At 72.3% G+C, this 56,161-nt stretch carries 52 protein-coding genes, 3 pseudogenes and 1 riboswitch (2 of these 56 only partly in view); of the genes and pseudogenes, 28 read left to right on the top strand and 27 right to left on the bottom strand.

What is annotated here, in order from left to right:
* Positions 1–78: the end of a type I methionyl aminopeptidase gene (map, locus tag OG948_RS04155; protein WP_406293927.1), read on the top strand. Its footprint begins 690 nt before the window's first position; the window shows 78 of its 768 coding nt (coding positions 691–768); its start codon lies beyond the left edge, outside the window; it ends in the stop codon at positions 76–78.
* Between the two features lie 43 nt (positions 79–121).
* Here map and OG948_RS04160 read toward each other — a convergent pair whose 3' ends face one another.
* Complete coding sequence (locus OG948_RS04160) at positions 122–1,051, bottom strand: Gfo/Idh/MocA family oxidoreductase (RefSeq protein WP_406293929.1); 930 nt, start codon at positions 1,049–1,051, stop codon at positions 122–124.
* Between the two features lie 264 nt (positions 1,052–1,315).
* Here OG948_RS04160 and OG948_RS04165 point away from each other — a divergent pair, with 264 nt between their 5' ends.
* Positions 1,316–2,098: a L,D-transpeptidase family protein gene (locus OG948_RS04165; protein ID WP_406293930.1), complete on the top strand. Its 783-nt coding sequence runs from the start codon at positions 1,316–1,318 to the stop codon at positions 2,096–2,098.
* Positions 2,099–2,120: 22 nt separating this feature from the next.
* On the top strand, positions 2,121–2,645 hold the full coding sequence (locus OG948_RS04170; protein ID WP_406293932.1) for an HD domain-containing protein: 525 nt from the start codon (positions 2,121–2,123) through the stop codon (positions 2,643–2,645).
* 132 nt (positions 2,646–2,777) lie between these two features.
* Here OG948_RS04170 and OG948_RS04175 read toward each other — a convergent pair whose 3' ends face one another.
* Positions 2,778–3,521 (bottom strand): SDR family NAD(P)-dependent oxidoreductase, encoded by a 744-nt coding sequence (locus OG948_RS04175; RefSeq protein ID WP_406293933.1) that lies wholly within the window; start codon positions 3,519–3,521, stop codon positions 2,778–2,780.
* A 157-nt stretch (positions 3,522–3,678) separates the two neighbouring features.
* Between OG948_RS04175 and OG948_RS04180 the strand changes: the two genes are divergently transcribed.
* From OG948_RS04180 to OG948_RS04190, 3 genes are all read left to right on the top strand, one after another.
* Positions 3,679–4,200, top strand: a complete 522-nt coding sequence (locus OG948_RS04180) for a GNAT family N-acetyltransferase (protein WP_406300176.1) — start codon at positions 3,679–3,681, stop codon at positions 4,198–4,200.
* Positions 4,201–4,283: 83 nt separating this feature from the next.
* Positions 4,284–5,222 (top strand): acyltransferase domain-containing protein, encoded by a 939-nt coding sequence (locus OG948_RS04185; protein ID WP_406300177.1) that lies wholly within the window; start codon positions 4,284–4,286, stop codon positions 5,220–5,222.
* A 117-nt stretch (positions 5,223–5,339) separates the two neighbouring features.
* Positions 5,340–6,140 (top strand): APH(3') family aminoglycoside O-phosphotransferase, encoded by an 801-nt coding sequence (locus tag OG948_RS04190; RefSeq protein ID WP_406293934.1) that lies wholly within the window; start codon positions 5,340–5,342, stop codon positions 6,138–6,140.
* Positions 6,141–6,250: 110 nt separating this feature from the next.
* Here the strand turns inward: OG948_RS04190 and OG948_RS04195 are convergent, their stop codons facing one another.
* Positions 6,251–6,859: a TetR/AcrR family transcriptional regulator gene (locus OG948_RS04195; RefSeq protein WP_406293936.1), complete on the bottom strand. Its 609-nt coding sequence runs from the start codon at positions 6,857–6,859 to the stop codon at positions 6,251–6,253.
* A gap of 290 nt (positions 6,860–7,149) precedes the next feature.
* Between OG948_RS04195 and abc-f the strand changes: the two genes are divergently transcribed.
* The 7 genes from abc-f (at position 7,150) to OG948_RS04230 (ending at position 14,015) form a co-directional block, all read left to right on the top strand.
* Positions 7,150–8,787, top strand: coding sequence for a ribosomal protection-like ABC-F family protein (gene abc-f, locus OG948_RS04200; RefSeq protein ID WP_406293938.1), 1,638 nt, complete (start codon positions 7,150–7,152; stop codon positions 8,785–8,787).
* Positions 8,784–9,671, top strand: coding sequence for a virginiamycin B lyase (locus OG948_RS04205; RefSeq protein WP_406293939.1), 888 nt, complete (start codon positions 8,784–8,786; stop codon positions 9,669–9,671). Before abc-f ends, OG948_RS04205 begins: the two co-directional genes overlap by 4 nt.
* A gap of 199 nt (positions 9,672–9,870) precedes the next feature.
* The gene (locus tag OG948_RS04210; RefSeq protein WP_406293941.1) at positions 9,871–10,119 is read left to right on the top strand and encodes a hypothetical protein; all 249 of its coding nucleotides are present in this window, start codon (positions 9,871–9,873) and stop codon (positions 10,117–10,119) included.
* A 43-nt stretch (positions 10,120–10,162) separates the two neighbouring features.
* Entirely contained in the window at positions 10,163–11,275 is a 1,113-nt protein-coding gene (locus OG948_RS04215; protein WP_331773654.1) for an IS630 family transposase, read from the top strand.
* Positions 11,276–11,329: 54 nt separating this feature from the next.
* Positions 11,330–12,067, top strand: coding sequence for a hypothetical protein (locus tag OG948_RS04220; protein WP_406293943.1), 738 nt, complete (start codon positions 11,330–11,332; stop codon positions 12,065–12,067).
* On the top strand, positions 12,064–13,008 hold the full coding sequence (locus OG948_RS04225; RefSeq protein ID WP_406293945.1) for a DUF6895 family protein: 945 nt from the start codon (positions 12,064–12,066) through the stop codon (positions 13,006–13,008). Before OG948_RS04220 ends, OG948_RS04225 begins: the two co-directional genes overlap by 4 nt.
* Positions 13,005–14,015, top strand: coding sequence for a serine hydrolase domain-containing protein (locus tag OG948_RS04230; protein WP_406293946.1), 1,011 nt, complete (start codon positions 13,005–13,007; stop codon positions 14,013–14,015). The genes OG948_RS04225 and OG948_RS04230 overlap by 4 nt, the downstream gene beginning before the upstream one ends.
* Positions 14,016–14,285: 270 nt before the next feature.
* Here OG948_RS04230 and OG948_RS04235 read toward each other — a convergent pair whose 3' ends face one another.
* Positions 14,286–15,968, bottom strand: a complete 1,683-nt coding sequence (locus OG948_RS04235; protein ID WP_406293948.1) for a dihydroxyacetone kinase family protein — start codon at positions 15,966–15,968, stop codon at positions 14,286–14,288.
* 541 nt (positions 15,969–16,509) lie between these two features.
* Here OG948_RS04235 and OG948_RS04240 point away from each other — a divergent pair.
* On the top strand, positions 16,510–16,896 hold the full coding sequence (locus OG948_RS04240) for a peptidoglycan-binding protein (protein WP_406293950.1): 387 nt from the start codon (positions 16,510–16,512) through the stop codon (positions 16,894–16,896).
* A 47-nt stretch (positions 16,897–16,943) separates the two neighbouring features.
* Here OG948_RS04240 and OG948_RS04245 read toward each other — a convergent pair whose 3' ends face one another.
* Positions 16,944–17,285, bottom strand: a complete 342-nt coding sequence (locus OG948_RS04245; RefSeq protein WP_406293951.1) for a S26 family signal peptidase — start codon at positions 17,283–17,285, stop codon at positions 16,944–16,946.
* 120 nt (positions 17,286–17,405) lie between these two features.
* Between OG948_RS04245 and OG948_RS04250 the strand changes: the two genes are divergently transcribed.
* Positions 17,406–17,861, top strand: coding sequence for a hypothetical protein (locus OG948_RS04250; protein ID WP_406293952.1), 456 nt, complete (start codon positions 17,406–17,408; stop codon positions 17,859–17,861).
* 62 nt (positions 17,862–17,923) lie between these two features.
* Here the strand turns inward: OG948_RS04250 and OG948_RS04255 are convergent, their stop codons facing one another.
* Positions 17,924–18,748: a hypothetical protein gene (locus tag OG948_RS04255; protein ID WP_406293954.1), complete on the bottom strand. Its 825-nt coding sequence runs from the start codon at positions 18,746–18,748 to the stop codon at positions 17,924–17,926.
* An 80-nt stretch (positions 18,749–18,828) separates the two neighbouring features.
* Between OG948_RS04255 and OG948_RS04260 the strand changes: the two genes are divergently transcribed.
* The 4 genes and pseudogenes from OG948_RS04260 to OG948_RS04275 all read left to right on the top strand — a co-directional run bounded on the left by OG948_RS04260 (position 18,829) and on the right by OG948_RS04275 (position 23,750).
* Positions 18,829–19,734 (top strand): hypothetical protein, encoded by a 906-nt coding sequence (locus OG948_RS04260; protein ID WP_406293956.1) that lies wholly within the window; start codon positions 18,829–18,831, stop codon positions 19,732–19,734.
* Positions 19,731–20,126: pseudogene (locus tag OG948_RS04265) on the top strand (caspase family protein); the annotation flags it as partial. The gene OG948_RS04260 and the pseudogene OG948_RS04265, both read left to right, overlap by 4 nt.
* Positions 20,127–21,704: 1,578 nt before the next feature.
* Positions 21,705–22,301, top strand: a complete 597-nt coding sequence (locus OG948_RS04270) for a LysE family translocator (protein WP_406300178.1) — start codon at positions 21,705–21,707, stop codon at positions 22,299–22,301.
* A 24-nt stretch (positions 22,302–22,325) separates the two neighbouring features.
* Positions 22,326–23,750: an amidase gene (locus OG948_RS04275; RefSeq protein ID WP_406293957.1), complete on the top strand. Its 1,425-nt coding sequence runs from the start codon at positions 22,326–22,328 to the stop codon at positions 23,748–23,750.
* Here OG948_RS04275 and OG948_RS04280 read toward each other — a convergent pair.
* Both OG948_RS04280 and OG948_RS04285 read right to left on the bottom strand, forming a co-directional pair.
* Entirely contained in the window at positions 23,740–24,348 is a 609-nt protein-coding gene (locus OG948_RS04280) for a Uma2 family endonuclease (protein ID WP_406293959.1), read from the bottom strand. The genes OG948_RS04275 and OG948_RS04280 overlap by 11 nt on opposite strands.
* A 211-nt stretch (positions 24,349–24,559) precedes the next feature.
* Positions 24,560–25,252, bottom strand: coding sequence for an MOSC domain-containing protein (locus tag OG948_RS04285; RefSeq protein ID WP_406293961.1), 693 nt, complete (start codon positions 25,250–25,252; stop codon positions 24,560–24,562).
* A gap of 177 nt (positions 25,253–25,429) precedes the next feature.
* Here OG948_RS04285 and OG948_RS04290 point away from each other — a divergent pair, with 177 nt between their 5' ends.
* Complete coding sequence (locus tag OG948_RS04290; RefSeq protein WP_395868282.1) at positions 25,430–25,600, top strand: hypothetical protein; 171 nt, start codon at positions 25,430–25,432, stop codon at positions 25,598–25,600.
* A gap of 249 nt (positions 25,601–25,849) precedes the next feature.
* On the opposite strand, the gene OG948_RS04295 is transcribed toward OG948_RS04290, so the two are convergent.
* On the bottom strand, positions 25,850–26,227 hold the full coding sequence (locus OG948_RS04295) for a VOC family protein (protein ID WP_395868284.1): 378 nt from the start codon (positions 26,225–26,227) through the stop codon (positions 25,850–25,852).
* 121 nt (positions 26,228–26,348) lie between these two features.
* Positions 26,349–27,362, bottom strand: coding sequence for an NAD(P)-dependent alcohol dehydrogenase (locus tag OG948_RS04300; protein WP_406293963.1), 1,014 nt, complete (start codon positions 27,360–27,362; stop codon positions 26,349–26,351).
* 138 nt (positions 27,363–27,500) lie between these two features.
* Here OG948_RS04300 and OG948_RS04305 point away from each other — a divergent pair, with 138 nt between their 5' ends.
* Positions 27,501–28,301: a helix-turn-helix transcriptional regulator gene (locus tag OG948_RS04305; RefSeq protein WP_406293965.1), complete on the top strand. Its 801-nt coding sequence runs from the start codon at positions 27,501–27,503 to the stop codon at positions 28,299–28,301.
* A gap of 120 nt (positions 28,302–28,421) precedes the next feature.
* Here the strand turns inward: OG948_RS04305 and OG948_RS04310 are convergent, their stop codons facing one another.
* From OG948_RS04310 to OG948_RS04335, 6 genes are all read right to left on the bottom strand, one after another.
* Positions 28,422–29,399 (bottom strand): ribonucleotide-diphosphate reductase subunit beta, encoded by a 978-nt coding sequence (locus OG948_RS04310; protein WP_395868441.1) that lies wholly within the window; start codon positions 29,397–29,399, stop codon positions 28,422–28,424.
* 17 nt (positions 29,400–29,416) lie between these two features.
* Positions 29,417–31,735 (bottom strand): ribonucleoside-diphosphate reductase subunit alpha, encoded by a 2,319-nt coding sequence (locus OG948_RS04315; protein ID WP_406300179.1) that lies wholly within the window; start codon positions 31,733–31,735, stop codon positions 29,417–29,419.
* Between the two features lie 75 nt (positions 31,736–31,810).
* A riboswitch (cobalamin riboswitch) is annotated at positions 31,811–32,061 on the bottom strand.
* A 908-nt stretch (positions 32,062–32,969) separates the two neighbouring features.
* Positions 32,970–33,548, bottom strand: coding sequence for a G/U mismatch-specific DNA glycosylase (gene mug / locus OG948_RS04320; RefSeq protein ID WP_406300180.1), 579 nt, complete (start codon positions 33,546–33,548; stop codon positions 32,970–32,972).
* Between the two features lie 80 nt (positions 33,549–33,628).
* On the bottom strand, positions 33,629–34,453 hold the full coding sequence (locus OG948_RS04325) for a GNAT family N-acetyltransferase (RefSeq protein ID WP_406293967.1): 825 nt from the start codon (positions 34,451–34,453) through the stop codon (positions 33,629–33,631).
* Positions 34,454–34,458: 5 nt separating this feature from the next.
* A complete protein-coding gene (locus tag OG948_RS04330; protein ID WP_406293969.1) occupies positions 34,459–34,920 on the bottom strand; it encodes a MarR family winged helix-turn-helix transcriptional regulator in 462 nt (153 codons plus the stop codon).
* A 133-nt stretch (positions 34,921–35,053) separates the two neighbouring features.
* Entirely contained in the window at positions 35,054–36,769 is a 1,716-nt protein-coding gene (locus tag OG948_RS04335) for an alkaline phosphatase D family protein (RefSeq protein ID WP_406293971.1), read from the bottom strand.
* 140 nt (positions 36,770–36,909) lie between these two features.
* Between OG948_RS04335 and OG948_RS04340 the strand changes: the two genes are divergently transcribed.
* Entirely contained in the window at positions 36,910–37,770 is an 861-nt protein-coding gene (locus OG948_RS04340) for an amidohydrolase family protein (protein WP_406293973.1), read from the top strand.
* Between the two features lie 40 nt (positions 37,771–37,810).
* Here OG948_RS04340 and OG948_RS04345 read toward each other — a convergent pair whose 3' ends face one another.
* On the bottom strand, positions 37,811–39,352 hold the full coding sequence (locus OG948_RS04345) for an ATP-dependent DNA ligase (RefSeq protein WP_406300181.1): 1,542 nt from the start codon (positions 39,350–39,352) through the stop codon (positions 37,811–37,813).
* 773 nt (positions 39,353–40,125) lie between these two features.
* Positions 40,126–41,568, bottom strand: a complete 1,443-nt coding sequence (purB, locus tag OG948_RS04350; protein WP_406293975.1) for an adenylosuccinate lyase — start codon at positions 41,566–41,568, stop codon at positions 40,126–40,128.
* Positions 41,569–41,979: 411 nt separating this feature from the next.
* On the opposite strand from purB, the gene OG948_RS04355 reads away from it, so the two are divergent.
* Both OG948_RS04355 and OG948_RS04360 read left to right on the top strand, forming a co-directional pair.
* Positions 41,980–43,257, top strand: coding sequence for a YihY/virulence factor BrkB family protein (locus OG948_RS04355; RefSeq protein WP_406293977.1), 1,278 nt, complete (start codon positions 41,980–41,982; stop codon positions 43,255–43,257).
* 12 nt (positions 43,258–43,269) lie between these two features.
* Positions 43,270–43,671 (top strand): annotated as a pseudogene (locus tag OG948_RS04360) (class I SAM-dependent methyltransferase); the annotation flags it as partial.
* Between the two features lie 16 nt (positions 43,672–43,687).
* On the opposite strand, the gene OG948_RS04365 reads toward OG948_RS04360, so the two are convergent.
* The 8 genes and pseudogenes from OG948_RS04365 to OG948_RS04400 form a co-directional block, all read right to left on the bottom strand.
* The gene (locus OG948_RS04365) at positions 43,688–44,722 is read right to left on the bottom strand and encodes an EamA family transporter (protein WP_406293979.1); all 1,035 of its coding nucleotides are present in this window, start codon (positions 44,720–44,722) and stop codon (positions 43,688–43,690) included.
* Positions 44,723–44,753: 31 nt separating this feature from the next.
* Positions 44,754–45,425 carry a GPP34 family phosphoprotein gene (locus OG948_RS04370; protein WP_406293981.1) on the bottom strand — a complete coding sequence of 224 codons (672 nt, stop codon included), beginning with the start codon at positions 45,423–45,425 and terminating at the stop codon, positions 44,754–44,756.
* Between the two features lie 254 nt (positions 45,426–45,679).
* Positions 45,680–45,889 (bottom strand): annotated as a pseudogene (locus OG948_RS04375) (hypothetical protein); the annotation flags it as partial.
* A gap of 9 nt (positions 45,890–45,898) precedes the next feature.
* Entirely contained in the window at positions 45,899–46,822 is a 924-nt protein-coding gene (locus tag OG948_RS04380) for an SPFH domain-containing protein (protein WP_406293983.1), read from the bottom strand.
* A gap of 126 nt (positions 46,823–46,948) precedes the next feature.
* On the bottom strand, positions 46,949–48,781 hold the full coding sequence (locus tag OG948_RS04385) for a hypothetical protein (RefSeq protein WP_406293985.1): 1,833 nt from the start codon (positions 48,779–48,781) through the stop codon (positions 46,949–46,951).
* Between the two features lie 14 nt (positions 48,782–48,795).
* Positions 48,796–49,050, bottom strand: coding sequence for a hypothetical protein (locus tag OG948_RS04390; protein ID WP_406293987.1), 255 nt, complete (start codon positions 49,048–49,050; stop codon positions 48,796–48,798).
* 176 nt (positions 49,051–49,226) lie between these two features.
* Positions 49,227–49,862: a response regulator gene (locus OG948_RS04395; protein ID WP_406300182.1), complete on the bottom strand. Its 636-nt coding sequence runs from the start codon at positions 49,860–49,862 to the stop codon at positions 49,227–49,229.
* A gap of 11 nt (positions 49,863–49,873) precedes the next feature.
* Positions 49,874–51,127, bottom strand: coding sequence for a sensor histidine kinase (locus OG948_RS04400; RefSeq protein ID WP_406293989.1), 1,254 nt, complete (start codon positions 51,125–51,127; stop codon positions 49,874–49,876).
* Between the two features lie 159 nt (positions 51,128–51,286).
* Between OG948_RS04400 and OG948_RS04405 the strand changes: the two genes are divergently transcribed.
* The 4 genes from OG948_RS04405 to OG948_RS04420 are packed head-to-tail and all read left to right on the top strand — an operon-like array spanning position 51,287 to position 55,688.
* On the top strand, positions 51,287–52,012 hold the full coding sequence (locus OG948_RS04405; RefSeq protein ID WP_406293991.1) for an ABC transporter ATP-binding protein: 726 nt from the start codon (positions 51,287–51,289) through the stop codon (positions 52,010–52,012).
* The gene (locus OG948_RS04410; protein ID WP_406293993.1) at positions 52,009–52,791 is read left to right on the top strand and encodes an ABC transporter permease; all 783 of its coding nucleotides are present in this window, start codon (positions 52,009–52,011) and stop codon (positions 52,789–52,791) included. Before OG948_RS04405 ends, OG948_RS04410 begins: the two co-directional genes overlap by 4 nt.
* A 54-nt stretch (positions 52,792–52,845) precedes the next feature.
* Positions 52,846–54,222 (top strand): FtsW/RodA/SpoVE family cell cycle protein, encoded by a 1,377-nt coding sequence (locus OG948_RS04415; protein WP_406293995.1) that lies wholly within the window; start codon positions 52,846–52,848, stop codon positions 54,220–54,222.
* Positions 54,219–55,688, top strand: a complete 1,470-nt coding sequence (locus OG948_RS04420; RefSeq protein ID WP_406293997.1) for a penicillin-binding transpeptidase domain-containing protein — start codon at positions 54,219–54,221, stop codon at positions 55,686–55,688. Before OG948_RS04415 ends, OG948_RS04420 begins: the two co-directional genes overlap by 4 nt.
* A 32-nt stretch (positions 55,689–55,720) precedes the next feature.
* Here the strand turns inward: OG948_RS04420 and OG948_RS04425 are convergent, their stop codons facing one another.
* Positions 55,721–56,161, bottom strand: the 3' portion of a protein-coding gene (locus OG948_RS04425) for a TetR/AcrR family transcriptional regulator (RefSeq protein ID WP_406293999.1). It continues 168 nt past the right edge of the window; 441 of the gene's 609 nt are visible here — the last part of the coding sequence; its start codon lies off the right edge, out of view; its stop codon occupies positions 55,721–55,723.

Genomic DNA, 56,161 nt, shown 5'->3' on the forward strand with positions numbered 1-56,161 from the left:
GACGGCAGCCGAGCCGCCCACATCGAACACACCATCGCCATCACCGATTCCGGCCCGGAGATCCTGACCCTCCCCTGACCTCCCACAGGCGGCGACCCACGAGCTCGGCCCGGGGCAGCCGCTACCCGACGCACACGGTGCGGCCCTCGCGGCGGGAGACGACGCAGGCTTCGGCGACGGCCTGGGCGGCGAGCGCGGCCGGGCCGGGGCAGGGACTCGGGGTTCGGCCGGCGGCCATCGACACGAAGGCGGCGAGTTCGGCGCGGTACGCGTCACCGAATCGGGTGAGGAAGTCGCCCTCGGTGACCCCGCCGCACGCGTGCGTACCGTCCGTGCCGGCCACTTCCAGGCGCACGTCGTAGCCCGCCTCGTGGTCGCGGCCCGCGTGCGCGGTGCCCAGGGTGCCGTCGGCAAGGCGGAAGAGCACCGCCGAGACGTCGACGTCGTCGTTCTCGGCGAACACCGCCGCGCCCCGGTTCGCGCCGATCGCGGTCACCTCGACGATCGGCACGCCGGTGACCCACGGCACGATGTCGAAGTCGTGGATGTGGGTGTCCCGGTAGATCCCGCCCGAGGTGGGCACGAACTCGGGCGGCGGCGGCCGGCGGTCCACGCTCACCGCGTGCACCCGGGTCACCGTACCGAGCGTGCCCGCGCGCACCGCCTCGCGCGCCGCGACGTACATCGGATCGAACCGACGCTGGAAGCCCACCTGCAACCCGGCGCCACGCGCCTCGACATACCCGACGACATCACGCGCGATCCTCGGGTCGAGCGCGATCGGCTTCTCGCACAGGATCGGCAACCCGGCGTCGGCGGCCCGTCGCAACAACTCCACGTGCACCGCCGTCGGCGCCGCGATCACGACCGCGTCGACCAAGCCGTACACCTTGTCCAGCCCCGCCGCCTCGACCCCGGCCTGCGCGGCGAACGCCTCGGCCCGCCCATGGTCCACGTCCGCGACCACGACCCCCTCGACCGCCTCGATCCCACCCAACGCCCGCGCATGAAACGCCCCGATCCGCCCGACTCCCAACACCCCGACCCGCATACTTCCCCTTCCACCACCAAACCCGACCCACCCACCACACGCCGCCCAGACCCATCAGACCACGCCCACCCGACCCGGCCCGACCGACCCGACGGCACGCGGGCCCGTTCGGCACCGTCGCGATCCACCGGACCGATCGGCCCGGCCGTACGTCACCTCACGTCCACGGACGAGTGACACCCGACACGACCGACCGGGTGACGCCCGTGAACACACCGCCCACCCTGCACGAGTGGTTCCCGGAGAGCGGGTAGTCGTGGACGAATGACGATCTCCCGACGCTCGCTGTTCCGTGCCGCACCGGTCGCACTCACCCTGATCGCGGTACCCGCCGCCGGAGCACGATGGGACGCGAACGCGGCAGCGGGCATCGGCGTGGGCGCGGCCGGCGGGGCGACCCCGGGGCCGGCCGGTGTTCCGTTCCCGGAGCCACCCGCGCCGCCGATCGCCGTCCCGCCCGGTGTCGGGCCCCGCTGGGCGGCCGAAATCCCGGTCGAGACGACCCAGTTGCTGCTGGTCGTCGGCGAGGGCCGGGACAGCGACTCGGCCGCCGCCTCGTTCTGGACCCGCGAACCGGACGGCTGGCAACGCCAGGGGACGTGGCCCGCGCACAATGGCCGGCTCGGCTGGACGCCCGACCACCACGAGGACGACCTGCGCTCGCCGATCGGCGTGTACACGCTCACCGACGCGGGCGGACTGGAGCCCGACCCCGGTACCAGGCTGTCGTACGACCGATCCGACGACTTCGCCGTCGACGGCACGGGCTTCACCGGAGAACCCCTGGCGGGCACCTTCGACCACGTGATCGCGATCGACTACAACCGGGTGCGCGGCACCTCTCCGCTCGACCCGGACCGCCCGCGCGGCGACGCGTACGGCGGCGGAATCTGGCTGCACATCGACCACGGCGGCCCGACCCACGGCTGTGTGACGCTGCCCGCCGAAGGGATCGTGGAGTTGTTGCGCACGCTGGATCCGGCGGCGCACCCGGTCGTGCTGATGGGCGACGCGTGGACGCTGACCCTGGGCGGGCCGGCTTCCTGATGCCCCGGCGGACTCCTACGCTGTGCGGGTGACCTCCGCCAAGCTCCGTCCGCTGCCCGCCGAAGTGGCCACCCTCCTGGATCAACTCACCCCCTGCCCACGCCTGGTCGAACACCTGCGCATCGTGCACGACGTCGCGTACCGGCTGTGCGACTGGGTCGCGGCGACCTGCCCGGAACTGGCCTTCGACCGCGACGCGGTGCTGTTCGGCGCCGCCACCCACGACATCGGCAAGACCCTGCACCCGGAGGAGTTGGCCGGGCCCGGTTCGTGCCACGAGCAGGCCGGCTACGACCTGCTGACCGCCCGGGGAGTCCCGCCCGCGCGGGCCCGCTTCGCCCGCACCCACGCGGCATGGGATCCGGACGATCCGGACGAACTGCTCGTGACCCTGGCCGACAAGGCCTGGAAGGGCAAGCGCGTCGAGGCCCTGGAACAGGCCCTGGTCACGCTGCTCGCGACCGCTTCCGGCCGCCCCGAGTGGGAAACCTTCCAGGCCCTCGACGACTTCCTGACCTCGATAGACACCGACACGCTGCTGTTCTGACCGGCACGACCGGCGCTGTCATCACGACCGGCACGGTCACCACGGTCATCACGACCGACGCGACCGACGCGACCGGCACGGCCGGCACGGCCGGCGCGACCCTCCCCGCCCGCCCGCCTTCCACCGGAAGACTCAGCGCGGCAACCTGCGCCACACCCGCCGAGGCAACACCCGCATGCCGGCGAACACCGGCCGCAGCGCCGCCGGCACCCACACCTCGCCCTTCCCGCGCAGCAGTGCCCGGACCGTCGCGTCGGCCACCTGATCCGGTGTGCTGGACAGCGGCGCCGGTGACATGCCCTCGGTCATCCGCCCCACCACGAAGCCGGGCCGGACCAGCAGCAGCCGCACCCCACTGCCCGCGAGCGCGTCGGCCAGGCCGCTCGCGAAACCGTCCAGGCCGGCCTTGGCCGAGCCGTACACGTAGTTCGCCCGCCGCACCCGCACACCGGCCACCGACGAGAACACGATCAACCGACCGTGTCCCTGCGCGCGCAGCACGGTGGCCAGGTGGGTGAGGATGCTCACGTGCGCCGTGTAGTCGGTGTGCACGACGGCGACCGCGTGGGCCGCGTCCGACTCGGCCCGGCGCTGATCGCCGAGGATGCCGAACGCGGTGACCACGACGTCGAGCGGGCCGTGCCGGGCGATCACCTCGTCCAGCATCGGGCGGTGCCCGGCCAGGTCGTCGGCGTCGAACTCGACCCGATCCACGTGCGGCGCGCCGGCCTTGCGCAGCAGCGCCTCCTCGTCGTCGAGGTCATAGCTGCGACGCGCCGCCAGCACGATGGTCCGCGCCCCGCGCGCGGCCAGCCGCTCGGCGACCGCCAACCCGATCTCACTGCGGCCCCCGAGGACCAAAACGGTTCCACTCACCCGCACAGTCTGCCGGATCCCGCCCGCCGGCCCGTTCCCCGCGATCGCCGAACTCAATAGCCTTGCCTCCGTGACGCTGAACGTTGACGCGAGCGCATCCACCCGAACGGCGGCGGATGCGGGCGCGAACCCAGACGAGTACGAGGACACCCGGCGGATCGTGCTGCGCGGACCGGAAGCCGCCGGGCGCGCGGCCGAACCGGTGCACACGATCCTGGCCGATCTGGTCCTGGGCGGCGCGGCGCTCGGGTGGGTCGACCCGCCGCCGCTCGCCGAGGTGGCGGCGCTGCTCACCGAGTTGGCCCGGGCCCAGCGTTCCGGCGACGCGGCGCTGCGGTTCGCGTACGCGGGCGGGGAACTGCTCGGCTTCGGCTACTGGCGCCGGTACACCCGGCCCACCCACCGGCCCAACGCCGATCTGGAGAAGCTCGCGGTGGCCCGGTCCGCGCACGGTCGCGGGATCGGCCGGGCGCTGACGGCGGCGCTGATCGAGGACGCGCGCGCCGAGGCCATCGAGATCCTCACCCTCGACGCACGCGGCGACAACAGCAGCGCGCTGCACCTCTACCGTTCGCTGGGCTTCGTCGAGTACGGCCGGCTGCACGACTTCGTCGCGATCGGCACGACCCGCTACGACAAGGTCTTCTGTTCCGTCGACCTGCGCCCATCCTCGGCGTGACCGGAGCGCGCGGGCCGGGCGGACCGGCGACGGATGCCTGGGAGCCGCTCCGCGCGGATCCGCGCCTGGCCGCCTGGGTCGACATGTTGGCCGGCTTCGACACCGGCGTCGAGGTGGCCCTGCCCGCCGACGACGATCTGGTCGAGGTACTCCTGGACCTGTCCGTCCCGCACGAGGACTTCAACGAACTCGTGGCCACCCGCGCGGCGTTGCTCGCCCACCCGCGGGTGCGCGAGCTGTTCGAACGCGCCGTGCGGGCCCTGGTCGCGGGCGTCGGCACGGTCGAGAAACACCGGGAGATCCCACCGTTGCCGCCCGCGTGGGGTGCGGTCGGCCGCTGGTTCCACGTGTACGTGTTCATCGCCGCGCGCCCGTACGTGCTGGCCTACCATCGCTCCCTCGGCATCCCGCCGGAGGTGTCCCGCCGAACGCTCGCCGACCTCGGCCGGCACGTCGCGGTGCACCGGCGTCGGCGCGGCGTCGGTGGTCTGCTCGCACTGCACTGGCCCAGGCTGCACTTTCGCGGTGAGCTCTATCAACTGGGTCGCTTGCAGTTCCAACGCTCGTTCCTGCTCGGTCGGGCCGCCGCGAGCGCCGCCGCGCTGGGGCTCGCGTATCGGGCCGAGGATCCGGCGCTGGCGCTGCACATCCCGGACTTCCACGGACCGCTGACCCCGGCCGCGTGCGACGAATCGCTGCGGCTGGCCCGCGAGTTCTTCCGGCGCCACTTCCCGACCGAGCGCTACGCGGTGGCGGTCTGCGGCTCGTGGCTGCTGGACCCGCAACTGCGCGAATACCTCCCGGAACACGCCAACATCATCCGCTTCCAACGCCGCTTCCACCTGCACACCGAACCGGCCGACCACCCACCCGAGGACACCGCCCCGATCGGCTTCGTCTTCGGCGACCCCGGCCTCCCCCCGGAGTCCCTCCCCCGCGACACCACCCTGCAACGCGCCATCGGCGACCACCTCCGCACCGGCCGGCACTGGCACACCCGCACCGGCTGGTTCGAACTCTGACCCCACCCCCGCCCGGTTTGGGACACCCGTTCCGAGTCGACGCCCGCCGGGTGTGGGTGCCGGGTGCGGGGGGGAAATCCGCCGGCGGTGGGGTGGGGCTCGGGTGAGGATGGGGGGATGACGGACGATCTTCGACGGCGGTTCGCGGCGTACACGTGGGAGTCGGTCACGGCCGGCAAGTCAGGAGCCGGGGTTCATCGACTGCGGCGCCGGGGTGAGGAGTTCTATCTCAAGGTCGGTGCGCCCGGTTCCCACCCGGATTCCGGCTTCCATCTCTCCGCCGAGGTGGATCGAGGTCTGTGGGCGGCGAAGCAGGGGCTCCCGGTCGCCGAGATTCTCGAGTACGACGTGGACGCGTGCGACGGCCGGCTGCTCACCCGCGCCGTGCCCGGCCGCTCGGCGGCCGATCCGTGGCCCGCCGAGCAACGCGACGCGGTCGTCGACGCACTCGCCGACATGGCCCGCGCCCTGCACGAGCTCCCGGTCGCCGATTGCCCGTTCGACCGCAGTCTCGCGGTCGCCATCCCCGCGGCCGAGTACGCGGTCACAGCCGGCCTGGTCGACCTGGAGGATCTGGACGAACACCGCCTGGGACGCACCGGCCCCGAACTCCTCGCCGAGTTGACCGCGACCGTACCGACCACCGAGGACCCGGTCGTCGGCCACGGCGACTACTGCCCGCCCAACGTCCTGCTCGACCCGGACACCGTGCAGGTCACCGGCCTGATCGACCTCGGCCGCCTGGGCCGCACCGACCGGCACGCCGACCCGGCCCTGCTCACCCGCAGCCTCCACAACGACGACGACGCGCAGTACTCCCCCGCCCACGCGGCCCGCTTCCTGGCCCGCTACGACCCGCAGGGCACCCTGGACCCGAAGCGTCTCGAGTTCTACCGTCTCCTCGACGAGTTCTGCTGAACCCGACACCACCCACCCGGCGGCACCCCACCCAACGCGGGCGCGCTTCGCTCCCGCGGACGCCTCCCGCTCGACCGCTCCCCCGCTCCCCCGCTCCCCCGCTCCCCCGCTCAGGCTCGGTCGAGCACGAAGACCCCGGCGCGCGCCGCCGCCACCGCCGCGTCCGCCGCGCGCCGCGCCTGGCCGGCGTCGACCGGCTCGTGCGTGATGAACAACCGGTAGTACAGCCCGCCGACGGCGACCCGGACCACCTCGCCCGCATCGGTACCCACCGGCAACTCGCGTCGCGCGACCGCCCGTTCGACCACCGCCTCGGCCTGACCGAGCCGGCCGACCAGGAATCCGTGCAGGGCCTCGCCCATGGTCGGCTCGTGCACCGCGGCGGCCACCAGCGCCCGCGCGGTGGGTCCGCGTTCGGGGTCCGCGAAGCCGGCCACCACCAGCGCGGTGATCGCCCGCAGGTCGCCGCCGATCGTGCCGGTGTCCGGCAGCGGCCACGACTCCTCCGCCGCCAGGTCCAGCGCGTCGGCCGCCAGCCCCGCCGCGTTCCGCCAACGGCGGTAGACCGTCGTCTTGTGCACCCCCGAGCGCGCGGCCACGGCCTCCACGGTCAGCCCGTCGAAGCCCTTCTCGGCCAACTCGGCCAGCGTCGCCCGCCGTACCGCGTCCCGCGTCCGCGCGGTCCGCCCACCGGGCCGCACCCCGCCGACGCCACTCACCCGCCGCCGCCCGGCCGAATCGGCTGAACCGGCCGAACCGGCCGAACCGGCCGAACCCTGACCGACCGACCCCGAACCGGCCCCGTCCGCGACGACCAAAAGCAACCTTGTTGCATTAGTGCCTCTCCATCCGTCATACTCATCCTAACGCAACCGAGTTGCATTAGCTTCTCGGAGGCCCAACCGTCCACCCACACCACTCGACCCACCAGGGAGCGCCGCAGCCATGACCCGGGCAACGAACACCGTCACCCCGCCGACCCGTCCGCAGCACCCCCTGGAGTCCCCTCTTGTCTCCCAGCCGCACCACTCCCACCACCGGCACCCGCACCGGCCGCACCACCCAGCTCACACTGCGTAACGTCGCGAAGACCTACGCCGACCACCCGGTCCTCACCGACGTCTCACTGACCGTAAAACCCGGGGAGAGGGTGGGCATCGTCGGTGAGAACGGTTCCGGCAAGTCCACGCTGCTGCGCCTGATCGCCGGCCTGGAGACCCCCGACGACGGCACCGCGACCGTCGCGAGCACCGGCGGCATCGGCCACCTCGGCCAGACCCTCGACCTGCCCGGCACCCACACCGTGCGGCAGGCGATCGACGCCGCCCTCGCCGACCTGCGCGCCATCGAGCGCCGACTGCGCGAGGTGGAGGCCGATCTGACCGAGGCGCGGCTGAGCGAATACGGCGACCTGCTCACCACCTTCGAGGCCCGCGGCGGCTACGACGCCGACGCCCGCACCGGCCGGGCGATCCAGGCTCTCGGTCTCGGCGCGATCCCGCCCGATCGCCGCCTCGACGCGCTCTCCGGCGGCGAACGCGCCCGCCTGGGCCTGGCCTGCCTGCTCGCCTCGGCCCCCGAGGTGATGCTGCTCGACGAGCCCACCAACCATCTCGACGCGACGTCCCTGACCTGGTTGGAGGATCGCCTGCGCGAACACCCCGGCACCGTCGTGGCGATCTCACACGATCGCCTGTTCCTGGACCGGGTGGTCCACGCGATCGTCGAGGTCGAGGCGGGCACCGTGACCCGATACGGCGGCGACTACACCGCCTACCACGCCGCCCGGCTCGCCGACCGCGCCCGCCGCGCGCAGGCGTACGCCGACTGGTGCCGCGAGATCCGCGAAGTCGAGGGCTTCGCCGCGACCACCGCGCACCGGGTCGCACCGGGACGGGCCGCCAAGGACAACAACAAGATGGCCTACGACCGCAACGCGGGCCGGGTGCAGAACTCGGTGGCGAGCCGGGTCCGCCAGGGCCGCGAACGGCTGCGCCGATTGCGGGCGAACCCGGTGGTCGCACCGCCCGAACCGCTGCGCTTCAGCACCGGGATCCACACCGGCGCGGCCTCGGGCGTGCTGATCGAGGCCCACGACATCCGGGTCGCGGATCGCCTGGTCGTCCACGACCTCCGGATCGAGGCGGGCGATCGGCTGCTCGTCCAGGGCGCCAACGGCGCGGGCAAGACCACCCTCCTGCGGGTCCTGGCCGGTGTCCTGGAACCGGACACGGGCACCGTGCGCCGCCGCGGCCGGATCGGCCGACTGGCCCAGGACCCGGTCTTCGCCGACCCGTCCCGCACGGTGCTCGCCACCTACGCGGCCGGTCGACCGGGCCATCTCGACGAGCACCGCGACCGACTGCTCGCCGGCGGCCTGCTGCCCGCCGAGACGTTCGGCACCCGGGTCGGCGCGCTGTCCGTCGGCCAACGCCAACGTCTGGCCCTGGCCCGGCTGTTGGACCGACCGGCCGACGTCCTGCTGCTGGACGAGCCGACCAACCACCTCTCACCCACGCTGGTCGAGGAACTGGAGCAGGCACTCGACGCCTACTCCGGTGCCCTGGTCGTGGTCTCCCACGACCGCGCGCTGCGCGACCGGTTCATCGGCACCCGGATCCACCTGACCGAGGGAATGCTCGTATGACGACCCCCGACATCCGCGAACTCCCGGTCGCCGGGCCCGACTCCGGCCCGTACGCGATCGTCTCGGGCCCGGACGGCGCACTGTGGTTCACCCTCGTGCACGCCGGTCGCATCGGCCGACTCGACCCGGCCGGGACACTCACCCTCCACGATCTCGGCGACCCCGGTTGCGGACCGACCGTGTTGGTCACCGGTCCCGACGACGCGCTGTGGTTCACCGAGTACAAGGCCCACCGGATCGGCCGGATCACCGTCGCCGGCGCGGTGACCCACTTCGACCTGCCCACCGCCGGGTCCGGCCCGTTCGGGATCACCGCCGGCCCCGACGGCGCGTTGTGGTTCACCGAGACGGCCGCGAACCGCATCGGTCGAATCGACCCGGCCGGTCGGGTCACCGGCTTCGCGCTGCCGATCGCGGACGCGTTCCCGTCCGCGATCACCACCGGCGCCGACGGCGCGTTGTGGTTCACGCTGAACGCCGCCGACGCGATCGGGCGCATCACCACGAGCGGCGAGGTGAGCATCCACGCGCTGCCCACCAAGGGCGCGGCGCCGGTCGGAATCACGGCCGGCCCGGACGGCGCGCTGTGGTTCACCGAGATCGGCGCGGGTGCGATCGGCCGACTCGACCCGACCGGGGAAATCACCGAATTCCCGCTGCCGGACCCGCAGTCCCGCCCGCACGCGGTGGCACTCGACACGGACGGCAAATGCTGGTTCACCGAATGGGGCGCCAATCGGGTGGGCCGACTCGCCGTGGAAGGCACCCTGACGGAGTACGACTTGCCGACGCCGGCGGCCGAACCGCACGGCCTCGCCCAGGGTGCGGACGGCGCGATCTGGGTCGCCCTGGAAATCGGCGCCCTGGCCCGGATCACCCCCTGACCGACGCCGAAAACCCGCTGGTGAGCGCGGATTCACGCGGTTGCGGCGAACTCGCCGAGCCCATCCGACCGACCCTTCCTCGCCCGTTCCGCACTCCCCTCGCGCGCCCCCGGAACGCGCCTGGAACGCGCCCGCGCATACGGGGGAATCAGGCCCGCGACTCGCCGTCAAATAATGCAAACGCTCATAAAAAGTGCCTATGGTCGAAAGCACGGGGGCATCGTCGAGCCCGGCGATTGAAGTCACGATCAGGGAGCACCTGATGCTTACTCAAAACATCCGTCAGTCCACGCCGGTTACGCCGACCCAGGCAGATACCGTCGCGACGCTCATGATCGAGGAGGAGACGACCATCAGTGACGCGCCGCTGTTCGCGCCCGAGGACATCGGTGGCGGACTGCTGGTGCTGGGTCTGCTGCTGTCGCCGAAGCCCCCGAAGGAGCGCTAGTGTCCTGCGCCTGTAGTTGTTCGTTAGATGTTGTGTGACTTCTGTGGTTGGTGCGTCGGTTCCTCGTCGTGGTCCGAAGTTGGAGCCGTTACTGCTCTCCGACGAGGAGAGGGTGACGTTGGAGCGGTGGACCCGCCGGGCAACGTCGGCTCAGGCGTTGGCACTTCGCTCGCGAATCGTGTTGGCGTGTGCGGGGCCGGAGGTGCCGCCGATCGTCGCGGTCGCCCGGGATCTGCGAGTCGCCGCGGACACGGTCCGCAAGTGGCGGCGGCGTTTCCTCGTCGACCGGTTGGACGGTCTGGTGGACGAACCCCGGCCGGGTCGGCCGCCCACCATCGACGTCGAACGGGTCGAGGCCGTCGTGGTCGCCACGTTGGAGGAGATCCCGAGGAACGCCACCCATTGGTCGCGCAGGTCGATGGCGGACCGCAGCGGCCTGTCGAAGTCCACCGTCGGCCGCATCTGGCGCCGGTTCCAGCTCAAGCCACACCTGACGGACACGTTCAAGCTGTCGACGGATCCGTTGTTCCTGGAGAAGGTCCACGACGTCGTCGGGCTGTACTTCAACCCGCCCGAGGGTGCGGTCGTGCTCTCCGTGGACGAGAAGTCGCAGATCCAGGCGTTGGATCGATCCCAGCCGGTCCTGCCGATGATGCCCGGCATGCCCGAACGGCGCACCCACGACTATCTCCGCAACGGCCTGACCACCCTGTTCGCCGCGTTCGACGTCGCCACCGGCGAAGTCATCACCGCCCTGCATCGCCGGCATCGGGCGGCGGAGTTCAGGAAGTTCCTGATCAGGATCGACAAGGAGGTCCCCGCGCATCTCCAGGTCCATTTGATCTGTGACAATTACGGCACCCACAAGACCCCGGCGATTCGGGCGTGGCTGGCCAAACACCCGCGCTTCCACGTGCATTTCACCCCGACGGGTTCCTCCTGGATCAACCAGGTCGAGCGGTGGTTCGGCTTCCTCACCGACCAGATGATCCGCCGCGGCGCACACAGGAACGTCCAGGCCCTCGAAGCCGACATCCGAGCCTGGGTCAAGGACTGGAACGAGAATCCCAAGCCGTTCGTATGGACCAAGACAGCCGAGGAGATCCTCGACTCCCTCGCCCGGTTCTGCCGACGGATCTCCGGCGCAGGACACTAGGCCGGATCGGATGTCCGTGACATCACCGGTTCCGACGGGAAGTTGATCAGAACCATGCCCTTCGCCGAGACCTCGCCACACGAGGACTACACGGCGGCGGTCGAGCGAGTGGCAGGCCGTGCCCTCGGCGTCCTCATGGACGTCGAGGGCACGGTCGTGCCCGCCGGATTCGCCGCCACCGATCCTTGGGCGGCCGAACCGCACGACCGCGACGCCGACTTGCCCGGGCTACGCGTCCTGGGCTCCGACGCGTTCGCCCCGCACGTCCTGCGCGGCACGCCGCTGCCGGCCGATCAGGCCGAGGCCGCCGCCCGCGCGTTCGACCTGTTCCCGCCCGACACGCTGGGTGCCTCGCCCGAGACCGCGTGGATCATCACCTGGCGCGACTGGGCCACGGCCCGCACGCTGACCCGCTTCGGCCTGGCCGTCGACGTCCCCCTGCCGGGCGACGGCGCGCAGGTCGCCGACGCGACGACCTGGCAGGCCTGGTCGGTGCGGATGGCCCAACTCTCCTCGCTGGCCCTGCCCGGCCTGGACGGCCCGATCCACGCCGCCGCCCGACGAAACGCCGACTCGCTGGCACGCGGAGTGGTGCGCGCGATGTTGCGCCGCGACTACCGCACCGCCGCCCGGATCGCCCGCTGGCTCGCCTTCGTGGCCGCCGACGGGGTCGCCTTCCCCTTGGAGTTGGACCCGCTGTTGCGGCACGTCCGACTCTTCGGCGGCGGCAGCACCCGCACCGTGCTCGACACCCGCATCGCCCAGCACGTGACCGCACGGGAGGACTCATGACCGGGGGACTCATCCGGGCGGACGTGCTCAAGACCGCCCACACGATCGGCTCGCGGGCGCTGCGCTGGCTGCACGAGAACGCGCGGTTCGGGCCGCTGCCCACGCACACCGTGGTCGACTTCAACGACCGCGACAGCGCGTACAAGCCACTCGGCGAGACCGCGTTGGCCACGTCGCTGGTGCTGCGCGAGGGCGTCGCCGGGCCCGCCGACCTGGCCGCCGCGCGGGCGCTGATCGAGTTCGCCTGGGAGCAGTTCCGTGACGGGGACTTCCTCTACGAACGCCAGGTGCGACACCCACTGCTGACCGACCCGCTGGAGACCTACGCGCACTTCGTGCGGGCGGGCATCCGGCACGAGCCGATGGACGCGCTGCTGGCGCACCTGTCCGGGCTGCGGTCGGTGCACGCGATCGAGATGATGCCCAACCGCCGCCTCGCGGTGGCCAACGCGAGCCGCGTCGCGGGACTGACCCACCGGCCGGACTGGCCCGCACTTGCCGCCGACTCGTGGCTGGGTATGACCCCCGAACCGTGGGTGATCGACTGGATGACCGCGTACCACATGACGCACGCGGTGTTCCACATCACCGACTGGGGCGCGCGTCCGGAACTGCTCCCCGCCGAGATCGCCGACTACCTGCGGGCCTGGCTCCCGGTCTGGGTGGACGTGTGGGCCGAGGTCTCCCAGTACGACCTGGTGGGCGAGTTGCTGATCGTCGACGCGTGCCTGCCCGAGCCGGTGTGCGACGCACAGGGCTGGGAGACGCTCGCGGCGGCACAACTCCCGAACGGGCTGCTGCCGCGCGACGCGGATCCGGTGGACGAGGACCCGCAACGCGCGTTCAAGGACCACGAGCACACGGCGGTGGTCGCGATCGTGGCCGGCACCATCACGTTGGCCCGTTCGCTGGGCAACACGCCCGCGCCCGCGCTCGGGTGAGCGACCCGAACGCGGCGCCGATCGCACCGCTGCTGCGGGCCGTGCCGGCCGGGGGTGCGCTGGTCGTGGCCACCATCCGGGGCGGCGAGCACTCGGTGGTGTGTCGCGGTACGGCGGTGGACGCCGACTCGCGGTTCGAACTGGGCTCGGTGACCAAGACGTTCACCGCGCTGCTGCTCGCCGACGCGGTCGCGCGGGGCGAGGCGCGGCTGGACGACCCGCTGATCACCTACCTGCCGCCGGGCTCGCGACCGCGCTGGTCGTCCGACATCACGCTGCTGCACCTGGCCACGCACACCTCGGGACTGCCGCGGCTGCCGCGCGGTTCGCTGCGCTCGGCGCTGCCCGCGTGGTACACGAACCCCTACGCGGGCTATGACGAGAAGCGGCTGTTCGCGCTGCTCGGGCGGGCCCGGCCGCGGGGCCGACCGGGCACCCGGGTGTCCTACTCCAACCTGGGGGTGGGATTGCTCGGACACGCGCTCGCGCGCGCCGCCGGGCAGCCGTATCCGGATCTGGTGGTCACCCGGCTCGGTGTGCCGCTGGGCCTGACGATGACCACGTGCGACCCGAACGGGCCGCAGGTGACCGGTTATCTGCGCGGCCGGCCCCGGCCGCCGTGGGACATGCCGGGGCTGCCCGCGGCGGGAGCGCTGCGCAGCACCGGGACGGACCTGACCCGGTATCTGGCCGCGCACCTGGACCCGGCGACGGTACAACCCGCCTCGCTGGCCGAGGCGTTGGTCGAGGTGCGCCGGCCCCGGTTGATCCCGCCACACACCGGCGATCGGCTGTGCCTGGTCTGGAATCTGCGGGGCCGGCCCGGGTACGACCTGATCTTCCACGGCGGGTCGACGCGCGGATTCACCGCGTTCGTCGGCTTCAGCCCGCAAGCCGGGGTCGCGCTGGCGGCACTGGTGAACACGGCGGCGGGCCCGAGGGCGCCGTTCCTCCAGATCGCGTACGACTCGCTGGGCGAACTCGCGGCCGGGGCGATGGCGGACTGATCGGGTACGGGCCCACGACGCGGCGGGGTTCGGGGTGATCGTGGGCATCCCGACCGCACACGCCGGCCGCCGCGGCGGGCGCGGCGGGCGCGGCGGGCGCGGCGGGCGCGGCGGGCGCGGCGGGCGCGGCGGGCGCGGCGGGCGCGGCGCGGGAGTCGCCGCCGGGGTCCCGGCCGGGATCCCGGCGTGAGTCGGCCGGGTCGGGAGGCTGTCCGGGCGGATCCGCGTCCGCCCTGCGGCCATCCGATCCGATTCCGATCCGATCCGGTCCTAGTCCTCGGCGTCCAGCGAGTCGGCGATCGCGCGGAGCCAGATCACCACCGCCTCGGCGCCCGGGTCGACGGTGCCGATCGCGCGGTCGCCGAGGTAGCTGCTGCGGCCTCGACGGGCGCTGTGCGTCGCGGTCTCCTCGGTGCCGGCCGCGGCCGCGTCGATCGCCTCGACCAGACTCGCGCCGCCGACCAGTGCCTCGCCGGCCGGCACCAGCGCGTCCAGCATGGTGCGGTCGCCGACCCGGGCGCCGCCCAGTTCGCCGATCGCCCGCGCGCCGGCGGCCAGTGCCTCGCGCCAGCCGCGCGTTCCCGCGCCCTGCTCCACGGCGCCGGCCGCGCGCAGCAACAGCACCGAGTACAGCGGCCCGGACGTGCCGCCGAGTGCCCGGCGCACGGTGTCCGCGAGGCCGCGCAGCACGGCGGCCGGCGTGCCGCCGCCGTAGCCGGGCAACTCGCGCCCGATCGCCTCGGCTCCACGCGAGAGGCTGATGCCCAGGTCGCCGTCGCCGACGATGCGGTCCAGCTCGGTCAGGTGCGGTTCGGCCTCGACCAGCGCCGCACACACCGCCTCGATCGCGCGGGTCAGCTGCGTGGGTTCGGTCAGCGCCGTCCCCGCGTCGGCGCTGCCGGGTGCGGGTGCGGCCGGGAGCACGGTGACCTCACCCACCCGGCCGACCACCGGGGTGGGCCACGCGGGCGCCGAGGTGGCCGCGTCCAGGCGGGCGAGCCGGGCGTCGTCGACCCGGAGCAGGGACAACGACATGCCGGCCATCTCCAGCGCGGTCAGGAACGAGCCGCGCCAGGCCCGTTCGAGCACCAGGCCCCGACCCGCCAGGTCTCGTACCGCGCCGCGCAGCACGATGTCCAACTCCATCGTGGGGGTGCCGCCGAGGTTGTTGACCAGCAACGCGACCCGGTCTCCGGCGGCCAGTGCGGTCTCCGCGACGATCCGGTCGAGCAGTTCGGTGACGAACTCGTCGGCGAGCGCGATCTTGTCCCGCCGCACGCCCGCCTCGCCGTGGATGCCCAGGCCCAGCTCGACCTCGTCCTCGCCGAGCTCGAATCCCGGTCGGCCGGCCGCCGGCACCGTGCACGGGGTCAGCGCGACGCCCATCGTGCCCACCGAGCGCGCCGCCGCCTCGGCCTCGGCCTTGACCTCGGCCAGGCTCGCACCGGCCTCCGCCGCCGCTCCCGCGACCTTGTGCACGAACACCGTCCCGGCGATCCCGCGCCGGCCCGCGGTGTCGTCGCCGGTCGCGAGCGCCACGTCGTCGGCGACCACGACCAGCTCCACCGCGATCCCCTCGGCGCGCGCCAACTCGGCGGCGAGCCCGAAGTTGAGCCGGTCCCCGGTGTACGACTTGACCACGAGCAAAACGCCCGCCGATCCGGCGACGGTGCGGATCGCGGCCAGGATCGTGTCGGTGGACGGCGACGTGAACACGTCCCCCGACACGGCCGCGGTGAGCATCCCGGGCCCGACGTATCCCGCGTGCGCGGGTTCGTGGCCGGCGCCTCCGCCGGAGATCACCGCCACCCGACCGCTCTCCGCGTGGGCCCGGGCGTCCGCGCGCAGCGCGACGTTCTCTCCGGCCAGCAAGGCGATGCCGGGATTGGCCAGTGCCAACCCTTCGAGCATCTCGGGGACGACGTCGCGGGCGGCATTGATCAGCTTCTTCATGGCTGAATCTCTACCTGAATGCGCGCCGGACCAACCCCACCGGGGGGTCGCGGATCGCCGGCAACCGGACGGGCGGCACCCGCGTGTCCAGGACAGGGGACCGACAGCGCACGGGCCGATCGGGTCCCCAGGCACGGCCGGGCACCGCGGTGGCCGAACCGGCCGCCCGGCTCGTGGCGGGAGTGGTTCCTCCTCAGGACTTCCACCACGAGCCGGACTCCGCACACGCACCGAACCCGGACGGGGATCGACCCGGGCGACCGTACGCGTCCACCGGGCGGCGATCGGGCGCGCCCACCGGGCCGGCGACCGTATGCGACCACCGAGCCCTCGCCCGGCGCGACCAGTCCCGCGCGACCCGTCCCGCACGACCGTCCCGCGCGACCCGTCCCGACCGGCATGGACTCGTGCCGATTCGGTTCGACGCGGGATTCGCCTTCCGCAGCCGCCCCGGTGAGCGGACACTGCTGCGGTCGAGCACCTCTCCCCCACCCTGGGCCGGCCCCGCCCCGCCGCGCGGTCGGCCGGAGCGGAGAACGCCATGCCGAGCAGCCCCACCCGCCGACCGCTGATCCGCGCGCTCGCCGGCGCGGCCCTGGCCCTGGCCCTCGCCGGACCCGCCGTCGTACCGGCCGGCGCCGCCCCGGGTGTGCCGGACATCGGTCCCGACACCGCACCCGGGTTCGGCGTCCAGTGCGTCCAGGCGATCTACTACTCGACCGGCTTCAGCACGCACTACCCCGACCGGGTCTACGGCCCCGAGACGACCGCCGACACCCGGCGGCTGGAACGCATCCTGGGCCTGCCCGAGGACGGCATCGTCGATCCGGTGCTGGGCGAGGTGATGTACCTGGTCATGGAGATCGGCTCCGGGCCCGGATCGTGGCACACGATCGGCTGCTGGGACGTGGTCCCCTCGCTGCACTGAACCACCGCGACGCCGACGCGCGGGCCGGCGACCGGACCCGGCTCGCGCTACTCCGTGGACACCGGTGCGCGTACCTTCCGGGACGCGCCCGGTCGCGGTACGCCGTCCACCGCCACGCAGATGCCGTACACCCGGGCCTGCGAGGTCCAGCCGTTGGCGCGGCCCCGGTTGTTGCTGATCTGCACGCGCGCGCGGGCGCGATCCAGCGCGGAGACCAGATGCAGGTACATTTTCCCGGCGACCCGGGTCAGCACGATGTCCCCGATTTCGAGGCGGTCCGGGTCGACCGGCGCGACGGTCACGAGTTGGCGACTGCGGATAAGCGGGACCATGGAGGCCCCGCGCGGGCGAAACTCGACGGTGGCGCCGTGCGCCACCTTGGCGGCCATGCTGTCCATCATCCCCATCGCGGAACAGGATGACGGATGAACGCCTGCCCTGCCACGGGTTTTTTCTCGCCTCCGGGGCCGGCACCCGCTGCCCCGAAGAGTCGTCCGGAAGGTTTGCCCATGAGCACCCGTCAGCACCACTACCAATTCGCCCACGTGGTCTTCCGCTCGATCGCCCTGCGCAACGCGGCCGGGATGCTCGCCGCGCCCCTCGACGAGTTCACCGCGCGTACGACGAACCTGTGGATCGGAGTGGGCAACCGACTGCCCGAGGAGCAGCGGCTGTCCGCCGAGGGTCTCGCGATGAACCACGTCCCGTTGGGCGCGGGTTCCGGGTTGTTGGTTCGCCTCCCGCCCGCGCTCTTCCCGCCGGAGGCGCATTTCGCGCTCGTGGTGGGGCCGGATGTGGTGGGCGAGCCGCGCTACTTCGTACTGGAGGAGAGCTTGGACGTGATGACGCGGCAGCGGACCACGGTCCTGGGCGCGTGGGACGAGGGAACCCACCTGAACCTGGGTCCGGGTCCGGCCGCGGACCCGGACGCGTTCGTCTCGGCGGTCGCGGCGCGCTTGGCGTAGCGGTTTGGGGCGGTGCGCTCGGCGTGGCGGTACGGCGGGGTGGGTGGCGGCGCGTGTCCCGCTCAGCGTGCCGGGCCGCGCCCAGGGCCGACGTCCGCGTTCCCGATCGCCCGCCACGGACCGGTCAGGATCGCCCGGTCCGGCTCGGCCGTCAGGTGTGGTGCGCCGAGGGCCATCGCGGCGTGCAGCAGGGCGTGCGTCGCCCGCCTCCACGGCGTGGTCAACACCTCGTCGCCCTGTTCGTCGTCCTCGTCGTACTCGATCTCGAAGGCCGCCGGGCCCCCGCGTTCGCGCGCGGCGGCGCGGACCGCGCCGGAGACGACCAGGAAGCCGCGGCCGATCGGCGACCCGAGCGCGCTCGCGCCGGGGATCGAGAGCGTGTACGTGTGGTCGCGGTCGCGGTAGGGAGCGGCGTTCGGTTCGCCGTCGATCCAGCGGTCCCAGGCGGCGCCGAAGTACGCCCCGGCCCGCGGTTCGAGCGCCGCCGCGAGCCGCGCGGCGGTGTCCGGGGTGAGAGCCCGGGCGGCGTCCAGGATGCCCACCACGGCGGCGCCGTGCGGCCCGAACAGCGCGGCCGGCGGCACCTCGGCGAGCACGTCCACCGCGAACGCGCGGGTGTACGGGGCGGGTACCCGCACCCCCTCGGCGGCCTCGGCCATGGCCGCCCGCTCGGCCTCGCTCTCCGGCGGAACCACCGCGACCCGGTACAGCCGTCCCGGCCGGCCGGAGACGATCACGGTCGCCAACGCCCGATCGACCACGATCCACGGCGGCGCCAGGTCCGCCTTGACGATCCGCCTGCCGACCGCCGCACCGGCCATCGGCCCGGGTCGGTCGTCGCGCACGTAGACGAATCCCGACTCGGCGGCGGGGGTGTCTCGGGTCATACGAACAGCGTAGGCCGCTCGTTCGGGCGCCCCGGCCGCTGCCCGCCGGCTAGGGTTTGCGAAGACACCGGGGAGGGTCCGTGACCAAGGTCGTATTCGTGCATGGCGTGGGCAGGCAGTTCCTGAGCGAGGATTCGCTCGCCCGCGACGTCGTCCCCGAACTGCGGGGCGGGGCAAGGCTGGCCGGGGGGCCGGTACCGGAGGCGGAGGAGGTCGGGGTCGCGTTCTACGGCGACCTGTTCCGGCCGGCGGGTGCCCGGTCCGCGGGGGACGAACCGTTCGACGCGGCCGATGTGGAAGAAGGCGTGGAGTTCGACCTGCTGATGGAGTGGTGGGCGCAGGCCGCGCGTATCGATCCGAACGTGCCGGGTCCGGACGAGGCCGGCACGCGCGGCGCGGTCGGCCTCCTGGCGTCGCAATCGTTACGCCTGAAGACCGTACGGGCCGCCCTGGACGCGCTGACCGGCGCCCGGTTCCTGACCGGCGTCCTCGATCGCGCGCTGATCGGCGACCTGAAGCAGTTGGCGCGCTACCTCACCGACGACGACGTCCGCACCCGGGTGCGGGCTCGGGTGGCGGCGCGGATCACGCCGGAGACGCGGGTGTTGGTGGCCCATTCACTCGGGTCGGTGGTGGCGTACGAGACGCTGTGCAACACCTCCCACCGCGTGGACACGCTGGTCACCCTGGGCTCGCCGCTGGGCATGCGGGCCCTGGTACACGCCCGCCTGCGGCCCGCCCCGATCGAGGGCATGGGGTGGTGGCCGCAGGGCTTGCGAACCTGGACCAACGTCGCCGATTCGGCCGATGTGGTGGCCGTTGTCCGCGAGTTGCGGCCACTGTTCGGCGATCGACTGACGGACGAACTGGTGCACAACGGCAGCCACATGCACGACGCGACGAGATATCTGACCGCGCTGGAGACGGGGCGGGCAATCGTGGCCGGCCTCCGGGAGCCCGCCACACAGGGCGGTCCGTACGAGTGACCGAACCGCGCCGCTACCTGATCGCCGCCGGCACGGGCACCTACGCCGAACACGAACCACTCCCCGGCGCACACCCGGATGTCGCGCGGATCGCGGACCTGTTCGCGGGGATGGGCTACGAGCGTGTGCTCACCGGCGTGTCGCTCGACCCGGAAGCCGGCGACTTCGAGGACGCGCTCGCGGACTGGTGCGCGGGGGACACGTTGACCGTGAGCGACATCGTGGTCGTGTACTACGCGGGCCACGGCGACCGGCCGGACGCCGGGCCGTACCGCCTCGCGTGCGCGGGCTCCAAGGCGGCGCGCCCGCGCACGTGGTTGTCGTTGGAGAACCTGGCATCGGTGCCGGCCGCCTCTCCCGCACGCAATGTGCTGTTCATCGTCGACGCGTGTTACGCCGGTGCGGGATCGCCCGAACTCGCCGCCGTGACCGCGGCGTTCGTGGCAGCTCGGGCCCGCACCGACACCCCCGGCTCCGGTACCTGGGTGCCGGCCTCGGCCCGGCCGCGCGATCTCGCGGGCGACATGGGCCACTTCGCGACGGAACTCGGGCGCGCGTACGCAGCAGGAGAGGGCGCGTCGCAGCGTCACCTGTCTCCCGCGCTGCTCGCCGACCGGGTCAACCGGGCCTTCGTCGCGGCGGGATGCCGGCAACTCGCGGTGTGTTCGGTCACCGATCAGTCGATCCAACCCCCGTTCTTCCCCAACCCGGCCTTCGACCCGGCGGCGGAGATCGGTCCGGACGGTGTCGCGGACGGCGAATCCACGGACGTGGCCGCGCACTTCGAGCCGCGCGGACGCGGCGTCGAGCACGTCCACGACCCCGGCTCGTACTTCACCGGCCGCACCCACGCGCTCGATGTCGTCCGGGCCCGGCTGAGCGGCCCGGGCGGTCGCGGTCCGCCGGCCGTCACCGGTGCGCCGGGTTCGGGCAAATCGGCGGTGCTCGGCCGCATCGTGCTGGAGGGCGGCACGGCGGGCGGCGCGCACCGGGTCGACGTGTCGATCAACGCGCGCCATCAGACGATCGACGCGCTGGTCACCCGCCTGGCGGCGGCCGCGGATGTGCGTGCGTCGCACGTGGACGCGCTGCTGACGGCCCTGGCCGCGCGTGTGGCGCCGTTCCGTGTGGTGCTGGATTCGCTGGACGAGGCCGGGCCGGGCCATGACCCCAACGAGGCGCGGCGGATCGCGTGGGAGTTGTTGCGTCCCCTCGGCGACGTGCCGTGCGTGCGACTGGTGGTGGGCTCCCGGCGCGAACACCTGCGCGATTGGTGCGACCGCGCACCGACGGTGGACCTGGACACGGCGGAGTACGCGGACGATACGAGCGTCGCCGAATACGTCGAGCGCATCCTGACCGACGGCCGATCGCCGTACGCCGAGGGCGATCCGGCGACGGTGGGCACCATCGCGCGGGCGGTGGCGCGGCGCGCCGGGCGCTGCTTCCTGGTGGCGCGGATGACGGCGAGCGCGCTGCTGCGGGACGAGCCGGTGGATGTGACGATGCCGGGGTGGGCCGACGCGCTGCCGTCGGACGTCGGCGGAGCGTTCCGGGCCTACCTCCAACGGCTGCCGGAGACACGCCGGTCGACGGCGCTGATCCTGCTCACGGCGCTGGCCTTCGCGGAGGGACACGGGCTGCCCCGGGAAGGGGTGTGGACGGCGGTCGCGTCACGGTTGTCGGGCGAATCGGTGGTCGAGCGGGACATCGACGACCTGGTGGACGAGGAGGGCTCGTACCTCACCACCGTGGCGGTCGGCGAGCGACGGTACTTCCGGCTCTACCCGTCACGCCGCGTCGGCGGCGGACAACCCGGTTGCCCGGAAAACCGCGGACCGGACACAATTGCGCGACCAGCGATCGACCCAGGGCGGCGGCGACGACCGCGGCGACCGCCCGTACCACCAGCGGGGGCAAGCGTGATCGAGACCAGCGCGATACTCGGAGTGAGCGCCGTCGCGCTCGGGATGGTGCTGACACCCGGCCCGAACATGATGTACGTGACCTCGCGCAGCATCACCCAGGGGCGTCGGGCCGGCCTGGTGTCGCTGCTCGGTGTCGGGCTCGGCTTCCTGATCTACATGTCGATGGCCAATCTCGGCCTCTCCGCCGTGTTCATCGTCGTGCCCGAGCTGTACATGGCGGTCAAGATCGCCGGCGCGGCATACCTCGGCTGGCTCGCCTGGCAGGCGCTGCGGCCCGGTGGCGTCTCGGCGTTCAGTCCGCAGGAGCTCGCGCCGGACTCGAATCGGCGGCTGTTCACCATGGGCCTGCTGACGAACCTGCTGAACCCCAAGGCCGCGATCATGTATCTGTCGCTGATCCCCCAGTTCGTCGACCCGAACGCCGGGCACGTGCTGCTCCAGGGCTTCGCGCTGGGGAGCATCCAGATCGTGATCAGCCTGACGGTGAACGCGATCCTGGTCCTCGCGGCCGGGTCCATCGCGGTGTTCCTGGCCCGGCGGCCGTCCTGGCTGCGCATCCAGCGCTACGTGATGGGCACGGTGCTCGGCGGGCTCGCGATCAAGCTGGCCACCGACCGGAGCCACCCGGCGACCGCCTGACCCACAACGATACGAAGGAGCGGCATGCGGCTCGGCGAGTACGCGCAGTACGACGCGATCGGTCTGCGCGACCTGATCCGCGCCGGCGAGGTCACCTCGGCCGAGGTCGAGAAGGCCGCCCGGCAGGCGATCGAGGTCGCCGACGCCGCCGTGCACGGCCTCGCGCTGCCCGCCTTCGAGCCCGCGCTCGCACGCTCGCCCGACCCCGACGCCGCGTTCGCCGGCGTGCCGTTCCTGATCAAGGACACCGGGCCGGTCGCGGCCGGCGTCCCGTTCTTCCTGGGCAGCCGTGCCGTACCGGGCGTCGTCCCGCCGTACGACAGCGACCTGATGACCCGGTTCCGGGCCGCCGGGCTGGTCACCCTGGGACTGACCACCGCGCCCGAGATGGCGATCAGCTTCGCCACGGAGTCGGCCAAGTACGGCGTCACCCGCAATCCCTGGGACCTCGATCGTGGCGTCGGCGGCTCCAGCGGCGGCGCGGCGGCCCTGGTCGCGGCCGGCGCGGTACCGATCGCGCACGCCACCGACGGCGCCGGCTCGATTCGCGTTCCGGCCTCGGCCTGCGGCCTGGTCGGGCTCAAGCCCAGCCGGGGGCGTACCCCGTGCGGCCCGGACCTGGACGAGGCGTTCTTCGGGATCTCGCACAACTTCGCGCTCACCCGCACGGTCCGCGACGCCGCGCACCTGCTGGACACGATCGAGGGACCGGGGGTCGGCGACAAGTACACCGCGCCGCCGCCGCGTCGGCCCTATGCCACCGAACTCGGCGCGGATGTCGCACCGTTGCGGATCGGCGTGACCACCCGGGCGTGGTCCGGCGTCCCGGTCGACGCCGAGGTGGCCCAGGCGGCCGAGTCGGTCGCCGCGCTGCTCGCGGGACTGGGCCACCATGTCGACGACGCGAGCCCGACGGTCGACTGGGAAAGCGTGCTGAGCGGCATGGTCTCCGAGGTGGTCGCCTTCATCGCGGCACCGCTCCTGGGTGCTCCGCGCGCACCGGATCCGAACAAGTTGGAAGCGGTCACCCGGCAAATCCTGCACGACGCCGGGGACTTGAGCGCACTCGACCTGTTCGCCGCGTTCGGCGCGCACAACCGGGTCTCCCGCTCGGTGGGCGCCTTCTTCACCGAGTACGACCTGCTGATCACCCCGACGCTGGGCCAACTCCCGGCGCCGCACGGCACGTTGAACTACGACGACCCGCAGCACTCGGTCCGCGGTTGGCTGGAGGCCATCTTCGCGTACGGCCCGTTCACCGCCGTCTTCAACATCACCGGCCAACCCGCCCTCAGCCTCCCCCTGGCCCAAAGCAGCTCGGGACTACCGATCGGCGTGCAACTGGTAGCCCCCTACGGCCGCGAGGACACCCTCTTCCGCCTCGCCACCCTCCTCGAACAAGCCCTCCCCTGGCACCACCGCACACCCCCGACCTTCGTCACCGAATAGCCCCCAACGCCGGCTCCGGATACGGAGGCGGCAGCACGATCCGTTCCGCCGGGTCGAATTCCGCACGGGCCCGATAAACGGGGTGACCTTCGCGATCGAGCCCCGGCAGCGTATGCACCACGGCCTTGCCGAAGTCGCGATCGACGAGCAGATAGACGGGAATATCGGCCCGAGCATACGCCCGGGCCTTCGGCCCGCGATCGTTGTAGGGGTCGGAGCCGGTCACCTCACCGACCAGGGCCAACATGGCCGCCGACATCCAATTCGCATGGTGCCCCGCAGCGCCGATCTCGGCCTCGTTCGGCGCCCGCCGCACGACGAAGACGTCAGGAATGACGTGGGAACCGTCGCTCCCGCGACAGTGGCCCGGCCGCAGGCAGAATCCGACGTCGCCGTGTGACGCGTCGATGCCGGCGGCTCCCCAGGTCGTGACGATCGCCCGGATGATCTTGTGATGCTCCCAGTCCGGCATCGGGGACACCGCGATAACCCCCTCGACGACCTCGACGCGCCGGCCTTCGGGCACATGGAGACCGTCCGCCACATCGACCGCCGCCGTTTCGGGCGGGCAGCCGGGCGGCTCGTATACGGCGGTCATCGCACACACCTCCAAGCGGGTCGAAGCACTCCTATTGTGGAACGACGATCAACGAAACGCCGGGCATGACCGGCGCTCGTCCTCAGGAAACCGGGTTCGCCGTTCAAGCGCCGGTGTTCCTCAAGGGGTCACTCGTTCGAGTACTCGATCGTGCGGAGGAGGCGGAGCCGGGTATGTGGGCTTCGGCTCGGGGTGCTCGGGTGGGGTGGGGCTACTCGGGTTGTGGAGTGGACGGGGAGGGGGTCTTGGTGATGCGTTTGTGGGCCATGTCGCGGATGTCGTCCGGGAGTTCCGCTATGTCGAGGAGTCGGGGCAGCAGGTCGGGCTCGAGGGTCAGGGCTCGGAAGCAGATGCCGATGGTGACGTCGTGGGACGGGCGGGACACGATCGTGATCGGGGCTCCCGAGTGGACCTCGCCCGGTTCGATCACGCGCAGGTAGGTGCCCGGGAGCGCCCGTTCGGTGAATCGCCGCACCCATCGCCGCTCGTCCAGCCAGTGCGCGAAGGTCGCGCACGGGATGCGCGGGACGGAGACCTCCAACAGCGGCCCCGCCTCGCCCACGCGCCAGCGCTCGCCGATCAGCGCGGCCTCCAGGTCCAGGCCGGACGTGGTGAGGTTCTCCCCGAAGCTGCCGTTGCCCAGTTCGCGGCCGAACTCGCGGGCCCACATGTCCAGGTTCTCCCGCGCGTACGCGTAGACGGCCTGATCGTCGCCGCCGTGGTGCCGTCGGTCGTACACCCCGTCGCCGACCAGTCCGCTGCCCAGTCCCGAATCCCTGGGGCCGGGCGCGCGCACGGCGACCGGGCGGTCGACCGGCCGCTTGTCGATCCCCGTCGTGGTGACGTCGGACTTCGTCGGGTTGGGTCGGGGGTGGGCCAGGTTGACGGAGATCACATGCGACATACCGGCAGGCTACCGGGCCGACTCGCGAAGGCGCCGTCGGGCCGATTCACCGCCGAATCCCGGCGATTGCGCCCTCGATCACCGCGTATCCCGGGCCGAACTCGGGCAAACACCAGTTATCGGCGCCCTCGGGGACGCCGAGGCCCGGGCGCCCGGGCTTCAGGGAGGGACCACGGCATGAGTTCGCTGTCGAACACCATCAAGAAGATCCAGGGATACATCCGGCGCAATCCGCGCCAGGTCGAGCAGGGCCGTCGGCTCGTGCGGGACCGACTCGCCCGCCGCCGCGGTGGTCGTGGCGGCAGTGGCGGCACCGGCTCGGGCAACCCGCCCACCGGCACCGGCTGACCCGTTCGCCCTGGGGGCGAACGCACCACACGCACCCGCGAATTCGAAGCGCGCGCCCACCGGGCCCGCCCACCGAGCCGGCGACACCGGCACCGGTGCCGGCCCCGGGCCGCACCGCGAACTCCGTTGCCCTCGGCCCCCGGCCGGTCCCATCTCACCTCACCCGAAACCCGCCCGCGCGTCGGCCCGCTCGCAACAGGCAGGCTCACAGGCGGATTTCGGCGTGGCGGCGATCGAGCGTCGGAACACCTAAGCGATCAGCGTGCGTTTCGCCCGGACGACGCAGAACTCGTTGCCCTCCGGGTCGGCGAGTACCGTCCACGATTCGGTGCCGGTCTGGCCGACGTCCACGCGGCGTGCGCCGAGTGCGATCACCCGCTCGATCTCCGCCTCCCGTTCACCGGGGCCCGCTCCGGGGGTCAGGTCCAGGTGCAGTCGGTTCTTGGTCTTCTTCACGTCCGTCACCGGCATGAAGCAGATCCCGATCGGTGCTTCCGGCTCGGTCCCGATGACCACCTCGCGCTCGCGCTCCGAGAGCACCTCCCATCCCAACACCTGGGCCCAGAAACGAGCGAGTCCCGGCAGGTCGTGTGCGTCGATGACGATGTGGTGCAGAGAAATGGCCATGCCCGCCATTGTGCGACCCCGAATCGATCGCCCCAAAGGCATTACCGGCCGCCGCATGCACCAGCCGACGGCCCACGACCACCACCGACCGCCGCGAACCGCCGGCCGCCACCGCAGTCGATCACCCGTGGTCGATCACGACGTTCCCCACGAACCCACCCTTGCGGTGGTAACGCAACGCCTCCGGAACCTCGTCGAAGCCGAACTCCCGGTGCACGCAAGGCCGCAGCCGCCACATGTCCACCGCCCGGTTCAGCGCCTCGAACTGTGCCCGACTGCCCACCGCGAGCGGACGCAGCACCACGCCCGCGTTGAACAGCGCGGCCGGCGACGGCGACGCGTCGGGCGCGTCCGACCCCAACCAGTGGCCGACGAAGGCGATCTCGCCGCCGAGCGCGGTCGCGGCCAGGGACTGGGTCAGATTCCCCGCGACGTCCACGACCCGGTCCACCCCGCGTCCGCCGGTCACCCGCCGTACCTCCTCGCCCCAGCGCGGGTGCTCCCGATAGTCGACCACCTCGTCCGCGCCCGACTCGCGCAGTCGTTCCGCCTTCTCCGGACTCGACGTGGTGGCGATCACCCGCGCACCCGACGCCTTGGCGAGCTGTACCGCGAACAGGGACACGGCTCCCGTACCGAGCGTCAGCACGCTCTCGCCCGGCACCGGCGGTCGGCCTCCGGTCAGCGCGTTCCACGCGGTGACCGCGGTGAGCGGGAGGGTGGCGGCCTCCGCGAAGGACAGGTGCGCCGGGATGTGCACCAGCGCCCGCTCGCCGACCAGCGCGAACTCGGTGAGCATGCCGTCGCGCGAACTGCCGAGCTGCGCCGCGTAGGCCGGCGCGAACGGCCCGTCGATCCAGTCCGGGAACACGGTCGCCGCCACCCGGTCGCCGACCCCGGCCCGGGTGACGCCCGCCCCGATCGCGACCACCTCGCCGACCCCGGCGCACCCGGGAACGACGTCGGGCGACACCGGCAGCGGATAGTCGCCGTCCAGGACCAGCAGTTCGCGCATGCTCAGCGAGGTCGCCCGGACCCGGACCAGCACCTGCCCGGGCGCGGGCTCCGGCTCGTCGTGCGCACGGAGGGTGACACCGTCGATACCGGCGCCGGGTGTCAGGTGGTAGCTCTTCATCGTGCTGTGCCTCTCTCGACGGATCACGAACCGCCCCGTTCGGCGGGCCGTGGGAAGGATCCTGCGACAGGCGCCCGAGCCCGACAATTCCCGCCGGGGAATTGCCGGCGATACCTCCGAGTGCCTAGAACTGCGCTCATGAGCACGATGACCCACGGTCCGGACTTCCCCGCCGAGCTGCGGCGCTGGCGCACCACCCGGCGGCTGAGCCAACTGGAACTCGCCGCCCGCGCGGACACCACCCAACGCCACCTCAGCTTCATCGAGAGCGGCCGATCCCGTCCCGGACGCACCATGATCATCCGCCTCGCCGAATCACTCGGCCTGTCCCTGCGCGAGCGCAACGCGCTGCTGCACACCGCCGGGTACGCGCCGGTCTTCCCCGAATCGGACCTGGACGCGCCGATGTTGCGCCCGGTGCGCGAGGCGCTGCGCGCGGTGTTGGACGGCCACCTGCCCTACCCGGCGATGGTGCTGCGCCCGTACGGGCAGATCGTCGCCGCCAACACGGCGATCGACGTACTGACCGAGGGGGCGTCGCCGGAGTTGCTCCGGGAACCGATGAACATGCTGCGCCTGATGCTGCACCCCGAGGGCATGGCGCCACGCGTGGCGAACCTCGACGCCTGGGGGCATCACGTCCTGGACAACATGCGCGCACAGGCGCTGCGCAGCCCGGACCCGCTGCTCGACGCGTTCATCGAGGAACTGCGCGGCCATGTCCCGGACGCCCGACCGGGCCCCGACCACCTGGGCTTCGCGGTCCCGCTGCGGCTGCGCGACCCGGACGGCCCGGGCGAGTTGCGGCTGCTGACCACGTTGACGTCCTTCGCGACGGCCACCGACATCACGCTGGCCGAACTGCACCTGGAGGCGTTCCTGCCGGCCGACGAGGCCACCGCCACGACGCTGCGCCGCCGCGCGGCCGAACGGTCCTGACCCGGACCCCCGTCACGCCGCCGCCGAGCGAGCACGTCTCCGACAACGCGAAACCGCCCTGCCGTCCCGGGACCGGGACGGCAGGGCGGTGGCGGCGCGATCGCGCGAAGACGTCCGGACTCAGAAGTCCTCGTCGAACGACACCGAGCCGGTGACCGCGACCTGGTAGGCCGAGACCCGCCGCTCGAAGAAGTTCGAGAGTTCCTGCACGTCCTGCAGTTCCATGAAGCCGAACGGGTTCGCCGAGCCGTACACCGGCGCCATGCCCAACTGGGCCAGCCGGCGGTCGGCCACGTGCTCCAGGTAGGAGCGCATGTCGGCGACCGTCATCCCGGACACGCCGCCTTGGAGCAGGTCCTCCGCGAACGCCGTCTCCGCCTCGACCGCCTCGGCGAGCATCCGCCGTACGTCCTCGGCGAGTTCGTCGTCGAACAGGTCGGGCTCCTCGGCCCGCACCGTCTCGACCACGGAGAACGCGAAGTCCATGTGCGCGGACTCGTCGCGGAAGACCCAGTTGGTCCCCGAGGCGAGGCCGTTGAGCAGACCACGCGAGCGCAGGAAGTACACGTACGCGAAGGCGCCGTAGAAGAACAGACCCTCGATGCACGCCGCGAAGCAGATCAGGTTGAGCAGGAACTGCCGCCGGTCGTCCCGCGATTCGAGCCGGTCCAGGCCCATCGCCGAGTCGATCCAGCGGAAGCAGAACTCCGCCTTGCGCCGGATCGAGGGGATGTGCTCGACCGCGGCGAACGCCTGCTCGCGCTCCTCGTGGTCGGGCATGTAGGTGTCCAGCAGAGTCAGGTAGAACTGCACATGGACGGCCTCTTCGAAGAGTTGCCGCGACAGGTACAGCCGCCCCTCGGGCGAGTTGATGTGCCGGTACAGATTCAGCACCAGGTTGTTCGCCACGATCGTGTCACCGGTCGCGAAGAACGCGACCAGGCGCTGCACGAGGTGTCGTTCGGCCGGGCTGAGCTTGTCCAGGTCGGCGAGGTCGCTGTGCAGGTCGACCTCTTCGACCGTCCAGGTGTTGCGGATCGCCGCGCGGTACTTCTCGTAGAAGTCCGGGTACTGCATCGGGCGCAGCGTGAGGTTCATTCCGGGATCGAGCAGGCTCACGTGCACGCCTCACAGGCTTCGGGGTTCTCCAGCGAGCAGGCGATGACCTCAAGGTCCGAGATCTCCTCGACGGGCGCGGCCGAGGCCTGCGCCGGCACGGTCGCCTGCTGGATCCGCGTCGCGGGGCGCGAGCGCAGGTAGTACGTGGTCTTGAGGCCGGTGGACCACGCGTAGCGGTACATCGAGGACAGCTTGCCGATGGTCGGGTCGGCCATGAACAGGTTCAGCGACTGCGACTGGTCGATGTACGGCGAGCGGGCCGCCGCCAGGTCGATCAGCGCACGCTGCGGGAGCTCCCAGGCAGTGCGGTACAACTCCCGCACATCCTCCGGGAGTTCGGCGATGCTCTGGACCGAGCCCTCGGCGCGCTTGATCCGGTCGCGGACCGCGGGGGTCCACAGGCCGCGGGCCTTGAGCTCGCGCACCAGGTAGGCGTTGATCTGGAGGAACTCGCCGGACAACGTCTCGCGCTTGAACAGGTTCGACACCTGCGGCTCGATGCACTCGTAGGCACCGGCGATCGAGGCGATGGTCGCGGTCGGCGCGATCGCCACGAGCAGCGAGTTGCGCAGGCCGTGCTCGGCGACCCGGTCGCGCAGCGCGTCCCAGCGCTTGGTCTGGGTCGGGTACACGCCCTCCCACAGGTCCGGCTGGAGCCGGCCGCGCGCGGCGTGCGTCTCGGCGTAGGCCGGGTGCGGGCCGTGCGCCTCGGCGAGCGCCGAGGAGGTCTCCAGCGCGGTCAGGTAGATCTCCTCGGAGATCAGCGTGGACAACTCGCGCGCCTCGACCGAGTCGAACGGCATGCCGAGCGTGAAGAACACGTCCTGCAGGCCCATCAGGCCCAGGCCCACCGGACGCCAGCGCGGGTTGGACGCGGCGGCCTGGTCGGTCGGGTAGTAGTTGATGTCGATCACGCGGTCCAGGAAGACCACCGCGGTGCGCACCGTCGCGCGCAGCTTGTCCCAGTCCATGCCCTGGCCGGCGATCACGTGCGCGCCGAGGTTGACCGAGCCGAGGTTGCACACGGCGGTCTCGCCGTCGCTGGTCACCTCGAGGATCTCGGTGCACAGGTTGGACAGGTGCACCACGTTGCCCGGCTCCGCGGCCTGGTTGCAGGTGCGGTTGGCGGCGTCCTTGAAGGTCATCCAGCCGTTGCCGGTCTGCGCGAGCGTGCGCATCATCCGGGCGTAGAGGTCGCGCGCGGGCATCTGCCGGACGAACCGGCCGTCCCGCTCGGCGGCTTCGTACACCTTGTCGAACTCGGCGCCCCACAGGTCGGGCAGTTCGGGCAGCTCGTTCGGGTCGAACAGCGACCAGACGCCGTCCTCCTCGACCCGGCGCATGAACAGGTCCGGCACCCAGTTGGCCAGGTTGAGGTTGTGCGTGCGGCGCGCGTCCTCACCGGTGTTCTCGCGCAGTTCGAGGAACTCCAGGATGTCCGGGTGCCAGGTCTCCAGGTACACGCAGGCCGCGCCCTTGCGCCGGCCGCCCTGGTTGACCGCGGCCACGGACGAGTCGAGCGTCTTGAGCCACGGCACGATGCCGTTGGAGTGCCCGTTGGTGCCGCGGATCAGCGAGCCGCGCGAACGCACCCGCGACCACGCCACACCGATGCCGCCGGCGAACTTCGACAGTCGGGCGATTCGCCCGTACATGTCGTAGATCGACTCCAGTTCGTCCTTGGGCGAGTCGAGCAGGTAGCACGAGGACATCTGGGTGTGCACGGTGCCGGAGTTGAACAGCGTCGGCGAGCTGGGCAGGTAGGCGAGCGAGGACATCAGCCGGTAGAAGCCGATCGCCTCGCCGGGCTCCTGGGCCAGGCCGCACGCCACGCGCAGCAGGAAGTGCTGCGGGGTCTCGACCACCTTGCGCGAGACCGGGTGGCGCAGCAGGTAGCGGTCGTACACGGTGCGCAGGCCGAAGTACTCGAACCGCCGGTCGCCGTCGACGTCCACGGCGGCGTCCAACTCGGCGGCGTGCTCGGCGACGAACGCCGCGGTCTCCGCGCCGATGACGCCCTCGCGTCGGCCGAGCGCGATGCCGGCGCTGAACGAGGTGACCCCGGCGTCGAGGGCCTCGTCCGCGATCCGGCCGGCGAGCAGGCGCGCGGCGAGCCGCGAGTAGGCGGGTTCCTCGGCGATCAGCTCGGCGGCGGTACGCACCGCCAGGTCCGCGGCCGCTCCCTTGTCCGCGCCCTCGTTGAGACCCGCGACGACCCGGCGGACGACCCGATCCGGATCGACCTCCGGCAGATCGCGCGCCTGGGTGCGCACCAGGGTAGCCAGTTGGTCCTCGGGGCTTTCGTCGATCCGCATCCGGGTCGCGCCCACGCTGTCCACAACGGTCACGTGCTCTCTCCTCGCGAGCTCGTACGTACAGTGACCCCGCGCCCGAAGGCGCGGACAGCCGGCAGGTATTCGGACTCGCGGGCATGCCGGGGCGCCACCGGGCACGATGTGCTCGGCGGGCCGCGGAGTTCCCCGTGGTCGTCGCTCGCCGAACCCCTCTGGGCGTTCGGCACCGCAGGACGACATTCGTTCCCGCTTACCGCTGCGGGGGCAGTCCCGGCTTCACACCGGGTTCCCTCTTGCGTCGCCCCTCCGTTTGACCGGAACGGCGAACCAGCTGCGTCGCAGAGCATATATGTAGTGGCGGGGTGGTCGTCGCACCCCCAGGTGTTGTGTCGTGTCGCGATTCCCGACCTACCACGATTTCGGCCGGGACGGGCCCACTCCCGGCGGCGCGGCCGTCCACACCGGGTGTCGCGGCGCCTCCCGAGCCGAGCGGAATCGTCTCCTCCCGGCGTACGCCCGGCATGACGGTACTCGCGCGCGGGCCGCCGAACGGCCGCACGACACGCCGGCGTTGTGCGCGGCGCGCGTGGCCGGGCGCCTGTCGAACGTGGTGTCCGGGCGTCGAGAGAAAGACTTTCGCGGGGCGGCCGAGCGGGCGAAGGCGAGGCGCCGGGGGCGTACGGTCGGCCGCGGGGTGTGCCGGGCGGGTACGGCGTCCGTCGGGCGTGTCGGCGGGGTGGGAGCCGGGCGTGTCGGCGGGTGCCTCCGGCGGCCGGTGTGGGCGGCCTCGGAGGCGGCCTCGTCGGCGTCCTCAGGGGCGGCCGGCGCGGGGGCCGGCCCCGGGTAGGCGCGCGTGTCGTGCCGGGCGGTCGTGGCATCGGTCCACCGACCGGGGCACCTCCCGGCCCGAGTCGCGCCACTCCGCGACCAACGCCTCGTACACGGGTGTCTCGAACGTCTCGGTGGGCCACGGCCCGAACGGGGCCCGCAGGATCTCCATGCCGACCCAACCGCGCGAGGGAGCGCGAAGTAACCGCCAACCGGGTGATGCCACTCGGTCGATGGACGAATCGACTCGGATACAGGCGCGCGGACCGGCCCGGGCGCACCGATCGCGCCCCTGGGCGGTCGGGCGCCTTCGGGTCGTACTCGGGCCGTACTTTGGCCGCATTCAGACAGCCTTCGGCTATCTTCGGCCGGATTCAGCCGTCTTCGGTGGGTTTCGCCGAGTTTCGGCGGGCCGGGCGCCTTCCGGTCAGGTGCTTTCGGTCCCGATGGTTTCGGTTCGTGCCGTTTTCGATCGTTCGCTTTCGATATGGGCCGCCGCCGTGCGCAGTTCGGCGAACGCCTCGCCGAGCGCCGCCGCCGTCCAGTGCGCGTTCAGGCCGCTCGGGTTCGGCAGCACCCAGATCCGGGTGTCGCCGATGGTCTCGGCCTGCCGACCGACCGCCGCCTTGGGCCGGCCGAAACCGGTCCGGTACGCGCCGATGCCGAGCACGGCCAGCCAGGCCGGCCGGTACGTGCGCACCTTGGCGGTGAGCGCCGCGCCGCCGGCGACGTACTCGTCCCGGCTCAACTCGTCCGCCCGGGCGGTGGTGCGGGCCACCACGTTGGTGATGCCGAGACCGAGCGCGGTCAGCGCGTCCTGCTCGGCGGGCGCGAGTAGGCGGGGCGTGAACCCGGAGGCGTACAGCGCGGGCCAGAACCGGTTGCCGGGGCGGGCGAAGTGCCGCCCGGTCGCGCCGGACCACAGGCCGGGGTTGATCCCGCAGAACAAAACCCGCAGGTTCGGTCCGATCACGTCGGGGATGGTCCGGCCGTGCGCGGCGGCCATCTCGGCGGCGGTGGGATTGCGTCCGGGCGGGATCGGCAGCACGACGGGCTTCGCGGGCGGTCCGGGCTGCGCCGGGGCGCTCACGGCGCCTCCGCGATCAGCGCCGTCCCCACCGACCGGAAGCCGAGCCGGTCGTACACGCGGGCCACGTCCTGGTCGCCGGCCGACAGGAACACCGTCTCGCTCCCGTCGGCGAGCGCGTGCCGGGCCAGTTCCCAGGTCACCGCCGCCGCGAGGCCGCCGCGTCGGGCCGCCGGGAGGGTGGCCACACCGACGATCTCGGTGGTGCCGTACAGGTGTTGATAACTGCCCACGCACAGCGGCCCGGCCGGGCCGTACGCGGCGAACATCACCGTCTCCCCGGTGCGCAGGCGCTCGTTGAGGTAGGACAGCAGACCCGGGTCCTGGCCGAGCGCGGCGGTGTCCCGTTCGGTCGGGCCGTCGGTCCCCGACGCGGTCCCCGGGTTCGCGAAGCCGACCGCCGCGACGCTGTGCACGATCGCCAGGTCGGTCGCGTCCGCCCGGATCCGACGCACCGTCACCAGGTCGGGCAGGGCCGGGCGTTCGGCCGGCTGCTCGGCCGGGTCGAGCACCATCAACGGGTGCTCGTGGACGTGCAGTTCGGCCTCGATCGCGGCCGCGCGCAGCGCCGGAGTGGTCTCGTCGACCCATTCGAACGTCTCGGGCACTTTCAACTCTCTCTGCCGCGCCCGCACCGCGCGGACGTCCGCGACGGTGGGCTCGACGGAGCTGCCGAGCGTGGGTCGTGCGTAGAAGGGCCACCCTTGGCCCTCGCGAATGAACAGGGTCAGCGCGCCGAACGTTTCCGTGCGGGTGGCTCGGCGGGCCACCGCGTCGTAGAACATCTCCAAGTGGGCGCGCGCCTCTGCGGCGGACTTCGGCATGCGGGTCAGTGTGACACGACCGCCGGCACCGATACCGGCCGGTGTGCCAACCCGGTCTTCAGTCGCGCGAGCAGATCGGACAGCGTCCGGGCGTCCTCGTCGGACCAGTCGTCGAGGCGCTCGGCGATCACCGTCAAGCGGTCGTCGGTGGCCCGCTCGACCACCGCGCGACCCTCCGGAGTGAGGCCGAGCAGGAAGGAGCGGCCGTCGTGGGGGTGCGGCCGGCGCTCCACCCACCCGTGCTCGACCAGGTGTGCGATGTGTCGGCTGACCACGGACATGTCCAGGTCGAGCAGTTCGGCGACGTGCCCGGCGCGCAGCGGCCGCGTACTGCGGGCGAGCGCGAACAGGACTGCGGAGCCGGGCGGCAGGCTGCCGATCGGGACCGCCTTGGCGAGGCTGCGGTGGACGCCGACGATGCCCTCGAGCTCGGTGAGCAGGTGCCGGCAGGCTTCCCGGGTGGCCATGGCGAGGCTCCTCTTCGTGGCGACTCGCCACCACCATAAAAGATGTTAGTTGCGCTCGGCAACTTCCACGAAGCGAGCCCCTCACGGGAGGCGACCGACCCACGACTCGCCTGGGCCGCTCGCAGACCGTGCCTCACCCCTCCCGAAGCGTCGCCCGGCCCACGCGGCGCAGCCGAGCGGCCCGGTTGTGCCGGTCGCCCTCGGCCCGATCCAGGGACAGGACGGCCCGGCGCCCGTGCAGGGTGAGCGTCATCAGATGGTTGCCGAACCACGGACCGCCCAGCTTCGTCCACTCGACCGGCAGCGGGGTCAGCCTCGCGTGCCGGGCCAGGGCGCGCCCGATGCGGGTCGCCATCCGGCCCCACCCGAACCGGAATCCGACCCGGATCGCCGGGGGCACCGAGTTGTGCACCGGCGAACAGGTCAACTGGTAGACCCGGGCCAGGTCGGCCGAATTCTCCCCGACCCGCGGCCCCTCCCCCGGACTGACCCAGCGCGCCTCGGCCGCGTAGACGTGGTGCACATCCCCCGACAACACGCACACCGTCGCCGGCGCCGGCCCGCCCGCCCGGGGGCCGTGCAGCGCGATCCGGCCGATCAACGCGGACAACGCCTCGAACGAGTCGCGGAACGCCGCCCAGTGCTCCAGGTCGCTCGCCCGCCGCAACCACTCGCTCCAGGCCGCCACGCGAGGCCCCCGCTCGCCCGCGCACAACGCCTCGTTCCACGACTCCAGGTCGTGGATGCCGTGCGGCAGCAACCACGGCAACGACGTGCCGATCAGCAGGTGGTCGTACCCGCCCTCGTCCGCCTGCTCGGTGATCCAGGCCAACTCGTCCGCGCCGATCATCGCCCGCGCGTCCCCGGTCAGCACTCGGCCCGCGCGCGAGTCGATCATCAGCAGCCGGGTCCGGCCGAAGTCGCGCCGAAAGCTCCACCGCGTGGTCGTCTTGCCCTCCGCCTCCGCGTCCGCGCGCAGCGCGAACTCGTGCAGCAGCGGCCCCACGTCCTCGCCCGGCGCCGCGGCCTTGACCGTCGCGAACAACTCGTCGCGCGCCAACGCGGCCGGATCGAGATTGCCCAGGTGCTGATAGACCCAGTACGACGCGAGCGCGCCCGCGATCCGCTCGGACCACCAATCGGTCGCGGCCATCTCGGATCGCCACGCGTGCGACGTGTTCCAGTCGTCGATCACGTCGTGGTCGTCGAAGATCATCGCGCTCGGCACGGTGGACAGCAGCCAGCGGATCTGCGGATCGGACCAGGACTCGCGATAGAGCAGCGTGTACTCCTCGAAGTCGGCGATCTGCGGGCCCGGCGCCTTGCTCAGATCGCGCCGCCGCGCCAACCGGTTCTGCATCGCGCGCGAGGTCTCGTCCGCGTACACCTGATCACCGAGCAACAGCAGCGCGTCCGGCAACGGCTCGTCGGGGGCCCGCATCAGTCGGCGAGCGAGCGTGTCCAGCGCGTCCGGGTCGAGCCGGCGCTCCTCGCCGGCCTCGGTGCTCGGCGGACTCGACCAGCGACAGGACCCGAACACGACGTTCAGATCCCGCTCGTCACCGTGGGCCGAAGCGGTACGCACCGCGCTCGGCGGATATCCCGAACGCGCGTCCGGCCAGCACACCCGCTCGTCCAGCAGGACCCGGTACTCCCGCGACCGCCCGGGCGTGAGCCCCTCGACGACCACGAGCACGTAGTGGTGACCGAACACGTTCCAGGTGGCGGCACTGGCCACACCGTCCTCGCACGCCACGGTCACCACACACGGCGCGTCCGTCTCCACCCACACGGTGGCACTCGTACGATCCACGTGCCGCAGCACGGGACCGAGCAGCAACTCGGCCATGGTCCTTTGCCCTCCCCACCCTCGTATCGACGCCTTCCGTGGCATGTGCCTGCCCCGCAGGGCCGACGCCAATGCCCCACGCGCCCACGAACCCTTCGCTACGGTATGCGGCGTTCCCGATCCGACCCGGAGGCCGCGCCGTGCCCCCCTCGCCCACCGCCTCGCCCACCGCCTCGCCCACCGCCTCGCCCGACCCGCCGGCACACCTCCCGGCCGAAGGACCCGCCGTACCCGGCCCCGCGGCCCGGCGCCGGGTGTTCGACGCGCATCTGCACATCGTCGACCCGCGTTTCCCGCTCACCGCCAACCACGGTTACCTGCCGCCGACCTTCACCGTCGCCGACTACCTCGCCCGGGTCGCGTCGCTCGGCGTCACCGGCGGCGCCGTGGTGTCCGGCTCGTTCCAGGGCTGGGACCGGGCCCATCTGCTCGACGCGCTGCGCCGGCTCGGGCCCGGCTTCGTCGGCGTGACGCAACTTCGCGCCGACGTCGCGGACCACACGATCCGCGAGCTGGACGCGGCGGGGGTGCGCGCGATCCGGTTCAACGTACGCCGGGGCGGCTCGGCGGCGCTGGAGGGGCTCGATCGGCTCGCCCGACGCGTGCACGAGCCGGCGGGCTGGCACGCGGAGCTGTACCTCGACGCCCGCGATCTGCCCGACCTGGCACCCGTGCTCACCGCGCTGCCGAAGGTGAGCATCGACCACCTGGGCCTGTCCCGGGAGGGCCTGCCGCACCTGCTGCGCCTGGTCGAAGGCGGGGCCCACGTCAAGGCCACCGGCTTCGGCCGGGTCGACCTGGACGTGCCCGCCACGCTCCGGGCCGTGGCCGCCGTCTCCCCGCACGCGCTCCTGGCCGGCACCGACCTGCCCTCCACCCGCGCGCGCAGGCCGTTCCGGGACGCCGACCTCGACGTCATCGCCGAGGCGGTCGGCGCCGACCTGGCCCCCGCCGTACTGCACGACAACGCGCGCGCCCTGTACCGCCCGCATCGGGATTGAGGCGCCCGGGTCCGGGTGATGCGGACGGCGGGAACCGGTCTCACTCGTCCGACGCCAGCGCCCGGACCGTATCCATGTCGTCCGCGTCCGCCGCCGTCTTGTCCTCGCGATAACGCAGCACCCGGGCGAACCGCAGGGCCAGTCCGCCCGGATAGCGGGTACTGCGCTGCAACCCGTCGAAGGCGATCTCGACCACGAGTTCGGGCCGCACCCACACCGTCCGGTCGTCCCGGCGGACCGCCAGTTCCTGCAACCGCTCGGTCTGCCACGCGAGCAGTTCGTCGGTGAGCCCCTTGAACGTCTTGCCCAGCATCACGAACCCGTCCCCGCCCGGGTCGCGCGCGCCCAAGTGCAGGTTGCTCAACGTCCCGCGCCGGCGCCCGTGCCCCCACTCGGCGGCCAGCACCACCAGGTCCAAGGTGTGCCGCGGCTTGACCTTGACCCAACCGGCGCCGCGCCGACCCGCCGTGTAGGGAGTGTCCAACGACTTCACCACCACCCCCTCGTGCCCACGCGCGACCGCGTCGGCGAAGAACGCGTCCGCGGCGCCGGCGTCGCCGGTGACCAACCGGGGCACCAACAGCTCGCTCGGCGCGAGCGCCTGGAGCGCGGCCCAGCGCTCGGCGCCCGGGCGGTCGATCAGGTCCGCGCCGTCCACATGCAGCACATCGAACAGGTACACCGTCAGCGGCGTCTCGGCCCGCAACCGCGCGGCGTCGTGGGTGCCGGTCCGGGACGCGGTGATCTGGAACGGGTGCGGCCGGCCCCCCGCGCGCAGCGCGATCGCCTCGCCGTCGAGCACGGCGGTGCGCACCGGCAGCGCGCGGGCGGCCTCGACCAGCTCCGGAACGCGCGAGGTGATGTCGTCCAGGCTGCGGGTGAACACCGCGATGTGCTCGCCGTCGCGGTGGATCTGCACCCGGATGCCGTCGATCTTCCATTCCAGCGCGACGCTCGCCTCCGGGTCCTTGGCCCGCAACTTGGCCAGCGCGGCGGACACATCCGGCGCGGAGGCGGCCAACATCGGGCGCACCGCGTGGCCCACCTCCAGCGTGAACGCGGCGAGCGCGGCCTTGCCGCCGACGAGCGCCGCGGCGGCCACCGGGCCCGCCGCCCCACGCAACATCAGCGCGCGGCGCACGGCAGCCACCGGCACCTCGGCCGCCCGCGCGATGGCGTCTGCCATCACCCCGTCCAGCGCGCCCTGGCGCACCTCGCCGATCAACAGACCGGCCAGGAACCGCTGTTCGACCTGCGTGGCCCGGGCGAACAGGGCCTCGATCAGCGCCCGCCGGGCAGCCTGCGCCCCGGGGCCGGTGGTGGTCCCGATCGCCTCCAACGCGGCGTCCACCTCCAGCAGCGTCAGCGACGCCTCGGCGGCCGGCTCCGGCACGTCACGCAACGCGGCCGGCCCGACCCCGATCTGCCGCTGGGTCAGCGCACCCGCGAGATAGGCCACCACCACGGTCGCCTCCGCCGGATCCGCCCGCCGCAGACACCCGGCCACCAACTCCGCCTTCGCGGTCCGCCCGGCCTCACCCGCGATCTCCCGCGACACGACCGCCACGTCACAAAACAACAGCGACCCCACGCCACAACTCCTCACACCCAAGCCCCCCACCCCCATCGCCCACCCCACCCTGACTCATGCCCCCGACACCCATCCGGCCGAGCCCCGACCCATCCGCCAAACCACACAAGCCGCACGAACCACACGCCCCAGGCGCAAAGACGTGTCACGACCAAGCGCAACGCGGCAGCCGAAACGTGACCAAAGCCGCACGCGAAACGCAGCCCAAGGCAGCCGAGACACGAAACGAGCCAACGCCAAGCAAGCCAACGCACAGCGAGCGGGCGCGAAGCAAGCCGACGCGAAGCGAGCGATGCACACCGCGCGGGCTGACGATCCGCAACCGACACAGCCACGCAAGACAAGCGGAGCGCAACAGGCAACACCGACACGCACGGGCGAAGCACCACAGGCGACGCGCAACACCCGAGCGAAGACGGGCCGCCGAGGTGCAGCCGACGAGGGCGAGGCAGGCAGACCGCCGGCGCCGGGACGGGGCACCAGGCCATGCGGACGCGTAGCGGACATGCATCCCGGACGCGCAGCGAACGGCCCGACCGCGACCGCGTAGCGGACGTGCATCCCGGACGCGTAGCGGGCATGCACCCGGCGCGCGGGGAACGCGGGTGGTCCGGCAGCGGTACAGGGGTGCGGGGTGGGTGGTGTGTGGTCTGTACCTCGGGGCGCGGGGTATCGGGGTGTGCGCTCGTTACGGTTGGGAATCGGCGATGGGCCGGGACCCGGGGGTGTGCCCCGCGTCCCGGCCCATCGGCGTCGTCGGTCGGTTACAGGATCGCGCCCGGGCGGTACTTTGCCGCCTCCGGGTGCTTGGCGGCGACCGTTTCCACGCGGCGGACCACCTCTGCCACCTGGGCCGCCGCCGCGCCGGTGAAGGACAGGCGGTCGGCGAGCAGCGTGTCCAGCGCCGCGCGGTCCAGCGGCAGCCGCTCGTCCGCGGCCAGTCGATCGAGCAGTTCGTTGCGTTCGACGCCCTCGCGCAGCGCCAGCGCGGAGGCGACCGCGTGCTCCTTGATCACCTCGTGCCCGGCCTCACGACCCACCCCGCCCCGGATCGCGGCCATCAGCACCTTGGTCGTGGCCAGGAACGGCAGGTAGCGGTCCAGCTCGCGCGCGACCACCGCCGGGAACGCGCCGAACTCCTCGAGCACGGTCAGGAACGTCTCGATCAGGCCGTCGAACGCGAAGAACGCGTCCGGCAGCGCCACCCGCCGCACCACCGAGCAGGACACGTCGCCCTCGTTCCACTGGTCGCCGGCCAACTCGCCGACCATGGAGGCGTAGCCGCGCAGGATCACGGTGAAGCCGTTGACCCGCTCGCACGAGCGCGTGTTCATCTTGTGCGGCATCGCGGACGAGCCGACCTGGCCGGGCTGGAAGCCCTCGGTGACCAGTTCGTGCCCGGCCATCAACCGGATCGTCTTGGCCAGCGACGACGGCCCGGCAGCCAGTTGCACCAGCGCGGTGACCACGTCGTAGTCGAGCGAGCGCGGGTAGACCTGGCCGACCGAGACGAACGCGTGCTCGAAGCCCAGGTGCGCCGCGACGCGCCCCTCCAGCTCGGCCAGCTTGTCCTCGTCGCCGCCGAGCAGGTCGAGCATGTCCTGCGCGGTGCCCACCGGGCCCTTGATCCCACGCAGCGGGTAACGGGTGATCAGGTCGTCGAGCCGGTGGTAGGCGACCAGCAGCTCGTCGGTCGTCGAGGCGAACCGCTTGCCCAGCGTGGTGGCCTGCGCGGCGACGTTGTGCGAACGGCCCGCCATCACCAACTCGGCGTGCTGAGCGGACAGCTCCGCCAATCGCACCAGCAGGGCCACCACACGGTCCCGGACCAGTTCCAGCGACGAGCGGATCTGCAACTGCTCGACGTTCTCGGTCAGGTCGCGCGAGGTCATGCCCTTGTGCACGTGCTCGTGGCCGGCAAGAGCGTTGAACTCCTCGATCCGGGCCTTGACGTCGTGCCGGGTGACCCGCTCGCGCTCGGCGATCGAGGCCAGGTCGACCTGGTCGATCACCCGCTCGTAGTCGGCGACCGCGCCCTCGGGCACGTCGATGCCCAGGTCGGCCTGGGCACGCAGCACCGCGAGCCACAGTCGGCGCTCCAGCACCACCTTGTGCTCGGGGGACCACAGCGTGGCCAGCGCCGGGGAGGCGTAGCGGTTGGCCAGAACGTTCGGAATGCGGGGCTTGCGCACAGGCTGGGACGTCACGAACGGCGAGTTTACCGAGCCGCCGGAGCCGCCTTCGACGTACGTCCGTGATCATGCCCCGCGCGGGCACCGCGAGCGGACCGGACACCCGCGCGCGAGCGCGCTTCGCCACCGTCCCGACGCGCCTCCGCCGTACGTCCGCCGTACGTCTCGGACCCGAGCCTCGGCCGGATCCTGGCCGCGTACGGCGGAGTCTTCGTCACCGCCTCACTCGTGTGAGGGACCGTCGTGCACGGTTTCCGTCCGGGCCGCCTGAACCTCGCCAGAACAACCGTCCGCCTGGCCGGCGTCGCCCCGATCAGGTCCGCGCCCCGGCGCTGACGCCGCGTCACAACCCGTGCCCGGCACCGCATGTGCCGCCCGCCGCCGGGTAGACGCCGGCCATCGCGGGACGACCTTGGGGGCGGGCTCATGGGCAGGCGGCAGGACGCGCGAAACGCACGCAGAGAACGCGCGGAGCGGGAGGAGCGAATCGCCCACGCGCTGCGCGGGGGCACGGACCCGGCCAAGGAACCACCCCTGCGCGGCGGAACCGAGGACGAGACCACCCGACCCCCGGGCCCGCGCGACGCGGACAAGCCCCGGAACCGGGACCGGGACAGAGCCCAAGCCCAAGACCGAGATCGAGACCAGGACCAAGACCGGCCCACCCGACCAGTGGACCTCGACAAGCCCGACACAGCCGACGAACCACCCCCCGAGTCGCACCTCCCGGAACGCCCCACCGACCTGCCCACCTCGTCGTGGTTCCGAGCCGCGTGGCGCACGATCCGCGAATTCAAGGAGGACGACCTCAACATCTGGGCGGCCGCGCTCACCTATCAGAGCGTGTTGTCGATCTTCCCCGCCCTGCTGGTCGTGGTCTCCCTGGTCGGCCTGGCCGGCCGCTCGGCCACCGACGCGCTGACCGAGAACGTACAGAGCGTGGCGCCCACCGAGACGCACCAGATCGTGATCAACGCGATCCAGAACCTCGAGAACAGCCGCAGTGCCGCCGGCCCGCTGGCCCTGGCCGGCCTGGGCCTGGCGCTGTGGTCGGCGTCCGGTTACGTGGCCGCGTTCATGCGCGCGTGCAACACGATCTACGACGTGCCCGAGGGCCGGCCGCTGTGGAAGACGGTGCCCACCCGGATCGCGGTCACCGTGGTGACCCTGGTGCTGCTGTCGGTCTGCGCGATCGCGGTGGTGTTCACCGGCTCGCTGGCCAAACAGGCGGGGCACGCGCTGGGCGTGGGCGAGGCCGGCGTGCTGCTGTGGGACTACGCGAAGTGGCCGGTGCTGATCGTGGTGGTCAACTTCCTGTTCGCGCTGCTGTATTGGGCCGCGCCGAACGCCAAGCAGGGCTTTCGCTGGATCACTCCCGGCGGCGTGCTCGCGGTGCTGCTGTGGGCCCTGTTCTCCGCCGCGTTCGCGTACTACGTGGCCAACTTCAGCACCTACAACAAGACCTACGGCACCCTCGCCGCGGTGATCGTGTTCCTGGTCTGGCTGTGGCTGACCAACATGGCGATCCTGCTCGGCGCGGAGTACAACGCGGAGATGGAGCGAGCCCGCGCGATCGCCGGCGGCCACCCGCCGACCCTGGAGCCGTACGTCCGGATGCGCGACACGCCCAAACCCAAGGGCGCCTGGAAGCGCTGGTTCCGCTTCGGCCGCACACCCGGGAACACGCGGGAGGGCGAGGAGTAGACAATCGAGGGCATGGACAAGATCCGGCCCGCGTACGAGGAACTGGGCGCCGAGGGCTTCTACGCCTCACACGGTGCGCGGTACCGCAATCCGCACGAGCCTCGCGTTCGGGCGGTGCTGGCCGAGGTACTGGCCGAGCCGTCGGCCGCCGAGCCGGAGCTGCTGGACGCCGTGCTCGACCTGGCATGCGGCAGCGGCGAGGCCACCCTCGCGCTGCGCGAGCTCGGCGCGCGCGAGGTCACCGGCGTCGACCCGTACACGGGCGCCGCCTACCGCGAGCGCACCGGGCGCGACGCCGAGCCGTTGCGGTTCGAGCAGGTGGCGGCGGGCGCGCTGGCAGGTCGCACCTACTCGCTCGTGGTGTGCAGCTACGCGCTGCACCTGCTCGCGGAATCCCGGCTGCCCGCGCTGGCGTACGCGTTGACCGAGGTCACGTCCGCGTTCGTTGTGGTGACTCCGCACAAGCGTCCGGTACTGCGGCCGGAGTGGGGATGGCACCTGCGACGGGAACTGGTCGTGGATCGGGCCCGGGCCCGGCTGTATCGGACCTCGCCCGAGCCCGTCGAGGCGACTGGGCCACGGTGACACCGGCGCTGGCGATCACCACCAGCGCGATGCCCCCGATCTGGATCAGCACCAGCGACTGATGCAGGACGACGAAGCCGGCGATCGCGGCCACGGCCGGCTCCAGACTGGCCAACAGCCCGAACGTCGCGGTCGGCAGGTGCTTCATCGCGAGCATCTCGAAGCTGTACGGCAGCGCCGAGGACAGCAGCGCGACGCACAGGCCCAGGCCCAGCACCTTGGGCTCGAACAGCGCGGTACCGGCGGAGGTCACGCCGAACGGGGTGACCAGGACCGCGGCGACCGCGAAGCCGAGCGCCAGGCCCTCGATGCCGTCGAAACGCTTGGAGATCTTCGAGGCGACCACGATGTAGCCGGCCCAACAGGCCGCCGCCGCCATCACGAAGGCGACGCCGACCGGGTCCAGACCGCTGAAGCCGCCGCGGCCCAGGAGCAGCACGCCGCCGGCCGCGAGCACGATCCACACCATGTCGCGCAGCCGCCGGGACAACACGACGGCCAGACCGAGCGGGCCGAGGAACTCGAGCGTGACGGCCGGGCCCAGCGGCAGCCGGGCGATGGCCTCGTAGAAGAACATGTTCATGCCCGCGAACATCACGCCCAGGCCGACCACCACGAACCAGTCCGCGCGGGTGCGCCCGCGCAGCCGCGGCCGGCAGAACGCGAGCAGCATGGTCGCGGCCAGCACCAGCCGCAGGGTGACCGCGCCGGCCGGGCCCACGTACGGGAACAGCCGGGCCGCGAAGGCGGCGCCGAACTGGATCGAGCACGCGCTCGCCAGCACCAGCAACACCGCTCGACCCTGCGCTCCCGGCCGGAGCCGGTCGACGAATGCGGGTAGCGCACGCGAGGTCGCGTCGGCGGTGGTGCGGGAGGTCATTCTCCGACACTACGGACATCGTCAAGCCACTTCACGCGCCGGCCCCGGCGTCGGCGGCATTCCGATCCCGCACCACCTTGCGCAGGGCCTCGGGCACCGGGCCCAGGCCGGCCTCCAACTCGCGGATCCGGCCCTTGGCGGCCCGGCGTTCCCGCCCGCCGAGCACCACGCGCAGTTGGCCCTCGTAGGCCAGCGCGGCGAGCGCGGCGTCCGCCGCCGGGACGCGCGTGATCGGCCGGGTGCCCTTGAGCGCGCCCCACATCGCCTTGGTCGCCTCGGCCCGCAGGCGCGGTTGGCGCAGGAGTATGCGTCGGGTCGGGATGATGCCCAGCAGGCGGTACGACTCGTATCCGATCACCCGCTCGCGTTCGAGGTGGGCACCGACTCGGCCGACGGCCTGTCGGTCGCCCTTCTTGACCCAGTGGCGCCACCGGTGCGCTCGCTCGCTCGCGGTGATCCTGGCCAGCAGGTCGGCAGCCAGATCGCAGTCCGCAACGACGGCGCCCCGAGGGGCGGTGACCGTGACCTTTCCGCCGTCGTCACGGATCAGGCCCCGCTCGTACAGGTCGTACAGGGCCGCCGCCTGGAGCGTCACCCCCAGGTGCGCTCGGCTCAGCAGTCGGCGTCGCTCGGGACTGTAGGCGAGCAGGAACACTCGCCGGGCCATGGACACGTTCATGTCGACCTCCAGGGATGCGTTCACGTCGGCCTCCTCGGCGCCAGGACGTCACATCGTCGTCGGGGTTGTCGTCACGGCGCGGTACCGAGGTCGCCAGGGTCGCCACGGCGGCCACCACGCCGACCAGCACCGCCAGGGTCGCCTCGATCGCCACCGTCGCCTCCGCCGGGCTCGGTATCGGATACGGACTCGGAGGACTCGGGCTCGGGTTCGGGGGGCTCGAGTTCGGAGGACTCGGAGGACTCGGACTCGGAGGGATGCGACTCGCGGGACGCGGGCCCGGAGGACTCGGGGTCGGCCTTGGGCGGTCGGCCCCGGCGGGCCGGACGGCCGGCGTTGCCCGGCATCCGGCCCGCGTCGCCCAGCGAGCGCCGGAGCAGGAACTCGATCTGCGCGTTGGTGCTGCGCAGTTCGTCCGCCGCCCACTTGGCGATCGCGTCGTGCACCGCGGGGTCCAGCCGGAGCAGGATCTTCTTGCGCTCGGTCACGGGGACCGACTACGCGTACAGGGAACCGGTGTTGACCACCGGCTGGGTGGCCTGTTCGCTGCACAGCACCACGAGCAGGTTGCTGACCATCGCCGCGCGGCGGTCGTCGTCCAGTTCCACCATGTCGCCCTCCTCGAGCCGGGTCAGTGCCAGTTCGACCATGCCCACCGCGCCCTCGACGATCCGCTGCCGGGCCGCGACCACCGCGCCCGCCTGCTGGCGGCGCAACATCGCCTGGGCGATCTCCGGCGCGTAGGCCAGTCGGGTGATCCGCGACTCGACCACGCTGACCCCGGCCGAGGCGACTCGCGCGCCGATCTCGGCGGAGAGCTTGCCGGTGATCTCGTCGGCGTTGTCGCGCAGCGACATGCCGCCGTTGCCGTGGTCGTCGTACGGGTAGCTGTTGGCGATGTGCCGCACCGCGGTCTCGGTCTGGATCGCGACGAACTCCTCGAAGTCGTCCACCTCGAACTTGGCCTGCGCGGTGTCCTTGACCTGCCACACCACGACCGCGGCGATCTCGATCGGGTTGCCGTCGTTGTCGTTGACCTTGGCGGTCTGCGTCTCGTGGTTGCGGATGCGGGTGGAGACCTTGGTGCGGTTGGTGAACGGGTTCACCCAGCGCAGGCCGTCCTTGCGCAGCGTGCCCTTGTAGTGCCCGAACAACTGGAGCACCCGGGCCTCGCCGGGGGCGACGGTGGTCAGCCCCAGCAGGGAGAAGAGCGACACGACGATGATCACGATGCCCGCGGTGATGCCCGCGGCCTTCTGCCCGTCGTGCTGCAGTGCGCCGAAGACGGTGAGCCCCACGCCGCCGCCCACGCAGAGCAGACCGACCGTGAGCGCGGACAGCCCGGGGGCGCCGGTCACCAACTTCTCCCGGACCTGGGGGGCCGGCATTTCCACAATGGTCTCGGAGCCGATGTTGCTCATGAGGTCACTCCCCGATCGGTTCGATGTGTCATCACCACCATAGCAAAGTGATATCACTTTATGTCGAGGGAGAAACCTCGATCGTGCCCGCGGCCCGGCCGGTCGCCCGGGTGGGCGACCCGTCGATCAGCCGAGCGACTTGATCGTGGTGCCGTTGCGGACGTTGGCCGCCAGCGCCGGGGCGGGCGGGAGCGCGCCGGGTGGGGCCTTGATCACGAGTTGCCGGGCGTCGGCGGAGCCGGTGACCGAGCCGGAGGCGGTCACCTTGACCACGTCGCGGGTGCCCGCCCCGACCAGGTACCAGGCGCCGGAGCGCGAGCGCCACCAGGTCGAGGTGACGATGTCGTTGCCGGAGCGGCTGCACGCGGGCGAATCGGTGAGCCGGTTGACGGTCTGCGCGCCGGTCGCGCTCGCCCCGGGTGGCAGGAACTGGACCACGACGTCACCACCGCCCCTGCGGTCGAACGCGTGCAGGCACGACCACATCGCCTCCCCCGCGGACTCGGGCAGGTCGAAATGCGCGAACTCCCAGTTGTTGACCAGCCGCAGGCCCCGTCCGCGCAGCGTGTCCAACGCGCACGCGGTCCGCGACCAGGTGTTGAGGGCGCGTTCGCTGGAGGCGGCCTCGGAGGGGCGGCCGGTGTGGAAGTAGTCCGGCGGCGGCATGTAGGTCAGGTGCGTCGCGGTCAGTTCGCCCAGGTCCGCGAGCAGGTAGGGGTGGTTGTCGGCGGCGCGCCCGGACAGCAGTTCGAGCACGGGTACGGTGGCGCAGTCCTTCGCGGCGGTGCCGAGATCGGGCATCGGGGCGGTGATGCCGCCGGTGATCGCGAGCGGCTTGCCCTTGTCCTCGGGACGACGCAGGTCGCGCACGGCGGCCTCGTCGACCCAGGGCGCGAGCAGCATGCGCACGCCGGCCGGGTCGCGGCGCAGCACCACGGCGGAGGCGGAGCGCTCGTCCGAGTCGTCGGCGGAGGCGACGTCGAGTCGGTGTCGACCGTGCTCCTCGGTATAGCGGGCCAGGCGTGTGCCGTCGGCGAGCAACACCACGGCGGCGCCCGCGACGTCGCCCGCGTACAGCAGGCGTGGGGTGCCCGACGGCGGGCCCACCGCGGCGTCCGGGCCGAGGGTGACGGGGGTGCCGTCACCGGGATCGGTCCACGCCCGGACCGCGCGCCGGGTCAGCGCCTCGTCGCCGGCCCGGGCGCCTCGGGTGGACCAGACCTCGAAGTCGAGCCGGGTCGTGGTGTTCCAGGCGCCGGCCGGGATCGATCGGGGCGGCCCGGCGACCACCTGCGCGGCGGGTGCGGCCTGGTCGCTCCGGCCGCCGTCGCCCGAGGGAGCGGAGCGGTCGGTCGCGTACCAGGCGATCATCGCGATCGCGCCGGTCGCGGCGAGTACGCCCAGCGCGGTGCGCCGGCGTCGGCGGCGGCGCAGCAGGTCCGAGGGGCTGGCCCGGAGCGTGCACGGGTCGAACTGGTCGGCGCGCAGCAGTCGGCCGGCCGCTGACCCGGGGCCGGCCGGAGCCTCGACCGGGCGCAGCGCGGACTCGGCCGCATCCGCCTCGGACTCGGCGGCCAGGACGTCCTCGACACCGGCGGCGAGCAGGAGTTCGGCCACCTCGACGGGGTCGAGGCCGTCCAGCGCGCGCAGCACGAGGACCGCGCGGGCGGGGCCGGACAGGCGGCCGAGCGCCTGTTCGATCGCCAACGCGTCCGCGCCGCCGGTCGGCGGGAACAGGCGCAGTCCCCAGACCTGCGGCAGCAGCACCCGACGCCGGGTGGAACGATTCAGGCGCAGCGCGCCGCGCACGACGCGCAGCCGGAGCAGCTCGGCGTCGCTCATGTCCGCGCCGTCCGGGCCGGCGGACCCGCCGGCGCCGCGTCCGAGGTCGCGCAGTCGGCCCGGCAGCGCGTCCTGGACCAAGGCGTGCGCGGCCAGCACCCGTCGGTGCCGCTCCATCGTGGGCGGCAGGATCAGGTAGGCGAGCCGGCGAGTTCGGGGTAGCGCCCGACCAGCAGGGCCTCGGTACGGCGCACCGCCCCCTGGTCCAGCCGGCGCCGGCACAGCTCGACGAGGTCGACCCGGGTACGGCGGATGCGGCCCAGGGCGCCGCGGTCGGTGTGCCCGGCGCGGTCGTCGTGACTGCCGTGGTCGGCTTGCGAGCCGCGGCCGTTCGGGTCGGGTCGGGTCTCCGGGTCCGGTGTGCTCTCGTCGCCGCCGTGTCGCATGTGTGGGCCCCCTTTTCGCCGCGCCTTCGTCGGCTCCCGCGAATCGGTACGGGGCCCGTGCGCACGATGGCCAACGAGCACCACCCGAAGGGGTCACACATAGTACGAACATCTCTTTTCATGTCGTTTTTTGCTCGAAGCGATCGGCCTCGGCCTGGCCGGGCGGCCCGGTCGGATCACCCGGGTCCGACGAAGCCCGATTCGTAGGCCGCGATCACCGCCTGGGTGCGGTCGCGGGCACCCAATTTGCCCAGCAGCGCACTCACATGGCTCTTGACCGTCTCGGTGCCCAGGAACAACTCGGCGGCGATCTCGGCGTTGTTCAGCCCCCGGGCCATCGCCCGCAACACCTCGGCCTCGCGGTCGGTCAGGTTGGCCCGGGCCACCGCGTCGGCGCGGGCCGCGTTCCGGTGGCGCTCGACCAACGCCCGCAGCTTGGCCGGGAACAACAGCGAGTCCCCGGTGGCCAGCGCCCGCACCGCTCCGGTGATCTCGGCCGGGCGGGCCCGCTTGAGCAGGAAGCCGTGCGCTCCCACCCGCAACGCCTCGTAGACGTACTCGTCGTTCTCGAAGGTGGTCATGATCAGGATCTTGGGCGGCTGGTCGAGATGGGCGAGCAGGTCCCGGGTGGCCTGGATGCCGTCCACGCGCGGCATGCGCACATCCATCACGAGCACGTCCGGGCGCAGCGAACGGACCAGCGAGAGCACGCCCGCACCGTCGTCGGCCTCGCCCACGACCTCGAAGTCGGGCTGCGCGCCCAGGATGGCCCGCAGGCCCGCCCGAACCAGTTCGTCGTCGTCCACCAACATGATCGTGATCGTCACGACGCCCACCGTAGAGGCAGCCGCACGTGCACCCGCCAGTAGCCGTCCTGGGCGCCGGCGGTGGCCTCGCCGCCGAGCAGCGCGGCCCGCTCGCGAATCCCGCGCAGCCCGCTGCCGCTGCCCGCGCCGACCACCGATCGCTCGGCACCGGCGGCGGGTGCGCTGTTCAGCACGGTCAACTCGACGTCGTGGTCGTCCACCGCCACGGTGACGTCGACCGGAACCGGGCCCGCGTGCCGCAGCACGTTGGTGAGCGACTCCTGCACGATGCGATAGCCCTCGCGCGAGATCACCGCCGGCACCGCGTCGAGGGCGCCCGATATCCGCAGTGCGACCGAGGCGCCCGCGCCGCGCGTGGTGTCGACCAGCGTCTTGACCTCGGGCAGGCCCGGCCGGGGCGCGGCCGGCTCCGGCGCGTCGCGCAGCAGCAACAACATACGTTCGAGATCCTCCAGGGCCTGCCGGCCGGTCTCCTCGATCGCCTCGAGTGCCCGGTCCGCGAAGCCGGGGTCGGTGTCGAGCAGTTGCCGGGCGGCGCCGGCCTGAAGCACCGTCACCGACAACGCGTGGCCGATCGAGTCGTGCAGCTCTCGGGCGAGCCGATTGTGTTCGAGCAGTTGCTCGGTCCGACGCTCGGCCATCGCGAGCCGCTCGCTCGCGGACGGCCCGAGCAGCCTGGTACCGAGCCGGGTCAGCAGCCAACCCACGCCCGCCAGGTAGTAGATCGCCGCGACGATGACGAGCAGGCCGAGCGGGATCAGCCACCAGTGCCCGGCACCGCCCGCGAAGGTGAGCCCGCTGAACTTCAAGCCCCCGTCCGTGCCCGGCGCCACGATCATCGCGATCCCGGTGAACACCGCCTGGCCCACGAGCGCGAGGCCGAGCCAGGCCAGTTCGACCCGCAGCACCAGCCACAGCGCGGTGCGCCATCGATCCGCCCATCCCTGCGACCGGGTCACCGCGATGTCGCTCTCGTCGCCGGGGCGCAGCAGCAGCCTGGCCAGGAAGCCCTCGAACCGGCGCGCCTCGGCGAGCAGCCCGAACGCCACCAGGATCGGAATCGGGGCGGTCAGCAGCGCCAGCGCGTCGGCGACCCCGCCGTTGTCCTCCAGGCCGGGATACACCAGAGCGACCGCGACACCCAGCGCCAACGCCGTGAACAGGTGGAAGCCACGCGTGTAGGTGCTCGCCGCGACGAGCGGTCGGGCGAGGCGGGCGAGCGAGGCGCGAAGCGGCGCGATCCGGGACATGCCGCCATCCTGCCGGGTCGTCGTGCGCGCGGCCTCCCCCGCCCGGGGGAGACCGTCCCCACGGTCGGGGGATCCGGCGCGGGGCTCCCGAATCGCAGTCTTGAGGCACCGCAGCAACCGGGCGGTGACCACTTCGAGGCAGCAGAGGGAGCACGGCAGATGATCCGCATCCGCAACCTGACGAAGCGTTACGGCGACGTTCTCGCGGTCGACGACCTCGACTTCGAAGTCGCCGCAGGCACGGTGACCGGCTTCCTCGGGCCCAACGGCGCGGGCAAGTCCACCACCCTGCGGATGGTGCTGGGCCTGGACCGGCCCAGCTCCGGAAGTGCCACCGTCGGCGGCCGGGTCTACGGCGAGCTGCGCGAGCCGCTGCGCCATGTGGGAGCGCTGCTCGACGCGGGAGCGGTGCACCGACGCCGCCGGGGCCGCGACCACCTGCTCTACCTCGCGCGGTCCAACCGCATACCGGACTCCCGGGTGGACGAGGTGCTGGACCGGGTCGGCCTGACCGACGCGGCCCGGCGCCGGGCCGGCACCTACTCGCTCGGGATGCGCCAGCGCCTGGGCATCGCCGCCGCGCTATTGGGCGATCCGGAGGTGCTGATCTTCGACGAACCGGTCAACGGGCTCGATCCGGAGGGCATCCGGTGGATCCGCGACCTGATCCGGTCGCTGGCCGCCGAGGGCCGCACGGTGTTCCTCTCCAGCCACCTCATGAGCGAGATGGCGCTGACCGCCGGACACCTCGTGGTGATCGCCGGCGGGCGCCTGTTGGCCGACACCTCGCTGGCCGAGTTCGTCGGCGAGGGCGAGTCCTTGGAAGACGTCTATCTCCGGCTGACCGCCGGACACGAACAGTTCGTAGGAGGTGGCCGCGCGTGAGCACGGCAACGACACAGGTGCGCGGCTCGTTCCCGGCGGCGCTGCACGCCGAGTGGACCAAGATCCGCACGGTGCCCTCGACCCGGTGGTTGCCGGCGGTCGTGGTGCTGCTGACCGTCGGCGTCGGCGCACTGGTCGACGCGTTCGTCGCCGAGGGCCAACGCCGCGAGGACGGCGCGGAATACGACCCCTTCACGCTCGTGCACTACGGCGTCAACCTCGGCCAGATAGCACTGGTGGCCTTCGCGGTGCTGGCCGTGGCCGGCGAGTACGGCAGCGGCACCATCCACGCCTCGCTCGCGGCGGTGCCCGATCGCCGTGTGTTCGCCGCCGCGAAGTTGACCGTGATCACCGCGGTGGCGCTGGTCACGGGCATCGTCTCCAGCCTGGCCTGCACCCTGACGGCCCGGGTGTTCCTGCCGGCCGGCGACATCTCGCTGACCACCGCGGAGACTTGGCGCACGGCCTTCGGCCAGGGGGCCTATCTGGTGCTGCTGGCGGTCATCTGCGCCGGCGCCACCTTCGTGCTGCGCACGCCGATGGCCTCGATGGGCCTGCTGATACCGCTGATCCTGCTGGGCACCGCTGCGCTCACCGCGATACCCGGCGTGCGCGAGGCGGCCAAATTCCTGCCGGACCGGGCCGGGCAACGCATCATGCGGCTGCACGACTTCAACGCCTACGAACTCGACCCGTGGGCGGGCCTGGGGGTGATGGCGCTGTGGGCGATCGCCGCGGCGGCCACCGCGCTGATCGTGGTGCGCCGGCGCGACGCCTGACGCCGAGCGCGACCCTCCGGTTACCCACGGTCACTTGTGGGCATTCCAGAGCCCATGTCCAGATGGCGGCGGCGCGAGGCGGCAACGGGGGAACCTCTGCCGCCCACGCGCCGCAACACCGAACTCCTGCTGCTCGTCTTCGCGGTCCTGGTCCCCGTCTGCGCCTACGCGAACGTCGGCCTGGCCAAACACGGCTCCATTCCCCAGGACACCGCGAAGTACGGGCTCGGGCTCGGCCTCCTCGTCCTGGTCGCACACCTTCTGGTGCGCCGCTTCGCGCCGTACGCCGATCCGGTGCTGCTGCCGATCGCCGCGCTGCTCAACGGCCTGGGCCTGGTGCTGATCTACCGGCTCGATCTGGAGACGCAGAAGGTGCAGGCCGCGTCCTCGCAACTGATGTGGTCGGCCATCGGGGTGATCCTGTTCGCGGTGGTGATGATCGCCGTGCGCGACCACCGCTCTCTGGGCAAATACTCCTACCTCGCGGCCACCATGGCGCTGTTCCTGATGATCGTCCCGGCCTTCTTCCCGGCCATCAACGGCGCGAAGGTGTGGATCCGGCTCGGCCCGTTCTCGTTGCAGCCCGGCGAGTTCGCCAAGATCATCCTGGTCGTCTTCTTCGCGTCCTACCTGGCCGGCACGCGCGAGACGCTGATGATGATCGGGCGCCGGTTCTGCGGCGTGAACCTGCCGCGCGGTCGCGACCTGGGTCCGGTCGTCGCGGTGTGGCTGGCCTCGGTCGGCATCCTGGTGCTGGAACGCGACCTGGGCACGTCCCTGCTCTACTTCGGCGCGTTCGTGGTGATGCTCTACGTGGCGACCGCCCGGATCGGTTGGATCCTGGTCGGCCTGATCCTGATCGCCCTCGGCGCGTTCGTCGTCGGTTCCGCAGAACCCCACGTGCACCTGCGCGTGCAGAATTGGCTGGAACCGTTCGCGAGCATCCACGCGGGCCTGGGGCCGGGCCAACTCGCCCAGTCGCTGTTCTGTTTCGCGGCCGGCGGCCTGCTCGGCGCCGGCCTCGGACTGGGCCACTCGATCCTGGTCGGCTTCGCCGCCAAGAGCGACTTCATCCTCGCCACGGTCGGCGAGGAGCTCGGACTCACCGGCCTCGCCGCGCTGTTCGTGCTCTACGCGCTGCTGGTCGCGCGCGGCTTCCGGGCCGGCCTGACCGCGCCGGACGCGTTCGGCTCACTGCTCGCGTACGGGCTCTCCGCCGTCCTGGCGATCCAGGTGTTCGTGGTCGCGGGCGGGGTGACCGCCCTGATCCCGCTCACCGGCATGACCATGCCCTTCCTCGCCCAGGGCGGCTCGTCCGTGGTCACCAACTGGGCGCTGATCGCGCTGCTGATGAAGGTCAGTGACCGCGGCCGCCGACCACTCGCGCCGATCGACGAAAGCGCCCCGCTACCCGAGGAGGTGCCCGCGTGATCGTTACCGCCCGACGAGCCGCCGGGTTCTGCCTGCTGCTGCTCCTGGCACTGCTCGGCAACGCGACCTGGCTCCAGGCGCACAAGGCCGACGCCTACGACCACATGACGGGCAACCGCCGCCCGCAGATCGTCCGCTACCAGGAGCCGCGCGGCGACATCCTGGTCGCCGACCGGCCGATCACCGGCTCCCCGCACACGGACACCTCATCCGACCTGGCCTACGGCCGCAGCTACACCGACGGCCCGCTCTACGCGCCGGTCACCGGCTACGCGTCCCAGCTCTACGGCACCACACTGCTCGAAGGCGTCGAGGACGACCTGCTCGCCGGCACCGATCCGCGCCTGGGCGCGTGGCCGGTGATCACCGCCGTCACCCGCAAGCGCAGCCCCGCCGGCAATGTGGCCACCACGATCCTGCCCGCCGCCCAACAGGCCGCGTTCGCCGGTCTCGCGAGCACCGGCAACAAGGGCGCCGCGGTCGCGATCGACCCCACCACCGGCGCGATCCTGGCCCTGGTCAGCACCCCCTCCTACGACCCGGGCAGGCTGGCCGCCGCGAACAAGGCGACCCGTACCGCGTGGACCGCGCTGGACACCGACCCCGACCGCCCGATGCTCAACCGGGCCCTGCGCGAGACCTATCCCCCGGGCTCCACCTTCAAGGTGGTCACCGCCGCCGCCGCGCTCGGCTCCGGCACGGTCGCCGACCCCGACGAGCCGACCGATTCGCCCGACCCCTACCCCCTGCCCGAAACGCAGACCCGCCTGGGCAACGAGGCCACCGGCTGCCGCAACGCGTCGCTGCGGCACGCCCTGTCGGTGTCCTGCAACACCGTGTTCGCCAAGCTCGGGGTCGACATGGGCGCCGAGGTGATGCGCCGTCAGGCCAAGGCGTTCGGCTTCGGCGACCCGAAGTTGCGCATCCCGGTCGCGGTCACCGAGAGCGTGTTCCCGAGCAGCCCCGACCGCCCGCAGACCGCACTGTCCTCGATCGGCCAGTTCGACACGCGGGCCACCCCGCTCCAGATGGCGATGGTCGCCGCCGGCATCGCCAACGACGGCGACGTGATGCGGCCGTATCTGGTCGAACGACTCACCCGCGGCGACGGCAGCACCGTGCAGGCGACCCACCACGAGACCCTGGCCCGCGCGGTCCCCCCACCGGTCGCGCGCCAACTCCAGAAGATGATGCAGGACGTGGTCACCAACGGCACCGGCGGCAACGCCCGGATCGACGGCGCGATCGTCGGCGGCAAGACCGGTACCGCCCAGCACGGCGAAGGCAACCGGGCCGTGCCCTACGCGTGGTTCATCGCGTACGCGAAGCCCGCCGCCGACGCCAAACCCGCGGTCGCGGTCGCCGTCGTGGTCGAGGACGGCGCGGCCGACCGCGCCGACATCACCGGCGGCGGCCTCGCCGCCCCGATCGCGAAAGCGGTGATGTCCGCCGTGCTCGCACGGTGACCACGACACCACAGGGCGCGAGCACCGACCGGTCAGCTCTTGCGCAGCCCGGCCAGCACCCGATCGATGACCTGCCCCACCTCGCGCCGCGCGAGCGCCGGATCCGCGGCGCGCGCGGTGTACATGCTCGCCTCGGAGATCAACGAGGCCAACAGCCGGGCCAGCGGCGCCACCGGCAGTTCGTCGATCTCGCCGTTGTCCATCGCCTGTCGCAGCCACGCCGCGAGCAGCCCGTGCCCGTGCTCGTCCACCAGCGCGTCCCACGACCCCGGCCCGAGCACCGCCGGCCCGTCCACCAGCACGATCCGCTGGAAGTCCCCGGTCGTGCACACGTCCAGGAACGACTGGAATCCGTGTCGCAACTGATCCCACGGTTCGCTGGGGTGGTCCTGGGCATGACCCATCTCGTGGGCGACCAGCGTCTGGGCCGCATCCGCCGCGACGGCCTCCATCACGGCGCGGAACAGATCGGC

The organism is Embleya sp. NBC_00888 (genome assembly GCF_045207655.1).
Classification (GTDB): domain Bacteria; phylum Actinomycetota; class Actinomycetes; order Streptomycetales; family Streptomycetaceae; genus Embleya.

What these genes read in the sequence shown, in the direction of transcription:
- OG948_RS04160 (WP_406293929.1), bottom strand. Translation starts at nt 1,051, where the DNA reads ATGCGGGTCGGGGTGTTGGGAGTCGGGCGGATCGGGGCGTTTCATGCG.
- OG948_RS04165 (WP_406293930.1), top strand. Translation starts at nt 1,316, where the DNA reads ATGACGATCTCCCGACGCTCGCTGTTCCGTGCCGCACCGGTCGCACTC.
- OG948_RS04185 (WP_406300177.1), top strand. Translation starts at nt 4,284, where the DNA reads ATGTTGGCCGGCTTCGACACCGGCGTCGAGGTGGCCCTGCCCGCCGAC.
- OG948_RS04190 (WP_406293934.1), top strand. Translation starts at nt 5,340, where the DNA reads ATGACGGACGATCTTCGACGGCGGTTCGCGGCGTACACGTGGGAGTCG.
- OG948_RS04205 (WP_406293939.1), top strand. Translation starts at nt 8,784, where the DNA reads ATGACGACCCCCGACATCCGCGAACTCCCGGTCGCCGGGCCCGACTCC.
- OG948_RS04210 (WP_406293941.1), top strand. Translation starts at nt 9,871, where the DNA reads ATGGTCGAAAGCACGGGGGCATCGTCGAGCCCGGCGATTGAAGTCACG.
- OG948_RS04220 (WP_406293943.1), top strand. Translation starts at nt 11,330, where the DNA reads ATGCCCTTCGCCGAGACCTCGCCACACGAGGACTACACGGCGGCGGTC.
- OG948_RS04225 (WP_406293945.1), top strand. Translation starts at nt 12,064, where the DNA reads ATGACCGGGGGACTCATCCGGGCGGACGTGCTCAAGACCGCCCACACG.
- OG948_RS04235 (WP_406293948.1), bottom strand. Translation starts at nt 15,968, where the DNA reads ATGAAGAAGCTGATCAATGCCGCCCGCGACGTCGTCCCCGAGATGCTC.
- OG948_RS04240 (WP_406293950.1), top strand. Translation starts at nt 16,510, where the DNA reads ATGCCGAGCAGCCCCACCCGCCGACCGCTGATCCGCGCGCTCGCCGGC.
- OG948_RS04245 (WP_406293951.1), bottom strand. Translation starts at nt 17,285, where the DNA reads ATGGCCGCCAAGGTGGCGCACGGCGCCACCGTCGAGTTTCGCCCGCGC.
- OG948_RS04250 (WP_406293952.1), top strand. Translation starts at nt 17,406, where the DNA reads ATGAGCACCCGTCAGCACCACTACCAATTCGCCCACGTGGTCTTCCGC.
- OG948_RS04255 (WP_406293954.1), bottom strand. Translation starts at nt 18,748, where the DNA reads ATGACCCGAGACACCCCCGCCGCCGAGTCGGGATTCGTCTACGTGCGC.
- OG948_RS04270 (WP_406300178.1), top strand. Translation starts at nt 21,705, where the DNA reads ATGGTGCTGACACCCGGCCCGAACATGATGTACGTGACCTCGCGCAGC.
- OG948_RS04275 (WP_406293957.1), top strand. Translation starts at nt 22,326, where the DNA reads ATGCGGCTCGGCGAGTACGCGCAGTACGACGCGATCGGTCTGCGCGAC.
- OG948_RS04280 (WP_406293959.1), bottom strand. Translation starts at nt 24,348, where the DNA reads ATGACCGCCGTATACGAGCCGCCCGGCTGCCCGCCCGAAACGGCGGCG.
- OG948_RS04285 (WP_406293961.1), bottom strand. Translation starts at nt 25,252, where the DNA reads ATGTCGCATGTGATCTCCGTCAACCTGGCCCACCCCCGACCCAACCCG.
- OG948_RS04290 (WP_395868282.1), top strand. Translation starts at nt 25,430, where the DNA reads ATGAGTTCGCTGTCGAACACCATCAAGAAGATCCAGGGATACATCCGG.
- OG948_RS04295 (WP_395868284.1), bottom strand. Translation starts at nt 26,227, where the DNA reads ATGGCCATTTCTCTGCACCACATCGTCATCGACGCACACGACCTGCCG.
- OG948_RS04300 (WP_406293963.1), bottom strand. Translation starts at nt 27,362, where the DNA reads ATGAAGAGCTACCACCTGACACCCGGCGCCGGTATCGACGGTGTCACC.
- OG948_RS04305 (WP_406293965.1), top strand. Translation starts at nt 27,501, where the DNA reads ATGAGCACGATGACCCACGGTCCGGACTTCCCCGCCGAGCTGCGGCGC.
- OG948_RS04310 (WP_395868441.1), bottom strand. Translation starts at nt 29,399, where the DNA reads ATGAACCTCACGCTGCGCCCGATGCAGTACCCGGACTTCTACGAGAAG.
- OG948_RS04315 (WP_406300179.1), bottom strand. Translation starts at nt 31,735, where the DNA reads ATGCGGATCGACGAAAGCCCCGAGGACCAACTGGCTACCCTGGTGCGC.
- mug (WP_406300180.1), bottom strand. Translation starts at nt 33,548, where the DNA reads ATGGCCGCCGCGCACGGCCGGACCATCCCCGACGTGATCGGACCGAAC.
- OG948_RS04325 (WP_406293967.1), bottom strand. Translation starts at nt 34,453, where the DNA reads ATGCCGAAGTCCGCCGCAGAGGCGCGCGCCCACTTGGAGATGTTCTAC.
- OG948_RS04330 (WP_406293969.1), bottom strand. Translation starts at nt 34,920, where the DNA reads ATGGCCACCCGGGAAGCCTGCCGGCACCTGCTCACCGAGCTCGAGGGC.
- OG948_RS04335 (WP_406293971.1), bottom strand. Translation starts at nt 36,769, where the DNA reads ATGGCCGAGTTGCTGCTCGGTCCCGTGCTGCGGCACGTGGATCGTACG.
- OG948_RS04355 (WP_406293977.1), top strand. Translation starts at nt 41,980, where the DNA reads ATGGGCAGGCGGCAGGACGCGCGAAACGCACGCAGAGAACGCGCGGAG.
- OG948_RS04365 (WP_406293979.1), bottom strand. Translation starts at nt 44,722, where the DNA reads ATGACCTCCCGCACCACCGCCGACGCGACCTCGCGTGCGCTACCCGCA.
- OG948_RS04380 (WP_406293983.1), bottom strand. Translation starts at nt 46,822, where the DNA reads ATGAGCAACATCGGCTCCGAGACCATTGTGGAAATGCCGGCCCCCCAG.
- OG948_RS04385 (WP_406293985.1), bottom strand. Translation starts at nt 48,781, where the DNA reads ATGGAGCGGCACCGACGGGTGCTGGCCGCGCACGCCTTGGTCCAGGAC.
- OG948_RS04390 (WP_406293987.1), bottom strand. Translation starts at nt 49,050, where the DNA reads ATGCGACACGGCGGCGACGAGAGCACACCGGACCCGGAGACCCGACCC.
- OG948_RS04395 (WP_406300182.1), bottom strand. Translation starts at nt 49,862, where the DNA reads ATGTTGGTGGACGACGACGAACTGGTTCGGGCGGGCCTGCGGGCCATC.
- OG948_RS04400 (WP_406293989.1), bottom strand. Translation starts at nt 51,127, where the DNA reads ATGTCCCGGATCGCGCCGCTTCGCGCCTCGCTCGCCCGCCTCGCCCGA.
- OG948_RS04405 (WP_406293991.1), top strand. Translation starts at nt 51,287, where the DNA reads ATGATCCGCATCCGCAACCTGACGAAGCGTTACGGCGACGTTCTCGCG.
- OG948_RS04415 (WP_406293995.1), top strand. Translation starts at nt 52,846, where the DNA reads ATGTCCAGATGGCGGCGGCGCGAGGCGGCAACGGGGGAACCTCTGCCG.